General features: G+C 74.3%; 45 protein-coding genes, 1 tRNA gene and 2 pseudogenes. 35 read left to right on the forward strand and 13 right to left on the reverse strand.

What is annotated here, in order from left to right; translation table 11 throughout:
• Positions 1-71, forward strand: a tRNA-Ala gene (locus tag ACFWEG_RS08240).
• 55 nt (positions 72-126) lie between these two features.
• On the opposite strand, the gene ACFWEG_RS08245 is transcribed toward ACFWEG_RS08240, so the two are convergent.
• Together ACFWEG_RS08245 and ACFWEG_RS08250 are read right to left on the reverse strand one after the other, a co-directional pair.
• A complete protein-coding gene (locus ACFWEG_RS08245; RefSeq protein WP_387210579.1) occupies positions 127-1,722 on the reverse strand; it encodes an NADH-ubiquinone oxidoreductase-F iron-sulfur binding region domain-containing protein in 1,596 nt (531 codons plus the stop codon).
• Positions 1,719-2,918: a hypothetical protein gene (locus ACFWEG_RS08250; protein ID WP_387210582.1), complete on the reverse strand. Its 1,200-nt coding sequence runs from the start codon at positions 2,916-2,918 to the stop codon at positions 1,719-1,721. Before ACFWEG_RS08250 ends, ACFWEG_RS08245 begins: the two co-directional genes overlap by 4 nt.
• Positions 2,919-3,361: 443 nt before the next feature.
• Here ACFWEG_RS08250 and leuS point away from each other — a divergent pair, with 443 nt between their 5' ends.
• The 5 genes and pseudogenes from leuS to ACFWEG_RS08275 form a co-directional block, all read left to right on the forward strand.
• Positions 3,362-6,259 carry a leucine--tRNA ligase gene (gene leuS, locus ACFWEG_RS08255; protein ID WP_387210585.1) on the forward strand — a complete coding sequence of 966 codons (2,898 nt, stop codon included), beginning with the start codon at positions 3,362-3,364 and terminating at the stop codon, positions 6,257-6,259.
• Positions 6,260-6,438: 179 nt separating this feature from the next.
• Entirely contained in the window at positions 6,439-7,260 is an 822-nt protein-coding gene (locus ACFWEG_RS08260; RefSeq protein ID WP_387210588.1) for a hypothetical protein, read from the forward strand.
• 236 nt (positions 7,261-7,496) lie between these two features.
• Positions 7,497-8,342 (forward strand): DegV family protein, encoded by an 846-nt coding sequence (locus ACFWEG_RS08265; protein WP_387210591.1) that lies wholly within the window; start codon positions 7,497-7,499, stop codon positions 8,340-8,342.
• Between the two features lie 447 nt (positions 8,343-8,789).
• Positions 8,790-9,968: a helix-hairpin-helix domain-containing protein gene (locus tag ACFWEG_RS08270; RefSeq protein ID WP_387210594.1), complete on the forward strand. Its 1,179-nt coding sequence runs from the start codon at positions 8,790-8,792 to the stop codon at positions 9,966-9,968.
• Positions 9,965-12,487: pseudogene (locus ACFWEG_RS08275) on the forward strand (ComEC/Rec2 family competence protein); the annotation flags it as partial. The gene ACFWEG_RS08270 and the pseudogene ACFWEG_RS08275, both read left to right, overlap by 4 nt.
• Before the next feature lie 73 nt (positions 12,488-12,560).
• On the opposite strand, the gene ACFWEG_RS08280 reads toward ACFWEG_RS08275, so the two are convergent.
• Positions 12,561-12,806, reverse strand: coding sequence for a hypothetical protein (locus ACFWEG_RS08280; protein ID WP_387210710.1), 246 nt, complete (start codon positions 12,804-12,806; stop codon positions 12,561-12,563).
• 128 nt (positions 12,807-12,934) lie between these two features.
• Here ACFWEG_RS08280 and holA point away from each other — a divergent pair.
• Positions 12,935-13,864: pseudogene (gene holA, locus ACFWEG_RS08285) on the forward strand (DNA polymerase III subunit delta); the annotation flags it as partial.
• Positions 13,865-14,138: 274 nt separating this feature from the next.
• On the opposite strand, the gene rpsT reads toward holA, so the two are convergent.
• On the reverse strand, positions 14,139-14,405 hold the full coding sequence (gene rpsT / locus ACFWEG_RS08290) for a 30S ribosomal protein S20 (RefSeq protein ID WP_387210597.1): 267 nt from the start codon (positions 14,403-14,405) through the stop codon (positions 14,139-14,141).
• Positions 14,406-14,617: 212 nt separating this feature from the next.
• On the opposite strand from rpsT, the gene lepA reads away from it, so the two are divergent.
• The 4 genes from lepA to hemW all read left to right on the forward strand — a co-directional run bounded on the left by lepA (position 14,618) and on the right by hemW (position 21,913).
• Entirely contained in the window at positions 14,618-16,480 is a 1,863-nt protein-coding gene (gene lepA / locus ACFWEG_RS08295) for a translation elongation factor 4 (RefSeq protein WP_387210600.1), read from the forward strand.
• Positions 16,481-16,718: 238 nt separating this feature from the next.
• Positions 16,719-18,608: an AMP-dependent synthetase/ligase gene (locus ACFWEG_RS08300; protein WP_387210603.1), complete on the forward strand. Its 1,890-nt coding sequence runs from the start codon at positions 16,719-16,721 to the stop codon at positions 18,606-18,608.
• Positions 18,609-18,654: 46 nt separating this feature from the next.
• Positions 18,655-20,646 carry a SpoIIE family protein phosphatase gene (locus ACFWEG_RS08305; protein ID WP_387210606.1) on the forward strand — a complete coding sequence of 664 codons (1,992 nt, stop codon included), beginning with the start codon at positions 18,655-18,657 and terminating at the stop codon, positions 20,644-20,646.
• A 34-nt stretch (positions 20,647-20,680) separates the two neighbouring features.
• Complete coding sequence (gene hemW, locus ACFWEG_RS08310; protein ID WP_387210609.1) at positions 20,681-21,913, forward strand: radical SAM family heme chaperone HemW; 1,233 nt, start codon at positions 20,681-20,683, stop codon at positions 21,911-21,913.
• Between the two features lie 83 nt (positions 21,914-21,996).
• On the opposite strand, the gene ACFWEG_RS08315 is transcribed toward hemW, so the two are convergent.
• Together ACFWEG_RS08315 and ACFWEG_RS08320 are read right to left on the reverse strand one after the other, a co-directional pair.
• On the reverse strand, positions 21,997-22,809 hold the full coding sequence (locus tag ACFWEG_RS08315) for a DUF3097 domain-containing protein (protein WP_387210612.1): 813 nt from the start codon (positions 22,807-22,809) through the stop codon (positions 21,997-21,999).
• 24 nt (positions 22,810-22,833) lie between these two features.
• Entirely contained in the window at positions 22,834-23,586 is a 753-nt protein-coding gene (locus tag ACFWEG_RS08320; RefSeq protein WP_387210615.1) for an MBL fold metallo-hydrolase, read from the reverse strand.
• 138 nt (positions 23,587-23,724) lie between these two features.
• Between ACFWEG_RS08320 and hrcA the strand changes: the two genes are divergently transcribed.
• The 10 genes from hrcA (at position 23,725) to ACFWEG_RS08370 (ending at position 36,957) form a co-directional block, all read left to right on the forward strand.
• Complete coding sequence (gene hrcA / locus ACFWEG_RS08325) at positions 23,725-24,741, forward strand: heat-inducible transcriptional repressor HrcA (protein ID WP_387210618.1); 1,017 nt, start codon at positions 23,725-23,727, stop codon at positions 24,739-24,741.
• Positions 24,742-25,875 (forward strand): molecular chaperone DnaJ, encoded by a 1,134-nt coding sequence (gene dnaJ / locus ACFWEG_RS08330; protein WP_387210621.1) that lies wholly within the window; start codon positions 24,742-24,744, stop codon positions 25,873-25,875.
• Positions 25,876-26,130: 255 nt separating this feature from the next.
• Positions 26,131-27,210: a nitronate monooxygenase gene (locus ACFWEG_RS08335; RefSeq protein ID WP_387210624.1), complete on the forward strand. Its 1,080-nt coding sequence runs from the start codon at positions 26,131-26,133 to the stop codon at positions 27,208-27,210.
• Positions 27,207-27,965 (forward strand): 16S rRNA (uracil(1498)-N(3))-methyltransferase, encoded by a 759-nt coding sequence (locus ACFWEG_RS08340; RefSeq protein WP_387210627.1) that lies wholly within the window; start codon positions 27,207-27,209, stop codon positions 27,963-27,965. The genes ACFWEG_RS08335 and ACFWEG_RS08340 overlap by 4 nt, the downstream gene beginning before the upstream one ends.
• A 66-nt stretch (positions 27,966-28,031) precedes the next feature.
• The gene (locus tag ACFWEG_RS08345; RefSeq protein WP_387210630.1) at positions 28,032-28,541 is read left to right on the forward strand and encodes a hypothetical protein; all 510 of its coding nucleotides are present in this window, start codon (positions 28,032-28,034) and stop codon (positions 28,539-28,541) included.
• 279 nt (positions 28,542-28,820) lie between these two features.
• On the forward strand, positions 28,821-29,759 hold the full coding sequence (locus ACFWEG_RS08350) for a hypothetical protein (protein WP_387210633.1): 939 nt from the start codon (positions 28,821-28,823) through the stop codon (positions 29,757-29,759).
• Positions 29,760-29,833: 74 nt separating this feature from the next.
• Positions 29,834-33,106 carry a S41 family peptidase gene (locus ACFWEG_RS08355; protein WP_387210636.1) on the forward strand — a complete coding sequence of 1,091 codons (3,273 nt, stop codon included), beginning with the start codon at positions 29,834-29,836 and terminating at the stop codon, positions 33,104-33,106.
• 140 nt (positions 33,107-33,246) lie between these two features.
• The gene (locus ACFWEG_RS08360) at positions 33,247-35,601 is read left to right on the forward strand and encodes an ATP-binding protein (protein WP_387210639.1); all 2,355 of its coding nucleotides are present in this window, start codon (positions 33,247-33,249) and stop codon (positions 35,599-35,601) included.
• A 51-nt stretch (positions 35,602-35,652) separates the two neighbouring features.
• The gene (locus ACFWEG_RS08365; RefSeq protein ID WP_387210642.1) at positions 35,653-36,039 is read left to right on the forward strand and encodes a histidine triad nucleotide-binding protein; all 387 of its coding nucleotides are present in this window, start codon (positions 35,653-35,655) and stop codon (positions 36,037-36,039) included.
• Between the two features lie 12 nt (positions 36,040-36,051).
• Positions 36,052-36,957, forward strand: coding sequence for a ribonuclease Z (locus ACFWEG_RS08370; protein ID WP_387210646.1), 906 nt, complete (start codon positions 36,052-36,054; stop codon positions 36,955-36,957).
• Between the two features lie 18 nt (positions 36,958-36,975).
• Here the strand turns inward: ACFWEG_RS08370 and ACFWEG_RS08375 are convergent, their stop codons facing one another.
• Positions 36,976-38,364 (reverse strand): MFS transporter, encoded by a 1,389-nt coding sequence (locus ACFWEG_RS08375; RefSeq protein ID WP_387210649.1) that lies wholly within the window; start codon positions 38,362-38,364, stop codon positions 36,976-36,978.
• Positions 38,365-38,644: 280 nt separating this feature from the next.
• Between ACFWEG_RS08375 and ACFWEG_RS08380 the strand changes: the two genes are divergently transcribed.
• The 8 genes from ACFWEG_RS08380 to ACFWEG_RS08415 all read left to right on the forward strand — a co-directional run bounded on the left by ACFWEG_RS08380 (position 38,645) and on the right by ACFWEG_RS08415 (position 45,529).
• Entirely contained in the window at positions 38,645-39,751 is a 1,107-nt protein-coding gene (locus tag ACFWEG_RS08380) for a carbohydrate kinase family protein (RefSeq protein ID WP_387210652.1), read from the forward strand.
• Positions 39,752-39,899: 148 nt separating this feature from the next.
• Positions 39,900-40,931 (forward strand): PhoH family protein, encoded by a 1,032-nt coding sequence (locus ACFWEG_RS08385; protein WP_387210655.1) that lies wholly within the window; start codon positions 39,900-39,902, stop codon positions 40,929-40,931.
• 25 nt (positions 40,932-40,956) lie between these two features.
• On the forward strand, positions 40,957-41,454 hold the full coding sequence (gene ybeY, locus ACFWEG_RS08390) for an rRNA maturation RNase YbeY (RefSeq protein WP_387210658.1): 498 nt from the start codon (positions 40,957-40,959) through the stop codon (positions 41,452-41,454).
• Positions 41,451-42,770: a hemolysin family protein gene (locus tag ACFWEG_RS08395; protein WP_387210661.1), complete on the forward strand. Its 1,320-nt coding sequence runs from the start codon at positions 41,451-41,453 to the stop codon at positions 42,768-42,770. Before ybeY ends, ACFWEG_RS08395 begins: the two co-directional genes overlap by 4 nt.
• Entirely contained in the window at positions 42,767-43,123 is a 357-nt protein-coding gene (locus tag ACFWEG_RS08400; protein ID WP_387210665.1) for an MmcQ/YjbR family DNA-binding protein, read from the forward strand. The genes ACFWEG_RS08395 and ACFWEG_RS08400 overlap by 4 nt, the downstream gene beginning before the upstream one ends.
• Positions 43,124-43,160: 37 nt before the next feature.
• On the forward strand, positions 43,161-43,523 hold the full coding sequence (locus ACFWEG_RS08405) for a cytidine deaminase (protein ID WP_387210668.1): 363 nt from the start codon (positions 43,161-43,163) through the stop codon (positions 43,521-43,523).
• A 48-nt stretch (positions 43,524-43,571) separates the two neighbouring features.
• A complete protein-coding gene (gene era, locus ACFWEG_RS08410) occupies positions 43,572-44,513 on the forward strand; it encodes a GTPase Era (protein WP_387210671.1) in 942 nt (313 codons plus the stop codon).
• 98 nt (positions 44,514-44,611) lie between these two features.
• The gene (locus tag ACFWEG_RS08415; RefSeq protein ID WP_387210674.1) at positions 44,612-45,529 is read left to right on the forward strand and encodes a GNAT family N-acetyltransferase; all 918 of its coding nucleotides are present in this window, start codon (positions 44,612-44,614) and stop codon (positions 45,527-45,529) included.
• Positions 45,530-45,532: 3 nt separating this feature from the next.
• On the opposite strand, the gene ACFWEG_RS08420 is transcribed toward ACFWEG_RS08415, so the two are convergent.
• Positions 45,533-45,805 carry a protealysin inhibitor emfourin gene (locus ACFWEG_RS08420; protein ID WP_387210676.1) on the reverse strand — a complete coding sequence of 91 codons (273 nt, stop codon included), beginning with the start codon at positions 45,803-45,805 and terminating at the stop codon, positions 45,533-45,535.
• Between the two features lie 19 nt (positions 45,806-45,824).
• A complete protein-coding gene (locus ACFWEG_RS08425; RefSeq protein WP_387210679.1) occupies positions 45,825-46,895 on the reverse strand; it encodes a M4 family metallopeptidase in 1,071 nt (356 codons plus the stop codon).
• A 296-nt stretch (positions 46,896-47,191) separates the two neighbouring features.
• Between ACFWEG_RS08425 and leuA the strand changes: the two genes are divergently transcribed.
• From leuA to ACFWEG_RS08450, 5 genes are all read left to right on the forward strand, one after another.
• Positions 47,192-48,982, forward strand: coding sequence for a 2-isopropylmalate synthase (gene leuA, locus ACFWEG_RS08430; protein ID WP_387210682.1), 1,791 nt, complete (start codon positions 47,192-47,194; stop codon positions 48,980-48,982).
• Positions 48,983-49,153: 171 nt separating this feature from the next.
• Complete coding sequence (locus ACFWEG_RS08435) at positions 49,154-49,840, forward strand: TerB family tellurite resistance protein (RefSeq protein ID WP_387210713.1); 687 nt, start codon at positions 49,154-49,156, stop codon at positions 49,838-49,840.
• 54 nt (positions 49,841-49,894) lie between these two features.
• Entirely contained in the window at positions 49,895-50,644 is a 750-nt protein-coding gene (recO, locus tag ACFWEG_RS08440) for a DNA repair protein RecO (RefSeq protein WP_387210686.1), read from the forward strand.
• A 20-nt stretch (positions 50,645-50,664) separates the two neighbouring features.
• Positions 50,665-51,492 (forward strand): isoprenyl transferase, encoded by an 828-nt coding sequence (locus ACFWEG_RS08445; RefSeq protein ID WP_387210689.1) that lies wholly within the window; start codon positions 50,665-50,667, stop codon positions 51,490-51,492.
• A 42-nt stretch (positions 51,493-51,534) separates the two neighbouring features.
• The gene (locus tag ACFWEG_RS08450) at positions 51,535-52,059 is read left to right on the forward strand and encodes a hypothetical protein (protein WP_387210692.1); all 525 of its coding nucleotides are present in this window, start codon (positions 51,535-51,537) and stop codon (positions 52,057-52,059) included.
• 20 nt (positions 52,060-52,079) lie between these two features.
• Here ACFWEG_RS08450 and ACFWEG_RS08455 read toward each other — a convergent pair whose 3' ends face one another.
• The 4 genes from ACFWEG_RS08455 to ACFWEG_RS08470 are packed head-to-tail and all read right to left on the reverse strand — an operon-like array spanning position 52,080 to position 55,298.
• Complete coding sequence (locus ACFWEG_RS08455; RefSeq protein WP_387210695.1) at positions 52,080-52,493, reverse strand: Fur family transcriptional regulator; 414 nt, start codon at positions 52,491-52,493, stop codon at positions 52,080-52,082.
• 59 nt (positions 52,494-52,552) lie between these two features.
• The gene (locus ACFWEG_RS08460; protein WP_387210698.1) at positions 52,553-53,461 is read right to left on the reverse strand and encodes a metal ABC transporter permease; all 909 of its coding nucleotides are present in this window, start codon (positions 53,459-53,461) and stop codon (positions 52,553-52,555) included.
• The gene (locus ACFWEG_RS08465) at positions 53,461-54,249 is read right to left on the reverse strand and encodes a metal ABC transporter ATP-binding protein (RefSeq protein ID WP_387210701.1); all 789 of its coding nucleotides are present in this window, start codon (positions 54,247-54,249) and stop codon (positions 53,461-53,463) included. Before ACFWEG_RS08465 ends, ACFWEG_RS08460 begins: the two co-directional genes overlap by 1 nt.
• A 23-nt stretch (positions 54,250-54,272) precedes the next feature.
• Positions 54,273-55,298, reverse strand: a complete 1,026-nt coding sequence (locus ACFWEG_RS08470) for a metal ABC transporter substrate-binding protein (RefSeq protein ID WP_387210704.1) — start codon at positions 55,296-55,298, stop codon at positions 54,273-54,275.
• 189 nt (positions 55,299-55,487) lie between these two features.
• On the opposite strand from ACFWEG_RS08470, the gene ACFWEG_RS08475 reads away from it, so the two are divergent.
• Complete coding sequence (locus ACFWEG_RS08475) at positions 55,488-56,870, forward strand: glycine--tRNA ligase (RefSeq protein WP_387210708.1); 1,383 nt, start codon at positions 55,488-55,490, stop codon at positions 56,868-56,870.
• Positions 56,871-56,911: the final 41 nt, after the last annotated feature.

Genomic DNA, 56,911 nt, shown 5'->3' on the forward strand with positions numbered 1-56,911 from the left:
GGCTATAGCTCAGTTGGTAGAGCGCCTGCATGGCATGCAGGAGGTCAGGAGTTCAATTCTCCTTAGCTCCACACCCCAAGGATCCCGCCCGGTCACCTCGACCGGGCGGGATTCCGCGTTTCCGGGTCAACCCCGGCCGCTGCCCAGCGCCTTGCGCACGGGCGAGGGGAGCACGGCCCGCGCGGGCCGCGCCGCCCGCTCCCCGGCGCCGCCCTGCTCCTGCTCGATGCGCAGCGCCAGCGCGGGGCACCGGCGCACCGCCCGCTGGGCCCGGCCCCGCAGGTGCTCGGGGACGGCGGCGTCGGCGAGGGCGGGGTAGCCGTCGGGGCCGAGCCGGATCAGCTCGGGGACGAGGCCCGCGCACAGCCCGTGGCCCTCGCACAGCGTCCAGTCGACGTGGAGCTTCTCGCCGGAGGGCAGGCCCTCCTCCTGGTAGCCGGGCATCGGCAGCGGCAGCACGCCCGTCGTCTCGCGGCCGCAGCCGCCGCTCAGGACGTGGGCGGCCAGGTCGTCGGTGAACGCCTGGAGGGTGGACTGGTAGAAGCGCACCGAGCCGTCGGGGTGCTTGCACGCCCCGCGGCCCTTCACCGCCTGGGTGATCTGCCGCAGGGACTCCAGGGCGGCCTGTCCGCCGCCCTGGATCAGCTCGGCGAGCTTCCCGGCCGCCGACGGCAGGCCGAGCTTGCAGGGGCCGCACTGCCCGGCCGTCTCGGCGGCCAGCCAGTTCGCCACCCGCAGCGACTCGCCGAGCGGGCACGTCTCCGGGCCGATCGGCAGGATCGCGCCCGCGCCCAGCGAGCCGCCGACGGCCGCGAGCGAGGCCTTGGAGACCACCGCGTCGTGGGCGGCCACCGCGTCGATCCACTGCCCGTGGTAGCCGCCGGTCAGGACGCCCTGCGGGAGCGGGGGAGCGCCCGCGAGCTGCAGGACGTAGCGCAGCGGCACCCCGGTGGGCACCTCGACGACCATCGGCCGGGCGACGGCCCCGGAGATCGTCAGCAGGACGGTTCCCGGCTCCTCGGCGAGCCCCGTCGCCCGGTAGCGCAGGGCGCCGATCCGGGCGGCGACGGCGATCTGCGCGAACGTCTCGGTGTTGGAGAGCAGGGTCGGCGCGCCGCCGACGCCCGACTCCGCGGCCCGGGAGCGGCGGCCCGGCGGCAGCGCGGGGCCGCCGTCCGCGGCGCGGATCAGCGAGGACGCCTCGCCGGAGACCATCCGCTCGGGGGTGCGCACGATCCGGGCCCGCAGCGGGGCGCCGCGGCGGTCGCTCAGCCCGCGCTCGGCGAAGGCCTTGCGGATCGACGCCTCGGTGGAGTTGCGGGTCACGCCGACGATCAGGGTGCGGGCGCCGAGCGCCTCGGCGGCGAGCAGGGCGCCGTCCAGGACCAGGTGCGGGGCCCGGTTCAGCATCACGGTGTCCTTGCGGCAGGCGGGTTCGCCCTCGCTGCCGTTGATCACGACGACCGGGCGGACACCGCGCCGGATCGCTGACTTCGCGACGGCGCGCAGCTTGCGGCCGAAGGGGAACCCGGCGCCGCCGCGGCCGGTGAGGCCGATGTCCTCGGCGAGTTCGGCGAGCCGCTCGCCGGTCATCGGGGCGAGCGGACCGTGCACCTTGAGGTGCATGCCGAGATCGAGCCGGTCGACGAGGTCGAAGCCGGCGGTCAGCTGGGGGAGGCCGACCACGCGGACCTCGGGCACGTCGGGGAGGGGGATGTTCAAGGCCGGTCTCCTGCGGGGGTGGACCAGGGCTCACCGGGGGGCGGGGGGTAGAGCGGGGCGGTGGCCGGCTGGGTGTCGTCGAGGGCGGACGGGGGCGGCGGCGAGGGGGTGGGCCACCGGGGGGCCGCCGCCTGCGGGGCGGGGGTCTGGAAGAGCGGGTCGTGGACGGCCCCCTCGTACGGCGCGTAGGGCGCGCGCGGAGGGGTCGCGTAGGGGTCGCGGCCGCCCGGGACGCCGTAGGGGTCCTGGAAGATCGGCAGCTCCTCGGTCATGGGGACGCGCTCGGCCAGCGGGGGGTCGGTCGGCGCCGAGGGGCCGCGCGGGGGCGGGTCGGCCGGCGGGAAGCCGGCGGAGCGGAAGACGGGGTCGGTGCGGACGGAGGAGGCGGGCGCGTCGCGGCGGGTCCGCGAGCCCCTGCCGTCCTGGGGGACCGGGCGGGAGCCGGGGAGCGGGGCGTGCATCGGGTCGCGCGGGCCGGTCCGCGGGGCGCGCTCCGCCCCGCGCGCCGGGTCGCGGGTCAGGTCGGCGACGTACCCGCGCACCTCGCGCTTGACGGACTCCGGCAGCAGTCGGGCGACGAGGGCGACCGCGACCGCGGCCAGGCACAGGCAGTACATGACGACGACCCAGGTGGCGGGGGCGCGCCCCGCGTACAGGCCGTGCACCAGGGCGGAGCACCAGGCGGGGTAGGCGAGGGCGTGCAGGGCGCGCCAGCGGCCGGCGACGGTCCGGTCGGGGCTCGCGAACGCGCTCCTGAGGACGCCGGTCGCGGCGGTGGTGACCATGAGGAAGCCGGCCAGCGAACCGAGGCCGATCAGGGCCCCGGACCCGGTGACGCCGAGTCCGAAGGGGAGCAGCGCCCCGATGAGGGCGACGTGGCCGAGGGCGACCTTGAGGGCCGCGTGCAGCAGCATGAAGCCGAGGGAGGCGACGGCGGTCGCGCGGTGGATGCCCTGGGCGAGGATGCGCTGGCGGGGGTCCAGGAGGAGCCGGTCCCTGGCGAGGAGCCCCCAGGCGACCGCGGAGGTCAGGGAGACCAGGGAGAGCACGCCGCTGGTGAAGTCCAGGGCGGCCCGCAGACTGTCGCTCGCGGTGGCCGCGAGCACGGGTATCAGGATCAACAGGGCCGCGGTGGAGCCGATCTGCAGCGGCCGGCTCGGCACGGCGGTGTTTCGGATCTTGCGGTCAGGGCTCATGGAGGCGACTCCGAACGGATCGGGAAAGCGGTCCCGGCTCCGCACTCTAGGTCGCGCTATACCGGTCAGTACGAGGTTTGAGTTATTGCGTCGTTATCAAGTGGGCACCGGCATCTGGTGTTGTCCGGGTAGCGGGTGGTACGCGGGGTAAGCCCGCACGGAGAGTCCTTGATCGTGTGCGCTGCGGGGCACCCTGCGCGTGCCCTACGGGCCCCGGCCGGAACGCGCTGCGGCCCCGCGCCGCGCTGCGGTACCCTGACGCCATGCGTGCCGTACGACTTCTGCTTAGCGGGCCGCACTGATCAGTCCCGGCGGATGATCCCTCCCGTGGTGAGGTGATCCGCGCGGAATCAGTGTGGCTGTCCCCTCCTGTGCGAGGGGATTTCTGTTTTCCGCGTATGTGCCGGCCGCTCGCAGAGACGATCGATGGAGCTTCAGGAATCATGACCGAGACGAATTCGGCTGCCGAGTCCGCAGCCCAGCAGTCCGCCGCGCCGTTCAAGTACGTCGCGGCGCTGGCGGCCGACATCGAGGCGCGCTGGCAGGACGTCTGGGAGGCGGAGGGCACCTACGAGGCGCCCAACCCCCGCGGCGACCTGGCGGGCGCCGACGCCGCCGCGCGGGCGCTGGCCGAGCGGCCCGAGAAGTTCATCATGGACATGTTCCCGTACCCGTCGGGCGCCGGCCTGCACGTGGGCCACCCGCTGGGGTACATCGCCACCGACGTCTTCGCCCGCTACCAGCGGATGAACGGCCACAACGTCCTGCACACGCTGGGCTTCGACGCCTTCGGCCTGCCCGCCGAGCAGCACGCCGTCGCCACCGGCACGCACCCGCGGATCTCCACCGAGGCCGCCATGGACAACATGCGCGGCCAGCTGCGCCGGCTGGGCCTGGGCCACGACAAGCGCCGGTCGATCGCCACGATCGACCCGGAGTACTACCGGTGGACCCAGTGGATCTTCCTGCAGATCTTCAACTCCTGGTACGACACCGAGGCCGGGCGCGCGCGCCCGATCGACGAGCTGGTCGCACAGTTCGCCGACGGCTCCCGTGAGGTCCCCGGGGGCCGCTCCTGGGACGCGCTGACCGCCGTCGAGCGCGCGGACGTGCTGAGCGGGTACCGGCTGGCCTACGCCTCGGACGCGCCCGTCAACTGGTGCCCGGGCCTGGGCACCGTGCTGGCCAACGAGGAGGTCACCGCCGAGGGCCGCTCCGAGCGCGGCAACTTCCCCGTCTTCAAGTCCAAGCTGCGCCAGTGGAACATGCGCATCACCGCCTACGCCGACCGGCTGCTGAGCGACCTGGAGCCGCTGGACTGGCCCGAGGCGATCAAGCTGCAGCAGCGGAACTGGATCGGCCGCTCCGAGGGCGCGCGGGTCGACTTCCCGGTGGGCGACCGCGCGATCACCGTCTTCACCACCCGCCACGACACCCTGTTCGGCGCCACCTACATGGTCCTGGCCCCCGAGCACGAGCTGGTCGACGCGATCGTGCCCGACGCCTGGCCCGAGGGCACACACGAGGTGTGGACCGGCGGCCACGGCACCCCCGCCGAGGCCGTCGCCAAGTACCGCGCGTTCGCCGCGTCGAAGTCCGACGTCGAGCGGCAGGCCGACGCCAAGGAGAAGACTGGCGTCTTCACCGGCGCGTACGCGACCAACCCGGTCAGCGGCGAGCAGGTCCCCGTCTTCGTCGCCGACTACGTCCTGATGGGCTACGGCACCGGCGCCATCATGGCCGTCCCCGCCCACGACGCCCGCGACTTCGCGTTCGCGCGCGCCTTCGAGCTGCCGATGCGCTGCGTCGTCCAGCCCTCCGACGGCCGCGGCGAGGACACGACGACGTGGGAGGACGCGTTCGTCTCCTCCGACGCGCACCTGGTCAACTCGGCCAACGCGGACGTCTCCCTGGACGGCCTGGGCGTCGCCGAGGCCAAGGAGCGCGTCACCGCCTGGCTGACGGAGCACGGCGTCGGCGAGGGCACCGTCAACTTCCGCCTGCGCGACTGGCTGTTCAGCCGCCAGCGCTACTGGGGCGAGCCCTTCCCGCTGGTCTACGACGAGGACGGCGTCGCCCACGCGCTGCCCGAGTCGATGCTGCCCCTGGAGCTGCCGGAGGTCGACGACTACAGCCCGCGGACCTTCGAGCCCGACGACGCCGCCTCGCAGCCCGAGACGCCGCTGTCGCGGAACGAGGAGTGGGTGAACGTCACCCTGGACCTGGGCGACGGCTTTGGCCCGCGCACGTACCGCCGCGAGACCAACACCATGCCCAACTGGGCCGGTTCCTGCTGGTACGAGCTGCGCTACCTGGACCCGCACAACAGCGAGCGGCTGGTCGACCCCGACATCGAGCGCTACTGGATGGGCCCCCGCGAGGACCGGCCGCTCGGCGGCGTCGACCTGTACGTGGGCGGCGCGGAGCACGCCGTGCTGCACCTGCTGTACGCGCGGTTCTGGTCGAAGGTGCTGTTCGACCTGGGCCACGTCTCGTCCGCCGAGCCGTTCCACAAGCTGTACAACCAGGGCATGATCCAGGCGTTCGTCTACCGGGACGGCCGCGGCTTCCCGGTGCCGGCGACGGAGGTCGAGGAGCGGGACGGGCAGTTCTTCTTCGCGGGCGAGCCGGTGAAGCGCGAGCTGGGCAAGATGGGCAAGTCCCTGAAGAACGCCGTCACCCCGGACGAGATCTGCGTCGAGTACGGGGCGGACACCCTGCGCCTGTACGAGATGGCGATGGGCCCCCTGGACGTCTCCCGCCCCTGGGACACCCGCGCGGTCGTCGGCCAGTACCGGCTGCTGCAGCGGCTGTGGCGCAACATCGTCGACGAGACGACCGGCGAGGTCACCGTCGTCGACACCGCCCCGGACGAGCCGACGCTGCGCGCCCTGCACAAGGCGATCGACGGGGTGGGCAAGGACCTGGACGGGATGCGGTTCAACACCGCGATCGCCAAGGTCACCGAGCTGAACAACTTCCTGACCAAGGCGGGCGCGCCGCTGTCCCGCCCGGTCGCGGAGTCGCTGGTGCTGCTGGTCGCCCCGCTGGCCCCGCACATCGCCGAGGAGCTGTGGCACAAGCTGGGCCACGGCGACTCGGTCGTGCACCAGGACTTCCCCGTCGCCGACCCGGTGTACGCGGTCGCGGAGTCGGTGACCTGCGTCGTGCAGATCAAGGGCAAGGTCAGGGCGCGCCTGGAGGTGTCCCCGTCGATCACCGACGAGGAGCTGGAGGCGCTGGCGCTGGGCGACGAGGCCGTCGTCGCGGCGCTGGGCGGCGCGGGCGTGCGGAAGGTCATCGTGCGGGCGCCGAAGCTGGTGAACATCGTCCCGGCGTAGGTCCGGTCGCGGCGCGGGGGCGGTCCGGGGTCGGGGGCCCCGGCGCGGGGCGGTCCCGGCTCGCGGGCCGGCCTAAGGGTTGTTCCCTACGGGCAGGTTGGGGGTTCCTCGGGAACCCTCGGCCTGCCCGTGTGCGTTTACGGTGGGAGTGGACGTCCCCGATGCTTGGAGGAGCACCCGTGGAAGCCGTGATCGCCGTCGTGGCGCTGCTCTTCGTGCTGTTCCTCGCCGCGGGGGTGTACGCGACGGTGAAGGCCGTGGGCGCCGCCAAGCGCGGCGTGGACCGCACGGTCAGCCAGGCCCGGCGGACCTACGAGGACACCGCGCTGCGCGCGAAGACCTACACCCAGGGAGGTGCGGCCGGCGCGCTCGCCGAGCTGCGGCTGTCCCTGCGCACCTCGATGCGCTCCACCCAGGACGCCCTCGCGGCGTCCCCGGTCGAGGACGGGTCGTTGACCGAGTCCAAGGAGCTCTTCGCCCGCCTCAGCGAGCACGGGCACGCCCTCGACGGGGAGCTGAGGCTGCTCGAACGCGACCCGGACCGGGCCAGGATCTCCGAGCGGCTGCCCGACCTGAAGGAGCGCACCGAGCGGATCGTGCACGCCGCCGACTCGATGCGGTGGGCGGTCCGCGACCGCGCGCGGAAGTTCGCCGACGACGACCTGGCCTCGCTGAGCGCGCAGATCGAGGTCGAGTCCGGGGCGCTGCGGCACTGGGCGACCGAGGGCGGCGCGGCGAGTCCGGCCGACGAACTGGCCGAGCTGGACCGGCAGCCGTGGCCGGAACCCGCCGGGCGCGAGGGCTCGGCGGCGGCTGGGGGAGAGGCGGGGGCCCAAGGGGCCACGCTCGCCGACCCGCAGGCGATCACGGCGGGCGGGCGGCCCGGCCCGTACCCCTGGGAGGAGCGGCGCGAGCCCGTCGCGGAACGGGTCGCGGACCCGCGCGCCCGCACCGAGGACTGGGCGGAGCGCAAGCGGCGGCGGCCGAGCGGCGACGTCTGAGGGGCCCCGGCCGAGCGGCTTTCGCGGCCGGCGGTGGTCGGCGGGTGCAGCGCGGGGGGTGCGGCTCGGACGGCGCGTCCCGGAAGGTGCGTCCCGGAAGGTGCTCCTCGGCGGGTGCGGCGCGGACCCCAGGCGTCCGGGCGGCGACGGCGGTGGTGCCGGCGGGTGAGCGGCGGGTGCCGGCCGGTGCGGGGCCGGGCTGCCGCTGCGGGCCCCGGACGGGTAACCTCCGACTCATGTCCCGCCATGTCGCGATCGTCACCGATTCCACGGCCTACCTGCCGCAGCGGGAGATGGAGCGGCACGGCATCACCGCGGTCCCGCTGACCGTCGTCCTCGGCGACCGTGCGCTGGAGGAGGGCACCGAGATCTCCGCCCGCTCGCTGGCGGAGGCGCTCCAGAAGCGCCGCTCGGTCACCACCTCGCGACCCGCCCCCGAGGTCTTCGCGCGCACGTACCGCGCGCTCGCCGGGTCGGGGGCCGAGGAGATCGTCTCCCTGCACCTGTCCGCCGAGTTCTCCGGCACCTACGACGCCGCCGTCCTCGCCGCGCGGGAGGCGCCGGTGCCGGTGCGGGTGGTGGACACCGGGATGGTCGCGATGGCGCTCGGCTTCTGCGCGCTGACCGCGGCGCGGACGGCGGAGGCGGGCGGCAGCCTCGACGAGACGGTGGCCGCCGCCCAGAAGCGCGCGGCCGGCACCTCGGCGTACTTCTACGTCGACACCCTCGACTACCTGCGGCGGGGCGGGCGCATCGGCGCGGCGCAGGCGCTGCTCGGCTCCGCGCTCGCGGTCAAGCCGCTGCTCGAACTGGAGGGCGGGCGGATCGAGTTGCGCGAGAAGGTGCGCACGGCGTCCCGGGCGATCGCGCGCCTGGAGGAGGTCGCCGTCGAGCGTGCGGGGGCGGCGGACGTCGACATCGCCGTCCACCATCTCGCCTCGCCCGACCGGGCGGAGGCGCTCGCCGAGCGGCTCCGCGAGCGGGTGCCGGGGCTCGGTGCGCTGCACGTGAGCGAGGTCGGCGCGGTCATCGGGGCGCACACGGGCCCGGGGCTGCTGGGAGCGGTCGTCTCGGCGCGGTGAGGCGGGGCGCGGCGCGCGGTCCGACGCGCGGTGCCGGGCGTGCGGTCAAGGGGCCGTCCGAGTGAGCTGAGTTGTCCACAGGCCGCGGTTATCCACCAAGATCAACAGTGGGGTGGGGGGCTGCATACCGTTGCGGGCATGACTCCTTCTGCAGCGAACACCCAGGCGGTTGACCGGCTTTCGGCGGTGGGGACGGATCGTGGCCCCGGCTCCGTTTGCCGTCCCGACTTCGGCTCCGGCTCCGGCACGGCGAGCAGTGGGCCGGGGCGGGGCCTCGCGTCCGACGGACGGGTCCGGCGGCGCCGGCGCGGGGCCGGTACGGGGCCCGGGCGGCGGACGGACCGGTTCGGCGGGCGGGGGCGGGCGGGGCCGGGACATCCCTCGGCGGAGGCGCTGCGGCTGCGCGCGGAGGCGTTGTTCGTGGGTGCGGTGGGTGCGGTGGGTGCGGTGGGGCCGCCTGCCGGGGCCGCGGTGCCGGTGGTCGACGAGTCGCCGCCGCCCGTCGGTGGGCCGCCTCCGCCCGTCGAGGTGCCGCCCCGACCCGCGGGCGCGGTCGCCGCGCGGGAGGCGTTGCGGCGGGCGCGGGAGGCGCAGGAGCTGAGGGTCCGTGAGGAGGCCGACCGGCGCGCGGCGCGGGTCCGGGCGCGGGAGGCGGCGGGGGCGGAGCTCGCCGAGCGGCGCAGGGCGCGGGACGGGGAGGAAGGGGTGGGCCCCGAGGGCGGGGAGTGCCGCGGAAGCGCGGCCGCTCCCGGGTTGCCCCGGGCGCACGGCAGCGCGGCGGTCCCGCGGGAGGATGCCGCCGTATTGGCGGGCGGGGACAGTCCCTCCGCACCCACCGGCCGTCCCGGGGCGCACCGCCGGACGCGGGTCCCGGCCGTCCCCGCCGGGGAGCGGGTGCGGCTGCTGCTCGCCGAGCGGTTGCCGTTGTGGGTGCAGGCCCGGTGCGGGATGGGGCGGCGGAACCTGGTCGCGCTCGCCGTGCTGCTCTCGGTGGGCACGGCGTTCGCGGTGCAGCACTTCTGGTCGGGGCGGCCGGAGGCGGTGCGGGCGCCCGAGGTCGTGGGGGCGCGAGCCGCGGTGCCGGCGGCCGGGCCGGAAGCGGCCGCGACCGGCCGGGGCGGTCCCGCGGAGTTCGGCGAGGCCGTCGTCCCGGCCGGCGGGGCGGCGGACGCCCCGGCGGGCGGCTCCGGGGCGCGCGGTGCGCGGCTCGTGGTGGACGTGGGCGGCAAGGTCCGCGAGCCCGGCGTCTACCGGCTGCCGGCCGGCTCCAGGGTCGCCGACGCGCTGCGCGCGGCGGGCGGGGTGAAGGCCGGGGCGGACACCGGGGGACTCAACCGGGCCCGGCTGCTCGTCGACGGCGAACAGGTGATCGCCGGCGGCCCCGCGGCACCGGGTCCGCCGCCTCCCGCCGGCGGTCCGGCCGCGCCCGCCGCCGGACCGGTCTCCCTCAACACCGCCACCGTCGAGCAGCTCGACGCCCTCCCGGGCGTCGGACCGGTCCTCGCGCAGCACATCCTCGACTTCCGCACCCAGAACGGCGGGTTCCGGTCCCTCGACCAGCTCCGCGAGGTCAACGGCATCGGAGACCGGCGGTTCGCCGACCTGAAGAACCTCGTCCAGCCATGACCACGCCGGGCCGACAGGGGGAGCCGGAGCCCCAGGGGGCGCCGAGTGGGCGGCCCGGCACGGTGGGAGGGGCGACGGGCCCGCCGGGCGGGGCGGCCGGGCGGGAGCGGGCGGCCGTGCACGCCGCGTCCGGGCACCGGCTCGGGGCGTCGAACCCGCGGCGGGAGGACGGGCCGGCCGATCTGCGGCTGGTGGCGCCCGCGCTGGCCGGGTGGGCGGCGGCCGCGGTGGCGGTGGGGGTGCCGGGGGTCTGGACGGTGGTCGGGGCCGGGGTCTGCGGGGTGGCGGCCGTGGCGCTGCTGCGCGCGCCGCGAGGGGTGCGGGGGCGCGGAGCGGGCCCGGGGCTCGTGGCCTGGGCGGCGACCCTGCTGTGCGCGGCGCTCCTCGGTGTCACCGCCGCCCTGCACGCCGCCGACCTGCACCGGGGCCCCGTCCCCGGCCTCGCCGCCGCGTTCGCCCACGCCGAGGCGGAGGTGCGGGTGACGGGCGACCCGCGGCTGGTGCGGCCGAAGGCGGCGGGTGCGGTGGTGATGCCGGCGGTGATCGTGATCGCCGGGGAGGTCACCCGGGTCGAGGCGGGAGGCGTCGTCACCCGGACCCGGACCCCGGTGCGGCTCGTGGCGCGGGACCGGGCCTGGCTGGGGCTGCTGCCCTCCACGCGGGTGCGGGTGCACGCCCGGTTCGCGCCCGCCCGCGAGGGGGAGCGCAGCGCGGCCGTGCTGCGGGTGACCGGCAAGGGTCCGCCCCGGACCGTCGCACCGCCGACCGCGCTCCAGACCAGGGCCGGGGAGCTCCGGGCCGGCCTGCGCGAGGCCACCGACGGGCTGCCGCCGGACGCCCGCGCCCTGCTGCCGGGCCTGGTGGTGGGCGACACCTCCCGCGTCCCGCCGGACCTGGAGGAGGCCTTCCAGGCCACCGACCTGACGCACCTGCTGGCCGTCTCCGGCTCCAACCTGACCATCGTGCTCGTGCTGCTCATCGGGCCCCCGGGGCTGGCGCTGCGGGCCGAGCGGCGCGGGCTCGCGCCCCGGCTCGGGATCCCGCTGCGGGCCACCGCGCTGCTCGGCGGTGTGCTGACGCTGGCATTCGTGATCGTGTGCCGGCCCGAGCCCAGCGTGCTGCGGGCCGCGGCCTGCGGGGCGATCACCCTGCTCGCCATCGGCACCGGCCGGCGCCGCTCGCTGCTCCCCGCCCTTGCCGCCGCCGTCGTCCTGCTGCTCCTGTACGACCCCTGGCTGTCGCGGAGTTACGGATTCCTGCTCTCCGTGCTGGCCACCGGGGCCCTGCTCACCCTCGCCCCGGTCTGGAGCGAGGCGCTGCAGCGGAGGGGGATGCGGCCCCGGTGGGCGGAGGTGCTCGCGGCGGCGGGGGCGGCGCAGGCGGTGTGCGCGCCGGTGGTCGTGGTGCTGGCGGCGCGGGTGAGCCTGGTGGCGATCCCGTGCAACCTGCTGGTGGAGTTCGCGGTCGCCCCGGCGACCGTGCTGGGCTTCGCCGCGCTGGCGGCAGCCCCGCTCGCGATGCCCGCGGCGGAGGGGCTGGCCTGGTGCGCGAGCTGGCCGGTGCGGTGGATCGCGGTGGTCGCGCGGACCGGGGCCGAGCAGCCGGGGGCGACGTTCGGATGGCCGGGCGGCTGGTCGGGGGCGCTGCTCCTCGCGGGGGCCACCGCCGCGGTCGTCCTGGCGGCGGGGCGGATCCTCCGGCACCCCTGGTGGGCGGCCGCCTGCGTGCTGCTCCTGCTGGTCGCCGTCGTCCGCCCGGCCCCGCTCACCCGGATGGTCACCGGTTGGCCCCCGCCGGACTGGCGGATCGCGATGTGCGACGTCGGCCAGGGCGACGCCACGGTGCTCGCGGCGGGGGAGGGCAGCGCGGTCGTGGTGGACGCCGGCCCCGAACCCGGGCCCGTCGACCGGTGCCTGCGGGCGCTCGGGGTCGCCCGGGTGCCGCTGGTGCTCGTCACCCACTTCCACGCGGACCACGTCGGCGGGCTGCCCGGAGTGCTGCGAGGGCGGGCGGTCGGGGCGATCCAGACCACCGGGCTCGCGGAGCCGCCCGGCCAGGCGGCGCTGGTGCGGCGCGTCGCGGCGGCGGCCGGGGTGCCGGTCTCGGCCGCGGTGGCGGGAGAGCGTCGGCGGGCGGGCCCGCTGGAGTGGCGGGTGCTCTGGCCGCCCCCGCCGCCGCTGCCTCCGCCCGAGGGGGCGAACGACTCCTCGGTGGCCCTGCACGTCCGCACCGGCGGCCTGACGGCGCTGCTCCTCGGCGACCTCGAACCGCCCGCCCAGCGCGCCCTGCTGCGCGCCCACCCCGCACTGCCCCCGGTGGACGTCCTGAAGGTCGCCCACCACGGCTCGGCCTTCCAGGACCCCGAGCTGACGCGCCGGGCGAACCCCCGCGTCGCGCTCGTGTCGGCGGGCCGGGACAACACCTACGGCCACCCCGCGCCCAGCACCCTGGCCGCGCTGCACCGCCAGGGGGCGACCGTCCTGCGCACCGACCGGGACGGCCCCATCGCCCTGTCGGGCGGGGAGCCGGACGGCGGGGTCCCGGCACTGCGGGCGTCCCTGGTGGGCGGGCCGTTCCGCGGGACCCGCGGTCCTACGGGGCCTCCCGCCAGCCCTCCCACTCGCCGGCGAACGCGTCCAGGGCCGTCGGGTCGAGACGGGCCTCGGCGTCCTCCACGACGACCAGCCACTGGGCGTCCTCGGCGTCGTCCTCCCCGGCCAGCGCGTCCCGGACGAGCTGCGGTTCCTCGCGGACGCCGAAGCGGGCCGCCAGCTCCTCGGCGACCTCCTCGGCGGCGTCGCGGTCGGGCAGCACCAGTACGTGTCTCGTCTCGCTCACCGGGCCATTCTCCGTCACCGCGGGCGGTGGCCTTCCCCTGTCAGTGGCCCGTGGGATGCTGGTCGGCGATGACGCCCCGCAAGAACCAGACCGACGACCCGCTGGCCCCGCTGACCCTCGCGGTCGGCCAGGAGGAGCTGCTCCTGGACCGCGCCGTCCAGGAGGTGGTGGCCGCCGCCCGCGCCGCCGACGCCGACACCGACGTGCGCGACCTGGCCCCCGACCAGCTCCAGCCCGGCACGCTCGCCGAGCTGACGAGCCCGTCGCTCTTCGCCGAGCGCAAGGTCGTCGTCGTGCGGAACGCGCAGGACCTCGCCGCCGACACGGTCAAGGACGTCAAGGCGTACCTCGGCGCCCCCGCCGAGGAGATCACCCTGGTGCTGCTGCACGCCGGCGGCGCCAAGGGCAAGGCGCTGCTCGACGCGGCCCGCAAGGCCGGGGCGCGCGAGATCGCCTGCCCGAAGATGACCAAGCCGGCCGACCGGGTCGCGTTCGTCCGCGGCGAGTTCCGCACCCGCGGCCGCTCGGCGACCCCCGAGGCCACCCAGGCGCTCGTCGACGCCATCGGCAGCGATCTCAGGGAGCTGGCGAGCGCGGTCTCCCAGCTGACCGCCGACATCGAGGGCACGATCGACGAGGCCGTCGTCGCCCGGTACTACACCGGCCGCGCCGAGGCCTCCAGCTTCACCGTCGCCGACCGGGCCGTCGAGGGCCGCGCGGCCGAGGCGCTGGAGGCGCTGCGCTGGTCGCTGGCGACCGGTGTCGCCCCGGTGCTGATCACCAGTGCGCTCGCGCAGGCCGTCCGCGCCATCGGCAAGCTCGCCTCCGCGCCGCGCGGGGCCCGCCCCGGCGACCTTGCCCGCGACCTCGGCATGCCCCCCTGGAAGATCGACCGGGTGCGCCAGCAGATGCGCGGCTGGACGGCCGACGGCGTCGCCGCCGCGCTCACCGCCGTCGCCGAGGCGGACGCCGGCGTCAAGGGCGGCGGCGACGACCCCGAGTACGCGCTGGAGAAGGCGGTCGTCGCCATCGCCCGCGCGGCCCGCGCCCGCGCCTGACCCGTACCCGGGGTCGGCCCCGCCCCGCCGCGTGCCCCCGCGCCGGGACCGGCCCCGGGCACGACGAAGCCCCGGTCCGGACGCCTGGGGAAGGCGTCGGAGCCGGGGCTCGTCGCAAGCGGTGCGGCACCGCACCCGCGTGGCGAACGCAGATCGTGTGCGGTGCCTGGGTGCCGGTTCGGGAGCGGAAGAGAGGGCCCGCTGGTTCCCGGCCCGGCTTTCGACATCAGTGAGCGCGGCGGCGGACCGCCGGGCTCAGCACGTCAGAAGGGGCTCAGCCCTGCTGGGTGGCAGCCGCGCGAGCCAGGGCCGACTTCTTGTTGGCGGCCTGGTTCTTGTGGATGACACCCTTCGAGACAGCCTTGTCGAGCTGACGGGTGGCGGCGCGAGTGGCCGCGGTGGCCTTCTCGACGTCACCCGCGGCGACGGCCTCGCGGGCCTTGCGGATCGCGGTCTTGAGCGACGACTTGACGGCCTTGTTGCGCAGGCGCGCCTTCTCGTTGGTCTTGTTCCGCTTGATCTGGGACTTGATGTTCGCCACGAAGAGAGCCTTTACAGGTTCGGTTGATTTTCGACTGTGCACCGACCGCTGAGAGGGCAGGAGGGCACAGCTGTCCAAACTACCAGCCGTCCCCCGACCGGCCCAAACCGGACCCGGTCCGCCACCCGTGGGACCATGGGGGGACGTATCGCCGTTCAGCCCCGATGCCGACCGAGACGAGACGCCCCGCGTCTCAAGAATCAGGACCCTGCGTGCCCGCGACCCCTACGAACGTGCCCGAGCCGAGCCGTACCGACTCGGACCTGCTCCGTAACTTCTGCATCATCGCGCACATCGACCACGGCAAGTCCACGCTCGCCGACCGGATGCTCCAGCTGACCGGTGTGGTCGACCAGCGGCAGATGCGCGCCCAGTACCTCGACCGGATGGACATCGAGCGCGAGCGCGGGATCACCATCAAGTCGCAGGCCGTCCGGCTGCCGTGGGCGCCGACGGAGGGACCCGACCAGGGGCGCACCCACGTCCTGAACATGATCGACACCCCCGGGCACGTGGACTTCACCTACGAGGTGTCCCGCTCCCTGGCCGCCTGCGAGGGCACGATCCTGCTGGTCGACGCGGCGCAGGGCATCGAGGCGCAGACGCTCGCCAACCTCTACCTGGCGATGGAGAACAACCTCACCATCGTCCCGGTGCTCAACAAGATCGACCTGCCGGCCGCCCAGCCGGAGAAGTTCTCCGAGGAGCTGGCCAACCTCATCGGCTGCGACCCCGAGGACGTGCTGAGGGTCTCCGCGAAGACCGGCGTCGGCGTGGACGCGCTGCTCGACCGCGTCGTGCGGGACGTGCCGGCCCCCGTCGGCGTCAAGGACGCCCCCGCCCGCGCGATGATCTTCGACTCGGTCTACGACTCCTACCGCGGCGTCGTCACCTACGTCCGTGTCGTCGACGGGCAGCTCAACAAGCGCGAGCGCATCCGGATGATGTCGACCGGCGCCACCCACGAGCTGCTCGAGATCGGCGTGTCGTCCCCCGAGATGACGCCGTCCGACGGCCTGGGCGTCGGCGAGGTGGGCTACATCATCACCGGCGTGAAGGACGTCCGGCAGTCCAAGGTCGGTGACACGATCACCAGCAAGGAGAAGGGCGCGGAGCAGCCCCTCGGCGGGTACAAGGACCCCAAGCCGATGGTGTTCTCCGGGCTCTACCCGCTCGACGGCTCGGACTACCCCGACCTCCGCGAGGCGCTCGACAAGCTGCAGCTCAACGACGCGGCGCTCGTCTACGAGCCCGAGACGTCCGCCGCGCTCGGCTTCGGCTTCCGCGTCGGCTTCCTCGGCCTGCTCCACCTCGACGTCATCCGCGAGCGCCTGGAGCGCGAGTTCGGCCTCGACCTGATCGCCACCGCCCCCAACGTGGTCTACCGCGTGATCATGGAGGACGGGAAGGAGCACCAGGTCACCAACCCGAGCGAGTTCCCCGAGGGCAAGATCGACAAGGTGTTCGAGCCGGTCGTCCGGGCCACGATCCTCGCCCCCAGCGAGTTCATCGGCTCGATCATGGAGCTCTGCCAGAACCGCCGCGGCACCCTCCTCGGCATGGACTACCTCTCCGAGGACCGGGTCGAGATCCGCTACACCCTCCCGCTCGCCGAGATCGTCTTCGACTTCTTCGACCAGCTGAAGTCCAAGACCCGCGGCTACGCCTCGCTCGACTACGAGCCCACCGGCGAGCAGGACGCCCAGCTCGTCAAGGTCGACATCCTGCTCCACGGCGACCGCGTCGACGCGTTCTCCGCGGTCACCCACAAGGACGCGGCCTACGCGTACGGAGTGCGGCTGGTCGCCAAGCTGCGCGAGCTCATCCCGCGGCAGGCCTTCGAGATCCCCGTCCAGGCGGCCATCGGCTCCCGGGTCATCGCCCGCGAGACGATCCGCGCCATCCGCAAGGACGTCCTCGCCAAGTGCTACGGCGGCGACATCTCCCGCAAGCGCAAGCTGCTCGAGAAGCAGAAGGAGGGCAAGAAGCGGATGAAGATGGTCGGCTCCGTGGAGGTGCCCCAGGAGGCCTTCATCGCGGTCCTCTCCAGTGATGACAGCGGCAAGAAGAAGTAAAGCGCGGTAAAAGGGGCGGCGGCCCGCCGGGGACCGCCGCACCGCCCCCACGAGGCCTGTGACGTGTACGCGTCGCAGGCCTCCGCCGTGTCCCGTTCGATATGAAGAGGCGGGACGGCGACACTTACCCCCACGGCGCTCGGCCTCTAGTCTGATCTCTGCTCCATGGTTACTGGCAAGTTAAACAAGCGTGGACGAACCGTCAGTCGCACGCAGAGTCGCGGGCCCGGAGGATGTCGTGAGCGACGCACAGAACCAGATCGAAAACCGTCCGCCGTCCGTGGCGAACCTGTTCCTGAAGCGGGTGGCCGCCACCCCGGACGCCGAGGCCTACCGCTATCCCGTGCCCGCCGCGTCCGGCGAGGGCCCCGACGACTGGAAGTCGCTGAGCTGGGGCGAGGCCGCGAAGCGGGTCTTCGCCGTCGCCGCCGGGCTGATCGACCTCGGCGTGCTGCCCGAGCAGCGCGTCGCGCTCGCGTCCAACACCCGGGTCGAGTGGATCCTCGCCGACATCGGCGTGATGTGCGCCGGTGCGGCCACCACCACGATCTACCCGAGCACCAACGCCGACGAATCGGGCTACATCCTCTCCGACTCCGGCAGCGTGGTGCTGATCGCGGAGGACGCCGGGCAGCTCGCGAAGGCCCGCGAGAAGCGCGCGGAGCTGCCGGACCTCAAGCACGTCGTGGTCATCGACGCGGCCGGCGTCGAGGCGGACGCCGCGGACCCCGAGGGCTTCGTCCTCAGCCTCGCCGACCTGGAGGCGCGCGGCGCCGCGTACCTGGAGCACAGCCCGAAGGCGGTCGAGGAGCGCGTCGAGGCGATCACCGCCGACCAGCTCGCCACCCTGATCTACACCTCCGGCACCACCGGCCGCCCCAAGGGCGTGCGGCTGCCGCACGACAACTGGTCGTACATGGCCAAGGCGATCTCCGCGACCGGGCTGCTCACCAAGGACGACGTCCAGTACCTGTGGCTGCCGCTCGCGCACGTCTTCGGCAAGGTGCTCACCTCCGGGCAGGTCGAGATCGGGCACGTGACGGCCGTCGACGGCCGGGTCGACAAGATCATCGTGAACCTGCCGGTGGTCCAGCCGACGTACATGGCCGCGGTGCCGCGGATCTTCGAGAAGGTCTACAACGGGGTCGCCTCCAAGGCGCGGGCCGGCGGCGGCGCCAAGTACAAGATCTTCCTGTGGGCGGCGGGCGTCGCCCGCGAGTACGCGAAGGTCAGCCAGGACAACTTCCAGCGCACCGGCACCGCGTCCGTGCCGTTCAAGCTCCGGGCGCAGCACGGCCTCGCCGACAAGCTCGTCTACTCCAAGCTGCGCGACGCGTTCGGCGGCCGGCTGCGGGCCGCGGTCTCCGGCTCCGCGGCGCTCGCCCCCGACATCGGCTACTTCTTCTCCGGCGCCGGCATCCACATCCTGGAGGGCTACGGCCTCACCGAGACGAGCGCGGCCTCCTTCGTCAACCCGGGCGAGGCGTACCGCACCGGCACGGTCGGCAAGCCGGTGCCCGGCTGCGAGGTGCGGATCGCCGACGACGGGGAGATCCTGCTGCGCGGGCCCGGCGTCATGCAGGGCTACCACGGTCAGCCGGAGAAGACCGCCGAGGTCCTGGAGCCCGACGGCTGGTTCCACACCGGCGACATCGGCGAGCTGTCCGCGGACGGCTACCTGCGGATCACCGACCGCAAGAAGGACCTGATCAAGACGTCCGGCGGCAAGTACATCGCGCCGGCCGAGGTCGAGGGCCAGTTCAAGGCGGTCTGCCCCTACGTCTCCAACATCGTCGTCCACGGCGCGGACCGGAACTTCTGCGCGGCGCTGATCGCGCTGGACGGGCCGACGGTCGAGGCGTGGGCGAAGGAGAACGGGCTCGACGGGAAGTCCTACGCGGAGATCGTCGCCGCGCCGCAGACGGTCGAGCTGATCCAGGGGTACGTGGACCAGCTCAACGAGGGCCTGCAGAGGTGGCAGACGATCAAGAAGTTCCGGCTGCTGCCGCGGGATCTCGACATCGAGCACGGTGAGCTGACGCCGAGCCTGAAGCTGAAGCGGCCGGTGGTCGAGCGGGAGTACAAGCACCTCATCGACGAGATGTACGAGGGCTCCCGCGAGGCGTAGGGGTCGCACGACGAGGGGCCCGCAACGGGGTTGCGGGCCCCTCGTCATGGCACGGGTCACCCGCGGCGGGCCAGATCCCTCACTCACCGCACGCGTCCGGGCTCGTTCTGTCACGCTGAGGCGTTGTCGTAGACGTCGACGCTGGAGCGAAACCGTGGGTGCGATCCCCCCGCCACGCCTCGGATCCGCGCACACCGCGCTGCCGGGGAACTCACTGGCGCCCGCGGCCGCCCGGAACTTCGTGCGGGCCGCGCTCGCGGGGTGGGCGGCGGCGGGCGGGCCGGCGGCGGCGGGCGTGTCGGAGCGGCTGGCGGACGACGCGGTGCTGCTGGCGAGCGAGCTGGTGACGAACGCGGTGGTGCACGCGCGGACGCAGGTGGAGGTCGCCTGCCGGCTCGAGGGCGCGGCCGGGGAGGACGGGGCGGGGCTCGTCCTGGAGGTCACCGACCACCACCCGGCGCGGGACGTGCGCAAGGGCGTCGCCGAGCGGGGCGGCGGGCTGCCGGAGTTCGGCCGGGGGCTGCGGATCGTGGCACGGCTGACGGACTCCTGGGGGATCACCTACCGGCCGCGGACGAAGACGATCTGGGCCCGGCTGCCCGCCGACGCGGAGCCCGGGTCGTACCTGGGGGAGGTGCCGCTGCAGCGGGGGCTGCGGGTGGCGGAGATCCTCGCCCCCTCGCCCACGCGCTCCGGCCGCGGCCCGGACCCGGAATGGGGCAGCCGCGGCGCGCTGTCGTTCCTCGCCGAGGCGTCGGACCTGCTCGCCGGCCAGTTCGACGAGGAGATGGTGGCCGCGCTGGTCTGCCAGCTGCTCGTGCCGCGGCTCGCGGACTGGTGCGCGGTGTGGCTGCGCGAGGACGAGGCCCGGCACCGCAAGGGCGAGGAGGACGACGCGGTACGGCTGGTGCGGGTCTGGCACTCCAACGAGGGGCGGATCGAGGACCTGCACGCCCTCCTGGAGAAGGAGCCCCCGCGCGTGCCCCGGGCCGTGGCCGGCGGGGCCGTCCCGCTGCCCTACCCCTGCCTGCCCGACGGGCCCGACCTCGGCGGCGCGGCCCTCGCCTTCCCGCTCGTCGCGGGCGGGCGGAACCTCGGCACGCTGCTGATCGGCCGCAGCGGGCTGCTGCACTTCCCAGCCGAGGTCGTCGGCCTGCTCACCGACTTCGGCCGGCGGGCCGCGCTCTCGGTCGCCGCCGCTCGCCGCTACACCCGCCAGGCCACCATCAGCCGGGTCCTCCAGCGCGGGCTGCTGCCCAAGGGCGTCGCCGAGATCCCCGGCGTCCGCACCGCGCTGGTCTACGAGCCGCGCGGCGAGGGCCTCGCGGGCGGCGACTTCTACGACGTCTTCCCCGCGGGGGACGGCCGCTGGTGCTTCATGCTCGGCGACGTCTGCGGCAACGGGCCCGAGGCGGCCGTCGTCACCGGCCTCGCCCGGCCCTGGCTGCGGCTCCTCGCCCGGGAGGGCTACCCGGTCGCCGACGTCCTCGACCGGCTCAACCGGCTGCTCCTGGACGACGCCCTGGAGCACGCCGAGGCCGCCGCGCGGGCGGCCGCCGTCGCCGGCGGATCCGACCCGCACCTCCCGGCCGAGGGGGCGCAGCCCCGGTTCCTGTCGCTCCTGTACGGCGAGCTGGTGCCGAGGCCGGCCGCCGAGGGCGGCGGGGCGCGCTGCACGCTCGCCAGCGCCGGGCACCCGCTGCCGCTGCTGCTCGACCCGGCCGGCTCCGTCCGGCCCGTCGCCGCCCCGCAGATGCTGCTCGGCGTGGTCGAGGACACCGGGTACGGCAGCGAGACGTTCGACCTCGCGCCCGGCGACACCCTCCTGTGCGTCACCGACGGAGTCACCGAGCGGCGCTCCGGGCAGCGGCAGTTCGACGACGGCGACGGGCTCGCGCTCGCGCTGCGCAGCTGCGCCGGGCTCGACGCGCCGCTGGTCGCCGAGCGGATCCGGCGGCTCGTGCACGGCTTCGACGCCACGCCGCCGGACGACGACCTCGCGCTGCTCGTGCTGCAGGCGGTCCCCGGAGCCGGGTGAGAGGGCGCCCGCGCGGGTGGCGGACAATGGGGGCATGCCTTCCGTACTGCCCGATGGTGAGCCCGTGCCCGACGACGGGGCGCTGCCCGCGTCCGCCCTCGACGGGGCGGCCGACCGGCCGCTCGGCTTCTACCTGCACGTCCCGTACTGCGCCACGCGCTGCGGGTACTGCGACTTCAACACCTACACGGCCACCGAGCTGCGCTCCTCCGGAGGCGTGCTCGCCTCGCGGGACAACTACGCCGACACCCTGGTCGACGAGGTCCGGCTCGCGCGGAAGGCGCTCGGCGACGACCCCCGGCCGGTGCGGACGGTCTTCGTCGGCGGGGGAACGCCCACGCTGCTCGCCGCGGGGGACCTGGTGCGGATGCTCGGGGCGGTGCGGGAGGAGTTCGGCCTGGCGCCGGACGCGGAGGTCACCACCGAGGCGAACCCCGACTCCGTCGACCCGGCGTACCTCGCGGAGCTGCGGGCGGGCGGGTTCAACCGGATCTCCTTCGGGATGCAGAGCGCGCGGCAGCACGTCCTGAAGGTGCTCGACCGGACGCACACCCCCGGCCGGCCCGAGGCGTGCGTCGGGGAGGCGCGGGCGGCGGGCTTCGACCACGTCAACCTCGACCTCATCTACGGGACGCCGGGGGAGAGCGACGACGACTGGCGGGCGTCGCTGGACGCGGCGATCGGGGCGGGGCCCGACCACGTCTCCGCGTACGCGCTGATCGTCGAGGAGGGGACGCAGCTCGCGCGACGGATCCGGCGGGGGGAGGTCCCCATGACGGACGACGACGAGCACGCGGACCGGTACCTGATCGCCGACGAGGTGCTCGCGGCGGCGGGCTTCGACTGGTACGAGGTGTCCAACTGGGCCACCTCGGCCGCCGGGCGGTGCCTGCACAACGAGCTGTACTGGCGGGGGGCGGACTGGTGGGGGGCCGGGCCCGGGGCGCACAGCCACGTGGGTGGCGTGCGGTGGTGGAACGTCAAGCACCCCGGTGCGTACGCCGCGGCGCTGGCGGAGGGGCGGTCGCCGGGGGCGGGGCGGGAGGTGCTGTCCGGGGAGGACCGGCGGGTCGAGCGCGTCCTCCTTGAGCTGCGGCTGCGGGAGGGCTGCGAGTTGGCCCTGCTGCGGCCGGCAGGTCTTGCCGCGGCGCGGCGGGCTCTGACGGACGGGCTCCTGGACCCTGCCCCCTTCGCCGCGGGGCGGGCGGTCCTGACGCTGCGGGGCCGCCTCCTCGCCGACGCGGTCGTCCGCGACCTGGTGGACTAGGTTCCGGGGCCGCGCCCGCGCGGCCTCGAACGCCGGCCGGGCCGAGATCCTTCGGCGGCTCGCGCCGAAGCCGCGGCGGGGACCTACTCGGCCGGGGCCGTGACGAAGTCGATCAGTTCCTCGACGCGGCCGAGGAGTTCGGGTTCCAGGTCCTTGTAGGAGTGGACGCGGGAGAGGATGTGCTGCCAGGCCGCGCCCGTGTCGGCGGGCCAGCCGAGCGCCGCGCAGACGCCGGTCTTCCAGTCCTGGCCGCGGGGGACGACGGGCCAGGCGGGGATGCCGAGGGAGGAGGGCTTCACGGCCTGCCAGACGTCGATGTAGGGGTGGCCGAGGACGAGGACGTCGGGGTGGGTGACCTGTGCGGCGAGGCGGGACTCCTTGGAGCCGGTGACGAGGTGGTCGACGAGGACGCCGAGACGCGCGTCGGGGCCGGGGGAGAAGGAGGCGACGACGGAGGGCAGGTCGTCGACGCCCTCGAGGTACTCGACGACGACGCCCTCGACGCGCAGGTCGTCGCCCCAGACCCGCTCGACGAGTTCCGCGTCGTGGCGGCCCTCGACGTAGATCCGCCCCGCCCGGGCGACCCGCGCGCGGGCGCCGGGGACGGCGAGGGAGCCGGACGCGGTGCGGGTGGGCCGCGCGGGGCCGGCCGCGGGGCGGACGAGGGTGACGGTGCGGCCGTCGATGAGGAAGCCGCGCGGGTCGAGCGGGAAGACCCGGTGCTTGCCGAAGCGGTCCTCCAGGGTGACCGTGCCGGCCTCGCAGCCGATCACCGCCCCGCAGAAGCCGGTCGCGACCTCCTCGACGACGAGGTCCCGCTCGGCGGGGACCTCGGGCGCGGGCGCCTGCTTCTTCCAGGCGGGGGTGAGGTCGGGGTCGTAGTGTCGCGGCGTCATGCGGATCATTGTGTCCGCCGGACGTCAGGACACGCCGAACCGCTGCGCGAGCGCGGCGCGCTGGGCGCGGACGAAGCCGGCGTCGACGACCGCGCCGTGCCCGGGGACGTAGCGCGCGGCCCCGCCGCCGAGGGCGAGGAGCCGGTCGAGCGCGGCCGGCCAGCGCGCGGGCAGCGCGTCGGGGCCGGCCTGGGGCGTCCCGGACTCCTCGACGAGGTCGCCGCAGAAGACGACGTCCGGGGCGTCGGGCCCGCCGGGGACCAGGACCGCCAGGTCGTGCGCGGTGTGGCCGGGGCCGACGTTGGCGAGCACCGCCTGCCGGCCCCCGCCGAGCTCGACGGTCCGCTCCCCGGAGACCAGGTGGTCGGGCCGCACGAACAGGTCCCCGGCCTCGGCCGCGGCGGCCGCCTCGACACCGTGCCGCACCGCGTCGGAGACGACCTCGTCCGCGGGCAGGGTGTCGTAGCCGACCGCGGCGAGGACGGTGACGCCGGCGAACGCGGGCGCGCCGAGGACGTGGTCGAAGTGGGGATGGGTGAGTGCGAGATGTGTCACCCGGTCGGGGACGGGGAAGCCGTCCGCCGACCAGCGGGCGAGCAGACCGCCGGCCCAGGCGCGCAGCTCCGCGCCCTGCCGGAGCGTGGCGCCGGCGTCGATCAGGAGCGCGGCGTCCGGACCGGCGACGAGCCCGGCGGTGCAGTCCCAGCCGGGCAGCCGGCGGCGGGCGGTGCCGGGGGCGAGGATCTCCCCGTCGTGGTGGTCCGGTGCGGATGCCATGGCTGCGAGGGTAGTCACGCCCACGCGGGTTGCTCCGGCCGCCCCGCCCGGCCGTACACTGAGCCGGAAGATTGCTGGCACTCGGAGTGAGTGAGTGCCAGGGACGGATCGACGGGAAGCACAGCTGGAGGTGCGCGGATGCTCAACGAACGCAGGCTCGAAGTGCTGCGCGCCATCGTCCAGGACTACGTCGGCACCGAGGAGCCCGTCGGCTCCAAGGCGCTGACCGAGCGGCACCGGCTCGGCGTCTCGCCGGCCACGGTGCGCAACGACATGGCGGCCCTGGAGGAGGAGGGGTACATCGCCCAGCCGCACACCAGTGCGGGGCGGATCCCCACCGACAAGGGCTACCGGCTCTTCGTCGACAAGCTGGCCGGCGTCAAGCCGCTGTCCACGCCCGAGCGGCGGGCCATCCAGAACTTCCTGGACGGCTCGCTCGACCTCGACGACGTGGTCGGCCGTACGGTGCGGCTGCTCGCGCAGCTGACCCGGCAGGTGGCCGTCGTGCAGTACCCCTCGCTGACCCGGTCGACGGTCCGGCACGTGGAGCTGCTCGGGCTGGCCCCGGCGCGGCTGATGCTCGTGCTGATCACCGACACCGGGCGGGTCGAGCAGCGGATGGTCGACTGCCCCGCCCCGTTCGGGGAGAACGCGCTCGCGGACCTGCGGGCCCGGCTCAACGCCCGGGTGGTGGGGCGCCGGTTCGCCGACGTGCCGCCGCTGGTGCAGGACCTGCCGGAGTCGTTCGAGACGGAGGACCGGGGCACGGTCCAGGCCGTCCTCGCGACGCTGCTCGAAACCCTGGTCGAGGAGACCGAGGAGCGGCTGATGATCGGCGGCACCGCCAATCTCACCCGCTTCGGCCACGACTTCCCGCTCACCATCCGTCCCGTCCTCGAAGCGCTGGAGGAGCAGGTCGTGCTCCTCAAGCTGCTCGGGGAGGCGAAGGATTCGGGCATGACCGTACGCATCGGGCACGAGAACGCCCACGAGGGACTCACCTCCACCTCGGTCGTCGCGGTCGGCTACGGTTCGGGCGACGAGGCCGTCGCGAAACTCGGCGTCGTCGGACCGACACGCATGGATTACCCGGGAACGATGGGAGCGGTACGCGCAGTGGCACGTTACGTCGGACAGATCCTGGCGGAGTCGTAAGTGGCCACGGACTACTACGCCGTACTCGGCGTGCGCCGCGACGCCTCGCAGGACGAGATCAAGAAGGCCTTCCGCAGGCTGGCCCGCGAGCTTCACCCGGACGTGAACCCGGACCCGAAGACGCAGGACCGGTTCAAGGAGATCAACGCCGCGTACGAGGTGTTGTCGGACCCGCAGAAGAAGCAGGTCTACGACCTCGGCGGCGACCCGCTGTCCCAGCAGGGCGGCGGCGCGGGCGGGTTCGGGGCCGGCGGCTTCGGCAACTTCTCCGACATCATGGACGCGTTCTTCGGCCAGGCCCAGCAGCGCGGACCGCGCTCGCGGACCCGCCGGGGCCAGGACGCCATGATCCGCCTCGACGTCACCCTGGACGAGTCGGCCTTCGGGACCACGAAGGACATCCAGGTCGACACCGCCGTCGTCTGCACCACGTGCAGCGGCGAGGGCGCTGCCCCCGGCACGTCCCCGCAGACGTGCGACATGTGCCGCGGCCGCGGTGAGGTCTCGCAGGTCACCCGGTCCTTCCTGGGCCAGGTCATGACCTCGCGGCCCTGCCCGCAGTGCCAGGGCTTCGGCACGGTCGTGCCGACCCCCTGCCCGGAGTGCGCGGGCGACGGCCGGGTGCGCTCGCGGCGGACCCTGACGGTCAAGATCCCCGCGGGCGTCGACAACGGCACCCGCATCCAGCTGGCCGGCGAGGGCGAGGTGGGCCCCGGCGGCGGACCCGCCGGCGACCTCTACGTCGAGATCCACGAGACCCCGCACGAGGTGTTCCAGCGGCGCGGCGACGACCTGCACTGCACGGTCACGCTGCCGATGACCGCGGCGGCCCTCGGCACCAAGGTGCCGCTGCAGACCCTCGACGGCGTCGAGGAGGTCGACATCCGGCCCGGCACGCAGTCGGGGCAGTCGATCCCGCTGCACCAGCGCGGCATCACCCACCTGCGCGGCGGCGGGCGCGGGGACCTCATCGTGCACGTCGAGGTGCTCACCCCCGCCAAGCTCGACCCCGAGCAGGAGCGGCTGCTGCGCGAACTCGCCGCGCTGCGCGGCGAGGAGCGCCCCACGGGGCAGTTCCAGCCGGGCCAGCAGGGGCTGTTCTCGCGTCTCAAGGACGCGTTCAACGGCCGCTGAGAGGCTTCGCGGGGCGGGTCGGGGGCCACGGCCCTCGGCCCGCCCCTTCGCGTGCGCGGGCGGCCGCGATGCACCGGCCGCGTGGCGCAGGCTTCTCCCGCGGGGGCACGAGCCGCGTGCGGCGCGGTGCGGCCGACGGCTCGGGCGCCGCCGGGTCGTGTCCGCGCGGCGGGAGTCCGGGCTTCGCCGTGTCACGCACGGGCCCCGTGTGCCGGGGGATTCGGACGGTTCGGCGAGTCGTGGCACGATGCCGTCATGCCGACCGTGTTGACCGATCTCTGCCCGTATCCGATCGTGCAGGCCCCGATGGCGGGCGGCGCGTCGGGGCCGCAGCTCGCCGCCGCCGTCAGCGAGGCCGGCGGGCTCGGCTTCCTCGCCGCGGGGTACAAGACCGCGGACGGGATGTACGAGGAGATCAAACAGGTCCGCGGGCTGACCGGCCAGCCGTTCGGCGTCAACCTCTTCCTGCCGCAGCCCGGCGCCGCCGACGCGGCCTCCGTCGAGGTCTACCGGCACCAGCTCTCCGGCGAGGCCGCCTGGTACGAGACGCCGCTCGGGGAGACCGACGGGCCCTCGGACGACGGCTTCGAGGCGAAGACGGCGATACTCGTCGACGACCCGGTACCGGTCGTCTCCTTCACCTTCGGGTGCCCCACCCGGGACGTCCTCGACCGGTTCGCCCGCGCCGGCACCTACACGATCGTCACCGTCACCAGCGCCGAGGAGGCGCAGGCCGCGCAGTGGGCCGGCGCGGACGCCGTCTGCGCGCAGGGCGTCGAGGCCGGCGGCCACCAGGGCACCCATCGCGACGACCCCCAACTCGACGGCAGCGGGGCCGGTTTCGGGCTGCTTTCGCTCGTCGCGCAGGTCCGCGAGACGGTGCCGCTGCCGATCATCGCGGCGGGCGGGCTGATGCGCGGCGCGCAGATCGCCGCCGTCCTCGCGGCCGGCGCGGACGCGGCACAGCTCGGCACCGCGTTCCTGGTCTGCCCGGAGTCCGGGGCCAACGTGCTGCACAAGCAGGCCCTGACCAACCCGCTGTTCGTCCGCACCGAGCTGACCCGGGCCTTCTCCGGGCGGCCCGCGCGCGGCCTGGTCAACCGCTTCGTGCGCGAGCACGGACGCTACGCGCCCGCCGCGTACCCGCAGGTGCACCACCTGACCAGCGGGCTGCGCAAGGCCGCGGCGAAGATGGGCGACGCGCAGGGCATGGCCCTGTGGGCCGGCCAGGGCCACCGGATGGCCCGCGAACTGCCCGCCGCCCAGCTGGTGGACCTGCTGGCCGCCGAGATCGAGGCGGCCGAGAACGAGACGGCCCGCAGGAGGACCGCATGACCGCCCCCGTGTTCGTCGTCGAGGCCCTCGCCGAGGCCGTAGTGGCCGTCGGCGGGGAGTTCGTGCTGGAGGGCCCCGAGGGCCGGCACGCCGTCTCCGTCAAACGGCTGGAGCCCGGTGAGGACGTGACGCTGACCGACGGCCGGGGCACGCGCGCGAGCTGCGTGGTGCTCGCCGCGGAGGGCAGGGAGCGGCTCACCGTGCGGGTGGACGCCCTCGCGGTCGAGCCCGAGCCGGAGGTGCGGATCACCGTCGTGCAGGCGCTGCCCAAGGGCGACCGGGGCGAGGTCGCCGTCGAGACGATGACGGAGACGGGCGTCGACGCGATCGTGCCCTGGCAGGCCGCCCGGTGCATCACGCAGTGGCGCGGCGACCGGGGACTGAAGGCGCTCGGCAAGTGGCGGGCGACCGCGCGGGAGGCCGGCAAGCAGTCGCGGCGGGTCCGCTTCCCGCTCGTCGAGGAGGCGCGCACCACGCGGCAGTTGGCCCCGCTGCTCGCCGCGGCGGACTTCGCGGGGGTGCTGCACGAGGACCCGGGGGCCGGCAGTCAGGCGCTCGCCTCCGTTCCGCTGCCCGCCGCCGGGTCGATCGTGCTGGTCGTCGGCCCCGAAGGGGGCGTGTCCCCGGAGGAGTTGGCGGTCTTCGCCGAGGCCGGCGCGAAGCCGTACCGGCTCGGCGCGAGCGTCCTGCGCACCTCGACGGCGGGGACCGCGGCGACCGCGCTGCTGATGGGGCGCACGGGGCGCTGGGGCTGAACTCTCGTCATACATACGGCGATTGCGGTCTTTCCGTGCGGCGGTGACGGTGGGACCCTGCTCGTCATGGGCGCATGGAGGCGCGGACTCGCCGCGGCCGGGCTCGCCGGGGCGGCGGTGCTCGGGGCGGCGGCGTGCCAACCGGTCGACGGGTCGCTGAACTCGTTCGCCGTCGCGCTCACCACCGACCGGCGCGGCACCGAGGCGCTGGAGCGGCGCGGCATCGAGGTGCAGTGGCTCAGCTGCACCTCGACTTACGGCGAGGGCGGCCGGGTCGTCGAGACCCGCACCCCCAGCGTCCGCAGCGTCGCCACCGTCGACTGCGAGGGCGAGACCACCGACGGCAGGCCGATCACCCTCACCGGCAAGGTCACCGAGGAGCGCGCCGGGGCGTGCGTGCGCGGCAGCCTGACCGCGAAGGTGGACGGCGAGCAGGTCTTCCGGTCCTCCGTCCTGGGCGACTGCTCGGCCGCGACCCCCACCCGGACCCGTACGGTGACGCCCCCGCCCGGCGACCGCGGCCGGCCGACGGTGACCGTCACCGTCACGGTCACGGAGTCCTTCCGGGGCAAGTAGCGGCGGGGCACGCGGGCGGAGGACGCAGGCGGGCCGCGCCCCCGCCGTCCGGCCCCGGACCTGTGTCCCGGGCCCCGCTCGCGCGAGGTCGCTCCGCACCGGGGCCTCGTGACCCGCCCCGGGCACGCGCCCCGGAGGTTCCCGGGCGCGCGGCCGCCCGCACCCCCGTCTCCCGCGCCCGTCCCGCCCGTCGTAGGTATGCGCGGACCCGCACTTAGGTACACCGATCTCCGGTCGTTCCCGGCGCGCCCGCGCGAGTGCCGCCGTCATGGTGGCCGCATGACCGCTGCGTACGAACCCGATCTCGCGCCCCTCGTCGAGAAGCTCGTCCGGCACCGGCTGCTGACCGTGACCGGGCCCGGCGGCGTGGGCAAGAGCCACCTGGCGGCCCGGCTGGCCGAGGCCGTCGAGTGGCCGGTGCACCGGGCGGACCTGTCGACCTGCCGGGACGCCGCCCTCGTCCCGCAGACGGTCGCGGCCGCGCTCGGCGTCGCGCTGCAGCCCGGCTCCGACCCGCTGGACAGCCTGCTCGCCGTGCTGCGCGGCCGGCGCGGGCTGCTCCTGCTCGACACCTGCGAGCACGTGCTCACCGGCTGCGCCTACCTGGCCGGCCGGCTGCACGAGGCCTGCCCGCAGCTGCGGACGGTGGCCACCTCGCGACGCGCGCTGGGGGTGCCGGGTGAGCAGCTCGAGACCCTGCGCCTCCTGCCCCCGGAGGGGACCGTCGAGCTGCTGCGGGACAAGGCCGCGCTCCAGGGCGTCGACGTGCCCGAGTACTGGGCCCGCCTGCTGGCCGAACAGCTCGACGGCGACCCGCTGTCGACGCAGATGGCGGCCCGCTCCCTCCTCGTCATGCCCCCGCAGCGGCTCTACGGCAGCCTCAGCTCGTCCGGCGGCCGCTTCGCCGTCCTCACCGACGGCCCCCGCGAACCCGCCCGGCACCGCACCCTGCTGCGGTCGGTGGAGTGGTCCTACGAGCTCTGCGCACGGCGCGAACGGCTGCTGTGGGCGCGACTGTCGGCGTTCACCGGCCCCTTCACCCACGACCAAGTGCGGATGGTGTTCACCAGCGGCGGCGAACTCGCCTCCCTGGTCGAGGGGTCGGTGGTCATCGCCCTGCCCGACGGCACCTTCCGGCTGCCGGTCGCCCACCGCGAGTACGGGCAGATGAGGCTCGCCGGGCTCGGCGGCGTCCGCGGCCTCGACCTGGACAGCTGAACCGCGCCGGGGGCGGCGCGACGGGTCCGGCGCGATCACTGCCCCGCGCCCTCGCGAGACCCTAGGCTGACCAGGTGACGACGCACCCCGCTTACCTCCGATTCCCGCACCTGCACGGCGATCTGGTGGTCCTCGCCGCCGAGGACGACGTCTGGGCCGCCCCCCTCGACGGCCGGGGGCGGGCCTGGCGGATCAGCGCCGACAACACCCCCGTCGACCACCCGCGGATATCCCCCGACGGCGTCCACGTCGCCTGGACCTCCACCCGCGACGGCGCCCCCGAGGTGCACACCGCCCCCCTCGCGGGCGGTCCCTCGCGCCGGCTGACGTACTGGGGCAGCGACCGCACCTCCGTCCGCGGCTGGACGCCCGAGGGCGAGGTCCTCGCGATCAGCACCGTCAACCAGCCGTCCCTGCGCCGCAGTTGGGCCCATGCGATCCCGCTCGACGGAGGCCCTTCCCGCGTCCTGCCCTACGGCCCGGTCGGCTCGCTCGCGCAGGGCCCCGACGGGCGGGTGCTGCTGCTCTCCGCGGCGATGGGCCGCGAGGCCGCCGCCTGGAAGCGCTACCGCGGCGGCACCGCCGGCAAGCTGTGGATCGGCGCGGGCGACGACTTCACCCGGCTCCACGCCGACCTCGACGGCAACATCGAACACCCGCTGTGGGTGGGCGAGCGGATCGCGTTCCTCTCCGACCACGAGGGCACCGGCGCCCTGTACTCCTCGCTCCCCGACGGCACGGACCTGCGCCGCCACACCCCCGTCGGCCCCGACGCCTTCTACGCCCGCCACGCCGCCACCGACGGCGTCCGCGTCGTCTACGCGAGCGCCGGCCGGATCCTGCTGCTCGACGACCTCGGCCCCGGCACCGCGCCCCGCGAGCTCGACATCCGCCTCGGCGGCCAGCGCACCGACCTCCAGCCCTACCCGGTCCGCGCGGAGTCCTGGCTGCGCGCCGCCGCCCCCGACCACACCGGGCGCGGCAGCGCCGTCCTGGTCCGCGGCGGCGTCCACTGGGTGACCCACCGCGAGGGCCCCGCCCGCACGCTCGCCGCCGAGCCCGGCGTACGGGCCCGGCTGCCGCACACCTTCCGCGCCGACGGCGAGGAGCAGGTCGTGTGGGTGACCGACGCCGAGGGCGCGGACGCGCTGGAGTTCGCGCCCGCCGCCGGCCGCCCGCTCGGCGAGAGCGCCCGCCGGATCGCCGGCGGGCTGCTCGGCCGGGTGACGGGCCTGGCCGTCGCCCCCGACGGCGGCCGGCTCGCCGTCGCCTCCCACGACGGCCGGGTGCTGCTCGTCGAGCGGGAGAGCGGCGAGGTCCGCGAACTCGACCGCAGCGAGGACGGCGAGCCGGGCGGCCTCGTCTTCTCGCCCGACTCCGGCTGGCTCGCCTGGTCGCACCCCGGCCCCGGGCCCCTGCGCCAGCTCAAGCTGGCCCACCTCGCCGACCTGGCGGTCACCGAGGCCACCCCCTTGCGCTTCCGCGACTTCTCACCCGCCTTCACCCTCGACGGCAAGCACCTCGCGTTCCTCTCCGAGCGCTCCTTCGACCCGGTCTACGACGCCCACGTCTTCGACCTGTCCTTCCTCGGCGGCGGCCGGCCCCACCTGATCCCCCTGCTCGCCACCACCCCCTCGCCGTTCGGCCCGCAGCGCCACGGCCGGCCCGCCGAGTCCGGCGCCGACAAGCCGGACCGGCCCGACGGCGCCGCGCACCCCCACCAGGAGGGCGAGGACCGGATCAGCACCCCCGTCACCCGCATCGACCTCGACGGACTGGAGAGCCGCATCGTCCCGTTCCCCGTCGAGGCGGCCCACTACACCTCGCTGCGCGCCGCCCGCGACGGGCTGCTCTGGCTGCGCCACCCGGTCACCGGCACCCTCGGCGCCTCGCTCGCCTCCCCGGACGCCGAGTGGCCCGCCACCACCCTGGAGCGCTACGACCTCACCCAGCGCTCGGTGGAGGAACTCCGCTCCGACGCCGACTGGTTCACCGTCACCGGCGACGGCAAGCGGGTCCTGGTCCGCGGCGAGGGCAAGCTGCGGCTCGTCCCCTCCGACCGCCGCGTCTCCGCGGGCGACGACGCCACCGACTCCCACGTCACCGTCGACCTCGGCCGCGTCCGCCGGCACATCGAACCGGCCGCGGAGTGGCGGCAGATGTACGAGGAGACGGGCCGGATCGCCCGCGACCAGTTCTGGCGCGCCGACCTGGGCGGCCTCGACTGGCAGGGCGTCCTCGACCGCTACCGCCCTCTGCTCGACGGCGTCGCCACCCACGACGACCTCGTCGACCTGCTCTGGGAGGTCCAGGGCGAGCTCGGCACCTCGCACGCCTACGTCACCCCCTCCGGCGGCGACCGCCGGGCCGCCCGCCGGCAGGGGCTGCTCGGCGCCGACCTCACCCGCACCGGCGACGGCCGCTGGACGGTCGCCCGGGTGCTGCCCGCCGAGACGTCCGACCCGCACGGCCGCTCCCCGCTCACCGCGCCGGGCGTCGCCGTCCGCGCCGGGGACGAGCTGCTCGCCGTCGACGGGCGGCCGGTCGACCCCGTGACCGGCCCCGGACCGCTGCTCGTCGGGGCCGCGGGCAAGCCCGTGGAGCTGACCGTACGGCCCGCGGGCGGCGGCGAGGTGCGGCACGTCGTCGTGGTGCCGCTCGCCGACGAGGAGCCGCTGCGCTACCACGACTGGGTGGCCGGCCGCCGGGCCCACGTCCGCGACGCCTCCGACGGCCGGCTCGGCTACCTGCACGTGCCCGACATGATGGCCCCCGGCTGGGCGCAGCTCCACCGCGACCTGCGGATCGAGATGGCCCGCGAAGGGCTGGTCGTCGACGTCCGCGAGAACCGCGGCGGCCACACCTCCCAGCTGGTGGTGGAGAAGCTCGCCCGGCAGATCGTCGGGTGGTCCCTGCCGCGCGACCAGCGCCCGTACTCCTACCCCGAGGACGCCCCGCGGGGCCCCGTGGTCGTCGTCGCGAACGAGTTCTCCGGCTCCGACGGCGACATCGTCAACGCGGCGATCCGCGCCCGCGGCATCGGCCCGGTGGTCGGGGTGCGCACCTGGGGCGGCGTCATCGGCATCGACAACCGCTACGGGCTCGTCGACGGCACCCGGATCACCACGCCGAAGTACGCCTTCTGGCTGGAGGGCCCGGGCTTCGGGGTGGAGAACCACGGCGTCGAACCGGACGTCGAGGTCGTCCACACCCCCGGCGACCACGCCGCCGGCCGCGACCCGCAACTCGACGAGGCCGTCCGGATCGCGCTCGCCGCGCTCGCGCAGTCCCCGGCGAAGACCCCGCCGGGCCTCCCGTCGACGGGTTCCGGTTCCGGGCCGCGGTGAACCGGGCTTCCTCGAAGCACGGTACGGAGGCGGCGCCGTCCCTAGGATGAGGAGTCGCCGCCCCGCGCGGCGACTGCGGCGCGAGCCGTCCGGGGCCCCCTCCGCGGGCCCGGGACGTGCCGGATCCGAGGGGGACGACGATGACCCAGGCCGCCTGGCGCCGCAAGCGCGGCGAGCTGCCCTGCGAGACGACCAGCTTCGTCGGGCGGGACGCCGAGATCGCCGCCGTACGCGCCCTCTTCCGGACCGCCCGGATGGTCACCCTGCTCGGCCCCGGCGGGGTCGGCAAGACGCGGATCGCGGTCCGCGCGGCCGCCCGGCTCGCCCCCGGCTTCCGCGACGGGGTCCGCATGGTGGAGCTGGCCGGCGTCCAGGACGGCGAGCTGCTCGCCCACAGCGTGGGCGCGGCCTTCGGGCTGCCCGAGGGCACCGGCGACAGCCCGCTCGACATGGTCGTCGAACTGCTGCGCGAGGAGCAGTCCCTGCTCGTCCTCGACACCTGTGAGCACCTCGTCGACGCCTGCGCGATGCTCGCCGAGGTCCTGCTGACCAGCTGCCCGGAGGTCCGGCTCCTCCTGACGAGCCGTCAGGCCCTCGACGTGCCCGCCGAACACGCCTACGTCATCGACCCGTTGGAGGTCCCCGCCCGGGACGCCGTCCGCGGTCTGGAGGGCAGCACCGCCGTGCGGCTCTTCCTGGAGCGCGCCGCGGCCGCCCGCCCCGGCTTCGCCCTCACCCGGGAGAACCGGGCCCACGTCGCCGCCCTCTGCCGCCGCCTCGACGGCATCCCGCTCGCCCTCGAACTCGCCGCCGTCCGGCTGCGCGCCCTCTCCCTCGAAGAGGTGCTCCGCCGCCTCGACGACCGCTTCCGGGTGCTCGGCGGCACCCGCACCCCCCACCCCCGCCACCAGACGCTGCGCACCGCCATCGACTGGAGCCACGAGCTGTGCACCCCGGCCGAGCAGGCCCTGTGGGCCCGGCTCTCCGTCTTCCGCGGCGGCTTCGACCTCGCCGCGGCCGAACGGGTCTGCGCGGACGACGGACCGGACGCCGAGGACGGCCTCGGACCCGACGGCGTCGTCGAGCGGCTCATCGGCCTGGTCGACAAGTCCGTCGTGCTGCGCCACGACGCCGGGGACGGCGAGCGCTACCGGATGCTCGACACCCTGCGCGAGTACGGGGCCGAGCGGCTCGCCGCGACCGGCCGCGCCGCGCACTTCGCCGCCCGCCACCGCGACCACTACCTCGCCCTTGCCGAGGAGGGCGACCGGCTGTGGTGCGGACCCGACCAGGTCGCCTGGGTGCACCGCCTCGACCAGGAGCTCGACAACTTCCGCGGCGCCCTGGAGTACAGCCTCGCCACCCCCGGCGAGGAGGCGGCCGGGCTCCGCCTCGCCGTCTGCCTCAACCCGCTCTGGCTCGGCCGCGGCCGGCTCTACGAGGCCCGCCGCTGGCACGAGCGGGCCGTCGCCCTCACCCCCTCCGGCGACACCGACACCCCCGACCGGATCAGGGCCTGCTGGCAGTCCGCCCACTTCCAGGTCGTCCAGGGCGAGTTCGAGCACCTGCCCGCCGTCCTCGCCGACTGCGCCGAGCGCGCCGCCCGCATCGGCGACCGGCCCGGCGAGGCCTACGCCCTGCTCATCGAGGGCATGTGCCTGACCCTCCTCGGCGCGGGCGACGAGTTCGCCCACGTCAACGGCCAGGCCGTCGCCCGCATGGAGGCGCTCCGGGACGAGCCGGTCGGCACCGGCATCGCCCACTACTCCGCCGCCCTGCACTGGGCGCGGGTCGGCGCGTACGACCTCGCCCTGCGCCACGCCCACCGCTCGCTCGAGGAACTCCCGCCGGGGGAGCAGTACTTCCGGGCGGTGGCGAAGGTCGCGATCGGCTTCACCCGCTTCGGGCAGGGCGAGCTCGCCGAGTGCCGCCGGGTGGCGCGCGAGGTGCTCGCCGACTGCCACGAGATCGGCGACTCCTTCGGCACCGGCACCGCGCTGGAACTCCTCTCCTGGCTCGACGCCACCGAGGACGCCCACACCGACGCCGCCGTCGTCATGGGCGCGGCCTCCGCCGTGCTCCGCGGCAACTGCGCGCTGCTGTGCAACGACCCGATCCTGCTCGTCGTCCGCGAGGCGATGCAGACCCAGACCAGGGACGCCCTGGGCGCGCAGGAGTTCGCGCGGCGCTGGGAGCGCGGCGAGGCCCTCGGCCGGGACCGGGCCGTCCGGTTCGCCCTGGGCGAGTCCGCGGTGCTCGGCGGGCCCGCGGCGGACGGCCCGTCGCTCGCCGCGCTGACCCGGCGGGAGCGGGAGGTGGCCGATCTGGTCAAGGAGGGGCTGTCCAACCGGGCCATCGCCGAACGGCTCGTCATCTCCAAGCGGACGGTCGACGCGCACGTCGAGCACATCCTCGCCAAGCTCGGCTTCGGATCGCGGGGCGAGATCGCCGCGCTGGTCCGGGCGGACCTCCCGGCGCCCAACGGCCTACCATGAGGCCCCGGTGCCTCGGCGGCACCGGTAGCTCGTACTGGGAGGTGCGGACGGATGTCCACGGAACCGCAGGCCACGACCGCGGACGGATCGGGAGCGCCCGACGCCGACTGCCTGTTCTGCAGGATCGTCGCGGGGCAGATCCCGGCGACCGTCGTCCGGGAGACGGAGACGACCCTCGCCTTCCGGGACATCAACCCGCAGGCCCCCACCCACGTCCTGGTGATCCCCAAGCTGCACCACCCCGACGCCGCCTCGCTGGCCGCAGCCGCGCCGCAGGCCGCCGCCGACGTGCTCGCCGCCGCGGGCGAGGTCGCCGCGCAGGAGGAGCTGGAGAGCTACCGGCTGGTGTTCAACACCGGGGCGGGCGCGGGCCAGACCGTCTTCCACGCCCACGTGCACGTGCTCGGGGGCCGCGGCCTCCAGTGGCCCCCCGGCTAGCGGCCCGCCCCCGTGTCCGCACGCGAGTTCGTCGCCCTCGGCACCGCCAGCCAGGTCCCCACGCGCCGCCGCAACCACAACGGCTACCTGCTGCGCTGGGACGGCCAGGGCATCCTGTTCGACCCCGGCGAGGGCACCCAGCGGCAGATGGTGCACGCCGGGGTCGCCGCCCACGACCTGCACCGGATCTGCGTCACCCACTTCCACGGCGACCACTCGCTCGGCCTCGCCGGCGTGATCCAGCGGATCAACCTCGACCAGGTGCCGCACGAGGTCACCGCCCACTACCCGGCGAGCGGGCAGCACTTCTTCGAGCGGCTGCGGTACGCCACCGCCTACCGCGAGACCGTCCGCCTCACCGAGGGCCCGGTCGCCGCCGACGGGGTCCTCGCCGAGACGCCCTCGTACACCCTGGAGGCGCGCCGGCTCTCGCACCCGGTGGAGTCCTTCGGCTACCGGCTGGTCGAGCCGGACGGCCGGCGGATGCTGCCCGCGCTCCTCGCCGAGCGCGGGATCCGCGGGCCCGCCGTCGGCCGCCTCCAGCGGGACGGCGTCGTCGGCGGGGTGCGCCTGGAGGACGTCAGCGAGGTCCGGCGCGGGCAGCGGTTCGCGTTCGTCATGGACACCCGGCTGTGCGACGGCGTGGACGCGCTCGCCGAGGGCTGCGACATGCTCGTCATCGAGTCGACCTTCCTCGACGAGGACGAGCGGCTCGCCGCCGACCACGGGCACCTGACCGCCGGCCAGGCCGCCCGGGTCGCGGCCCGGGCGGGCGTCCGTCACCTCGTCCTCACCCACTTCTCGCAGCGCTACACCGACCCGACCGCGTTCGAACGGCAGGCGCGCGACGCGGGGTTCGACGGCGAGCTGAGCGTGGCCCGGGACCTGGACGTGATCCCGCTGCCGAAGCGGAGCTGACCGGCCCGGGCCCCGGCCTCAGCCGACGGGGGCGGCGTACCGGCGCTCGGCGGAGGAGTCGCCGTCGTACGCCTCGACCGGCACGTACGCGGCCGTCGTGACGAGGTCGTCGGCCTCCGCGGCGAGCGGGGCGACGGTGATCGGCGCGACCGGCTGCTCGGGGGCGCCGAGCGCGGGGACGGCGCCGGACGGGACACCGGTCGCCGCGGCGAGCGCGGCGGCCGGGGCGCCGCCCTTGCGGCGGACCGCGCCGGGCAGCAGCGGGCGGCCCGCGGTGTGCAGGGCGACCGCGGTCAGCGGGACGGCGAGGAGCAGCAGCAGGGCGCACAGGACCATGCCCATGCCCGGGTAGCCGGCCCGCGCGGCCAGCGTGCTGCCCACGACCGGGCCGCAGGCGACCCCCAGCGACGAGCAGGAGCCGACGAGCACCGCCCAGCGGCCGCGCGGGTCGAGGGAGGCCGCGAGGCCGAGCAGGTACGAGAGCACCACCGGGTACATCGCGTTCCACAGCACCTCGCCGGTCGCGAACGCGGCCAGGTCGTCGGCGGAGGCGGCCAGCGCGATGCAGCCCGCGATGACGGCCGTGCCCGCGCCGATCGGCAGCGCGCGGCCGAGCCGCGAGCCGAGCAGGCCCGCGCCGAGCACGCCGAGCAGACCCGCGCCGAGCGCCACGGCGAACACCGCGCCGACCGTCACCTCGCTCAACCCGGCCTGGTCGAGGCCGATCCGCGAGCTGACGCCCCACAGCGAGTTCTGCGCCATCGACCACAGCGCGACCGTCCCGGCGAGCACCGTGCCGGTGCGCAGGTACGGCAGCGGGGTGCGGGTCGTCCGGACGTCGCCGGCGCCGTCGCGGGAGCCCGCCGCCTCCGGGCGCAGCCGCCCGGCCGCGGCCTGGGCGAGCACCGCGGTGACCGCGAGGGCGAGGAACGGGGCGCGGTGGCCGCCGCCGAGGTGGGGGAGCGTCAGGTAGAGCGCGCCGGCGACGGCGGACACCGAGAGCAGGCCGAGCGTGGACGCCCGGTGCGGGTCGCGCTGCGCGGCGATCTGGGCGGCGGCGACGGTCGTGGCCGTCCCCGAGCCGAGGCCGCCGAGCGTCGCGGCGGCGATGACGAGGGCGCCGTAGGCGGCCGGGGTCGCGGCGGCGGTGCCGTAGCCGACCAGCATCAGGAGCAGTCCCGCGCGCGCCACCCGGTGCGGGCCGAGGCGGTCCACCCGGGAGGCGAGCGTGAAGCCGGCGGTGGCCGACGCGAGGAGCAGCGAACTGCCCGCGAGCCCCGCCTGGGCGGCGGTGAGCCCGAGTGACGCGCCGAGGCGGGCCACGGTGGTGGGGAGCAGGTAGGCGGCGAGGTAACCGGCGGTGAAAACGGTCACCAGCGGCCAGGCGACGGGAGCGCGGCGGGACACGGGCGGTTCCTGACAAGGGAGAAGAGCGGTGCGAGGGGGTGCTCAACTGACTCGTGGGACAGGAGCGCGGGGCAATTTGTATCAAGCGCGCGGGACCTCGGAACAGCCGGTCGGGTGTGATCTGCGGCACGTGGGGTTTCGGGCCGGCTCGACGGGGTAGGAAGGCGGTCTTTCACGTCACTTGCACAGGCCGCCGCCATGGGTGGTCGTGGGTGGGCACGCCCCGCCGGGCAGCGGCGGGCCTCCCCTTGGCGCCGCACCCGTTTGGCAGACTGGTCCGGTGAGCCCGCACCCGCACGCGCACGCGAACCCGCACGTCGACCCCCTCGCCGCCGTCCGCGCGGCAGGCGATCCCATCTGGGACGTCTACCTCACCGGCACCGTCTTCCTGGACATCGTCTTCACCGGCCTCGACAGCGCCCCCGTCCGCGGCACGGAGTCCTGGGCCCGCGGCATGGGATCGAGCCCCGGCGGCGTCGCCAACATGGCCACCGCGCTCGCCCGCCTGGGCCTGCGCACCTCCCTCGCCGCCGCGTTCGGCGACGACCACTACGGCGAGTACTGCTGGGACGCCCTCGAACAGGGCGAGGGCATCGACCTCTCCCGCTCCCGCACGGTCCCCGGCTGGCACTCGCCGGTGACCGTCTCGATGGCCTACGAGGGCGAGCGCACGATGGTCAGCCACGGCCACGAGGCGCCCCTGTCGCAGCTGCCCGGCGACCTGCCGCCCGAGCCGCCGTCCGCCCGGGCCGCGGTGGCCTCGCTGGCGCCCGGCCGCAGTGAGGAGTGGGTGGGCCACGCGGCCCGCGCGGGCACGCGCCTCTTCGCCGACGTCGGCTGGGACGAGACCGGCCGCTGGGACCTGGCCGCGCTGACCGACCTCGCGCACTGCGAGGCGTTCCTGCCGAACGCGGAGGAGGCCATGCGCTACACCCGCACCGACTGCCCCCGCGCCGCGGCCCGCGCGCTGACCGACGTCGTGCCCGTCGCCGTCGTCACCCTCGGCGCGGAGGGGGCGTACGCGGTCGACGGGCGGACGGGGGAGACCGCCGAGGTCCCCGCGATCGCCGTCCAGGCGCTCGACCCCACCGGCGCGGGCGACGTCTTCGTGGCCGGCTTCGTCACCGGCACCCTCGCCGACTGGCCGCTCGCCGACCGGCTCGCCTTCGCCGGCCTCACCGCGGCCCTCAGCGTCCAGGAGTTCGGCGGCTCCCTCTCCGCACCCGGCTGGCAGGAGCTCGCCGCGTGGTGGCAGCAGGTCCGCGCCGTCGACACCCAGGACCCCACCCCCCTGCGCCGCTACGCCTTCCTCGACCCCCTCCTCCCCACCCCCACCCACCCCTGGCCCCGCCGCCGCGCCGTCCCCACCATCGGCTTCCGCGCCTAGCCCCGCCGGCGGGCGGGAGCGGTCCCGCTCGCCCCGTCCGGCCCGGGGGGTCGGAAAAAGGGCGGGCATTGTCGGAGGCGGGTCGTACCCTTGGCAGTGCCGACAGTGATCCCGTCCGGGAGGAAGTTCCGGCCCTCGAGGCCCGCCCATGACCCAGCCAGCATCCCGTGCCACGCAGCCAGAGAGCCGCGCCAGGTTCACCATTCCGGCCAGCCACCCGATGGTCACCGTCCTCGGGTCCGGAGACGCGCTGCTGCGTGTGATCGAAGAGGCCTTCCCGGCGGCCGACATCCACGTCCGGGGCAACGAGATCAGCGCGACCGGAGAGCAGGGCGACGTCGCCCTCATCCAGCGGCTGTTCGACGAGATGATGCTGGTCCTGCGTACGGGAGCACCCATGACGGAAGACTCGGTGGAGCGGTCCATCGCCATGCTGAAGAACCACTCCAACGGGCACGGCAACGGCGCAGGACCCGCCGAGACGCCCGCCGAGGTGCTCACCCAGAGCATCCTCTCCTCGCGCGGACGCACGATCCGCCCCAAGACCCTCAACCAGAAGCGCTACGTCGACGCCATCGACCGGCACACGATCAACTTCGGCATCGGCCCCGCCGGCACCGGCAAGACGTACCTGGCCATGGCCAAGGCCGTCCAGGCGCTGCAGGCCAAGCAGGTCGAGCGGATCATCCTCACCCGCCCCGCCGTCGAGGCGGGCGAGCGGCTCGGCTTCCTGCCGGGCACTCTGGTGGAGAAGATCGACCCCTACCTGCGCCCGCTCTACGACGCGCTGCACGACATGCTCGACCCGCTGACCATCCCCCGCCTCATGGAGGCGGGCACCATCGAGGTCGCCCCGCTCGCCTTCATGCGCGGCCGGTCGCTCAACAACGCGTTCATCATCCTCGACGAGGCGCAGAACACCTCGACCGAGCAGATGAAGATGTTCCTGACCCGCCTCGGTTTCAACTCGAAGATCGTGGTCACCGGAGACGTGACCCAGGTCGACCTCCCCGGCGGCACGCAGAGCGGTCTGCGCCAGATCCAGGCCATCCTGGACGGCGTGGAGGACATCCACTTCTCGCGGCTCACCACCGAGGACGTCGTCCGGCACAAGCTGGTCGGCCGTATCGTCGACGCGTACGAGAAGTACGAGAACCGAGACGGCCGCGCCGGGTCGTAAGTCACAGCGGGAGCAGCGAACAGACATGTCGATCGACGTCAACAACGAGTCCGGGACCGAGGTCGACGAGGCCTCGGTCCTCGACATCGCCCGCTACGCCCTCACGCGGATGCGGATCCACCCGCTCTCCGAGCTCTCGGTGATCGTCGTCGACGCCGACGCGATGGAGCAGCTCCACATCCAGTGGATGGACCTGCCGGGTCCCACCGACGTCATGTCGTTCCCGATGGACGAGCTGCGCCCGCCGTCGAAGGACGACGCCGAGCCCCCACAGGGCCTCCTCGGCGACATCGTGCTCTGCCCCGAGGTCGCCGAGAAGCAGGGCCTGGAGGCCGAGACGCGGCACTCCATGGACGAGGAGCTCCAGCTCCTCACCGTCCACGGCGTGCTGCACCTCCTCGGCTACGACCACGAGGAGCCGGACGAGAAGGCCGAGATGTTCGGCCTCCAGGCGGCCATCGTGGACGGCTGGCGCGCCGAGAAGGGCCTGACCGGCCCGTCCCCCGCCCCGACGGTCTCATGACGTTCCAGCTCATCGCCGGGGCCGTCGCCCTCGTCGTCGTGGCGTGGCTCGCCGCCTGCGCCGAGGCCGGCATCGCCCGCATCTCCACCTTCCGCGCCGAGCAGGCGGCCCGTGAAGGACGCCGCGGCAGCGCCGGCCTCGCCCAGATCGCCGCCGACCCCACCCGGTACCTCAACGTGGCGCTCCTGGTCCGCATCGCCTGCGAGATGGCGGCCGGATCGCTCGTCACCTACGGCTTCCTGGCGCAGTTCGACAGCACCTGGGAGGCCCTGCTGCTCGCCATCGGCGTCATGGTCCTCGTGTCCTACGTCGCCGTCGGCGTCTCGCCGCGCACCATCGGCCGCCAGCACCCGCTCAACACCGCCACGGCCGCGGCGTACGTCCTGCTGCCGCTGGCCAGGATCATGGGGCCGATCCCGCAGCTCCTGATCCTCCTCGGCAACGCGCTCACCCCCGGCAAGGGGTTCCGCAAGGGCCCCTTCGCCTCCGAGGCCGAGCTGCGCGCGATGGTCGACCTCGCCGAGCAGGAGTCGCTCATCGAGGACGACGAGCGCCGCATGGTGCACTCCGTCTTCGAGCTCGGCGACACCCTCGTCCGCGAGGTCATGGTGCCGCGCACCGACATCGTCGTCATCGAGCGCCACAAGACGATCCGCCAGGCCCTCACCCTCGCCCTGCGCTCCGGCTTCTCCCGCATCCCGGTGACCGGCGAGAGCGAGGACGACGTCGTCGGCGTCGTCTACCTCAAGGACCTGGTGCGCCGCACCCACATCAACCGCGACGCCGAGAGCGAGCCGGTCTCCACCGCGATGCGCCCCGCCGTCTTCGTCCCCGACACCAAGAACGCCGGCGACCTGCTGCGCGAGATGCAGCGCGACCGTCACCACGTCGCCGTCGTCGTCGACGAGTACGGCGGCACGGCCGGCGTCGTCACCATCGAGGACATCCTGGAGGAGATCGTCGGCGAGATCACCGACGAGTACGACCGTGAGGTGCCCCAGGTCGAGGAGCTCGGCGACGAGCGCTTCCGGGTCACCGTGCGGCTCGACATCCAGGACCTCGGCGAGCTGTACGGGCAGGCCGCGTTCGACGACGAGGACGTCGAGACGGTCGGCGGCCTGCTCGCCAAGGCGCTCGGCCGGGTGCCTATCGCCGGCGCGACCTGCGTCGTCCACCTCCCCGACGGGCGCCCCCTGCGGCTGACCGCGGAGACGCCGGCCGGCCGGCGGAACAAGATCCTCATCGTGCTCGTCGAACCCGAGAAGGAGTCGGGCGAGGACGACGACCGCACCGCGTCGGAGGAGGCCACCGCATGACGCCGGACGCGCTCCGGGCGCTGTGCCTGGGGTTCGAGGCCGCCGTCGAGGACTTCCCGTTCGGCCCGGAGACGTCCGTCTTCAAGGTCGGCGGGAAGCTCTTCGCGCTCTCGGCCCTCGACGGCGACCCGCTCACCGTCAACCTCAAGTGCGAGCCCGAGCAGGCGCTGCGGCTGCGGGAGGAGCACCCGGGCGTGGTCCTCCCCGGCTACCACCAGAACAAGCGGCACTGGAACACCGTCCACGTCGCCGGCCTCCCCGCGGACCGGCTCCGCGAGCTCGTCGAGGACAGCTACGACCTCGTCGTCGCCGGCCTGCCCCGCACCGAACGCCTCCGCCTCGACCGGCCCTGACCAGGGCCGGTCCGCGTCCGCTCCTTATGCTCGCTCCATGAGCGAGAACACCGCGCCGGCCGCCGAGCCCGGCCCCGAGGACAAGAAGATCATCACCCTGGCCCGCAGCGCCCGCGCCCGCAACGGCGTCCCCGAGGGCGCGGCGGTCCGCGACGACACCGGCCGCACCTACGTCGCCGGCACGGTCGCCCTGGCGTCCCTGCAGCTCAGCGCCCTGCGCACGGCGGTCGCGATGGCGGTCGCCTCGGGCGCGGGGTCGCTGGAGGCGGCGGCGGTCGTGTCGGCGGGGGACTCGCTCCCGGACGAGGACCTGGCGGCGGTCCGCGATCTGGCGGGCCCGGACACGCGGATCTTCCTGGCGGGCCCGGACGGCTCGGTGCGGGCGGAACTCACCGCCTGACGCGTCCCCCGTGGGGGTGTGGGGGCGGAGCCCCCGCGATCGGGGACAATGAACGCCATGAGCGTTCATAACCAGTCGCCCCATCGCGCGGGCTTCGCCTGTTTCGTCGGCCGCCCCAACGCCGGCAAGTCCACCCTCACGAACGCTCTGGTCGGTCAGAAGGTGGCCATCACCTCCAACCGGCCGCAGACCACCCGGCACACCGTCCGCGGCATCGTGCACCGCCCCGACGCGCAGCTGATCCTGGTCGACACGCCCGGCCTCCACAAGCCGCGCACCCTCCTCGGCGAGCGGCTCAACGACGTCGTCCGCACCACCTGGGCCGAGGTCGACGTGATCGGCTTCTGCCTGCCCGCGGACCAGAAGCTCGGCCCCGGCGACAAGTTCATCGCCAAGGAGCTCGCCGGCATCCGCAAGACGCCGAAGATCGCCGTCGTCACCAAGACGGACCTGGTCGACGGCAAGACGCTCGCCGAGCAGCTCATCGCCGTCGACCAGCTCGCGGCCGAGCTGGGCTTCGAGTGGGCGGAGATCGTGCCGGTCTCGGCGGTCGAGGGCTCGCAGGTCTCGCTCCTCGCGGACCTGATCGCCCCCCTGCTCCCGGAGGGCCCCCCGCTCTACCCGGAGGGCGACCTCACGGACGAGCCCGAGCAGGTGATGGTCGCCGAGCTGATCCGCGAGGCGGCGCTGGAAGGCGTGCGGGACGAACTGCCGCACTCCATCGCCGTCGTCGTCGAGGAGATGCTGCCGCGGGAGAACCGCCCCGCGGACAAGCCGCTGCTCGACATCCACGCGAACGTCTACATCGAGCGGCCGAGCCAGAAGGGCATCATCATCGGCCCCAAGGGCGCGCGCCTGCGCGAGGTCGGCACCAAGTCCCGCAAGCAGATCGAGGCGCTCCTCGGCACCCCCGTCTTCCTCGACCTCCACGTCAAGGTCGCCAAGGACTGGCAGCGCGACCCCAAGCAGCTCCGCAAGCTCGGCTTCTGAGGTCCGGGGCCCCTCGCCGCCGCCCCGCGGAGCGGTCGGGGCGGCCGAGTTTCCGCCCCGGCTGATATTCCGTCGCCCCCAGTGCTTTGATGATCCACATGACGACTGCCGACCACAGCCTGCCCGAGCTCGAGCGGTACTACGACGCCGTGCCGCGGGCGGGGGCGCGGGTGGAGAGCTTCGGGCCGCTGACGCTGTTCGTGCGCGAGGGCGGCGGGTGGCCGTTCTACGCCCGGCCGACGCTCGGCTGGGACGGGCCCCCGGCCGGGGTCGAGGACGTCGAGCGGGTGCGGGCGCGGCAGCGGGAGCTGGGGATCCCGGAGGCGTTCGAGTGGGTCGACGGGACCACGCCGGGCCTGCGCGAGGTGATCGAGGAGAGCGGGCTGCGGGTGACCTCGCATCCGCTGATGCTCCTCGACGAGGAGTTCGACGGCGCCCCCGACCCGCACCCCGGCGTGCGGATCCTCGGCCCGGACGACCCGATGCTCGCCTCCGCCCTCGCCGTCCCGCACCTCGCCTTCGCCCACCCGGGGACGGCGGTCGGCACCGTCGGCGTGCCGGAGCTGGTCGCCGCGACGGCGCAGCGCGCCGGCGACGGGACCGTCGAGCGCACCGCGGAACGCATCCGCTCCCGCGGCACGGTGCTCGCCGCGGCGATCGAGGACGGGGTCGCGCTGTGCTCCGGCCAGTACAACCCGGTCGGCACGGTCACCGAGATCGTCGGCGTCGGGACGCTCCCGGCGGCGCGCCGGCGCGGCCTCGGCCTCGCGGTGACGGCCGCGCTGGTCGCCGACGCCCGCGGGCGCGGCATCGAGACGGTGTTCCTGTCCGCGGGCGACGAGGACGTGGCGCGGATCTACGGGCGCCTCGGCTTCCGCGCGGTGGCCACGGCGCTCATCGCCGAGCCGCCGCCGGCCGAGCCGCCGCCGGCCGAGCCGCCGCCGGCCGAGCCGCCGCCGGCCGAGCCGCCGCCGACCGGTCCGGCCCCGGCCGGGACGACGGCCGGCGGGGCCTGACGCTCAGGCCCCCTCCTTGAGCACCCGCGCGATCAGCGCCCGCTGGGCGTCGGTGAGCAGCGGCTCCGCGCAGCGGACCGTCCGGTCGTCGACGGTGATCCCGTAGGAGAAGCCGTCCGCGACCCCGGCCGGCGGCGAGGCGCGGTCCTCCGGCGACGCGAGCGCCGCACACGCCAGTTCGTGCCAGTCGTCCGCGTCGGGCAGGCCCGACGTGTCGACCGCCGCACGCCGCTCGATCCCGGCGAACCCGCCCGTACGTGTCACCTCGATACGCATGGTTCCGTTCTAGTACGGCTCAGGCGATGTCGACACCCACTTGCTCCCACGCCTTGGAGACGGCGTCGAGTTCGGACCCCGCCCCGAACCGCGCCCGGGCGGCCGCGACCGTCGCCGCGGCGAACTCGGTGAAGCTCGCGTCGACGGCGAGCGTGCCGGCGGTCAGGGTGTCGTACCAGATCCGCCCGGCCCGGTCCCAGGCGTTGCCGCCCAGCTCGGTGGCGAGCAGGTAGAAGGCGTGGTTGGGGATGCCGGAGTTGATGTGGACGCCGCCGTTGTCGCGGCCGGTGCGGACGTAGTCGTCCATGGTCGCGGGCTGCGGATCCGTGCCGAGGACGTCGTCGTCGTACGCGGTGCCGGGGGCCTTCATGGAGCGCAGCGCGGTGCCGGAGACGCCGGGGGCGAGGAGGCCGGCGCCGATCAGCCAGTCGGCGTCGGCGGCGGACTGGGCGAGGGTGTGCTGCTTGACCAGCGCGCCGAAGACGTCGGAGACCGACTCGTTGAGCGCGCCGGGCTGGCCGAAGTACGTGAAGTTCGTCGTGTACTGGGTCAGCCCGTGGGCGAGTTCGTGCGCGATGACGTCGACCGGGCCGGTGAAGTCGAGGAAGATCTCGCCGTCCCCGTCGCCGAACACCATCTGCTCGCCGTTCCAGAACGCGTTGCCGTAGTCGCGGTCGAAGTGGACGGTGGCGAGCAGCGGCAGGCCCGCGCCGTCGATCGAGTCGCGGCCGTAGGCGGACAGCAGCAGGTCGAACGTGGCGCCGAGGCCGGCGTAGGCGCGGTTGACGGTGGCGTCGTCGCCGGGGGCGTCGCCCTCGGAGCGGACCACGCGGCCGGGCAGCCCGGTGCCGTGCTCCGCGTCGTGGACGGTGCGCTGCGGGGCGCCGGGCGGCGCGCCCTCGGGCAGGGACGCGGCGGGCGCGCCGACGACGGTGGTCAGCCGGCGGGCGGTGCGCTGGGCGGCGTCGGCGGTCAGGGTGCGCCGGGCGGCGCGGGCGATGGCGGGGTCGTCGGCCTGCGCGAGCCTGTCGAGCAGGTGCGGCGGGACGATCGTGCAGAAGACCGGCTCGTGGCCGTGCTGGGAGTTCATGCCCGGCAATGTGGCACCGGGTCATGCCGCTGTCACGGGGTGCAGTCATGTTTGCCGCGAAAGAGTGACAGATCATCCTTTGACCGGGAACGGCTCCCGGTCCCGCATACTGGAACGGGTCCCCCGGGCCCGGCACACCTCGGCTAGGCTGCGGGACATCATGCGTATCGGGCTGCTCCTCCTTAGCTGCCGCGGCGAGGGCCTGTAAGTCGAGGCCGACCCCCTCCCCGCGGAGTGCTGGTGTGCAGCGACACAGTCGGCCGTCCCCCTCAAGGACACCCGAGGAGCCCCACGCCATGTCGAACCCCTCCCAGCAGCCCGCCCCGGTGAACCCCGCGACGCCGATCACCACGGCCACGCGGACGCAGCAGCCGTCGGGCATGCCGGTGCACAAGTACCGGCCGTACCAGCAGGTCGACATCCAGGACCGCACCTGGCCCGACCGGCGCATCACCGCGGCCCCCCGCTGGCTGTCGACCGACCTGCGCGACGGCAACCAGGCGCTGATCGACCCGATGTCCCCCGCCCGCAAGCGGGAGATGTTCGACCTGCTGGTGAAGATGGGCTACAAGGAGATCGAGGTCGGCTTCCCCGCCTCCGGCCAGACCGACTTCGACTTCGTGCGCTCCATCGTCGAGGAGCCGGGCGCGATCCCCGACGACGTGACGATCTCCGTACTGACCCAGGCCCGTGAGGACCTGATCGAGCGGACGGTGGAGTCGCTGGTCGGCGCGAGGAACGCGACCGTGCACCTGTACAACGCCACCGCGCCGGTCTTCCGCCGGGTCGTCTTCCGCGGCTCGAAGGACCAGATCAAGCAGATCGCCGTCGACGGCACCCGGCTGGTCATGGAGTACGCCGAGAAGCTGCTGGACGAGCGGACCACCTTCGGCTACCAGTACAGCCCGGAGATCTTCACCGACACCGAGCTGGACTTCGCGCTGGAGGTCTGCGAGGCGGTCATGGACGTCTGGCAGCCCGAGGCCGGCCGCGAGATCATCCTCAACCTGCCCGCCACCGTGGAGCGTTCGACGCCGTCCACGCACGCGGACCGTTTCGAGTGGATGAGCCGCAACCTGTCCCGGCGCGAGTTCGTCTGCCTGTCGGTGCACCCGCACAACGACCGCGGCACGGCCGTCGCCGCCGCCGAGCTGGCCCTGATGGCCGGCGCCGACCGCGTCGAGGGCTGCCTGTTCGGGCAGGGCGAGCGGACCGGGAACGTCGACCTGGTCACCCTGGGCATGAACCTGTTCTCGCAGGGCGTGGACCCGCAGATCGACTTCTCGCAGATCGACGAGGTGCGCCGCACCGCCGAGTACTGCAACCAGATGGAGATCCACCCCCGCCACCCCTACGCGGGCGACCTGGTCTACACGTCCTTCTCCGGCTCCCACCAGGACGCCATCAAGAAGGGCTTCGACGCGATGGAGGCCGACGCCGCGGCCCAGGGCAGGAGCGTCGACGAGATCGAGTGGGCGGTCCCGTACCTGCCGATCGACCCCAAGGACGTCGGCCGCTCCTACGAGGCCGTCATCCGGGTCAACTCGCAGTCCGGCAAGGGCGGTATCGCCTACGTCCTGAAGAACGACCACAAGCTGGACCTGCCGCGCCGGATGCAGATCGAGTTCTCGCGGACCATCCAGGCCAAGACCGACGCCGACGGCGGCGAGGTCACCCCGGCCGACATCTGGGCGATCTTCCAGGACGAGTACCTGCCCGCCGAGACCGGCTCCGCGCGCGCCCCCTGGGGCCGCATCCAGCTGCGCTCGGGCCAGACGACCACCGACAAGGACGGCACGGACACCCTGACCGTCGAGGCGGTCGTCGACGGCGCCGAGACCGTCCTGAACGGCACCGGCAACGGTCCGATCTCCGCGTTCTTCGAGGCGCTGGGCGCCATCGGCATCGACGCCCGCCTGCTGGACTACCAGGAGCACACGCTGAGCGAGGGCGCGTCCGCGCAGGCCGCCTCGTACATCGAGTGCGCCATCGACGGCAAGGTCCTGTGGGGCATCGGCATCGACGCCAACACCACCCGGGCCTCGCTGAAGGCGGTCGTCTCCGCCGTCAACCGCGCGGCCAGGTAGTTCACCCCCCAGGGGGCGGGCCACCGGCGACATGTCCCGGGCCCGCCCCCGGGTCCGGCCGCATCCGCCGCCCCGCGGGTACTGACGCCGCGGCGGGAGTGTGGCTAACATCACGTGCACACGGCGGTGTTGCCGTGGCGTTACGGAGGTGTCGCCGTGCAGTCCACTCGCATGTCACGCCTGTGCGGCATCTCGACGCTGTGCGGGATCCGCACGACCTGGACCACCGTCGGCGACGGGGAGTTCCACTGCCCCGACTGCGGCGGTGACCGCAACTACCGCCGGCGCACCGGCCGGCGCAGCCTCACCGTCCTCGGGGTCCCGCTGATCGGCCGTGGGGGAGTGGGCCCGGTCGTGGAATGCGCCTCCTGCCGCTCCCACTTCGGCACCGACGCCCTGGAGGCGCCCACCACCACCCGCTTCACCGCGATGCTCCGCGACGCCGTGCACACCCTCGCCCTCGCCCTCCTCGCGGCCGGCGGCACCGGCTCGCGGTCCGTGCGCGCGGCCGCCGTCCACGTGGTGCGCGGGGCCGGGTTCGAGGACTGCACCGAGGACCAGCTCACCACCCTCGTCGAGGCGCTCGCCGCCGACACCGGGCGGTTCCCCGGCTGCGCGGACGTCTCCCGCGGGGCCGCGCTCGCCGTCGAGCTGCACGAGGCCCTCGAACCGCTCGCCCCGCACCTCGCCCCGGCGGGCCGGGAGTCCCTCCTGCTGCAGGCCGCGCACATCGCCCTGGCCGACGGCCCCTACACCCCCGCCGAGCGCGACGCGCTCGCCACCGTCGGCTCCGCGCTCTCCCTCCGCCCGGAGGAAACGGTCCGCCTCCTGGAGACGGCCCGCACACCGTCCGGCTGACCGGCCCGGGCACCGCCCGTACGGCCCGCCCGGCCGTACGGGAGAATGGACCGCATGAGTCTGTTCCGTGACGACGGTGTCGTGCTGCGCACCCAGAAGCTGGGCGAGGCCGACCGGATCGTCACGCTGCTCACGCGCGGGCACGGGCGGGTGCGGGCCGTGGCGCGGGGGGTGCGGCGCACGAAGTCGAAGTTCGGGGCCCGCCTGGAGCCGTTCTCCCACGTCGACGTGCAGTTCTTCGCCCGCGGCAGCGAGCTCGTCGGGCGCGGGCTCCCGCTGTGCACGCAGAGCGAGACGATCGCACCGTACGGCAGCGGCATCGTCTCCGACTACGCCCGCTACACCGCCGGCACCGCGATGCTGGAGACGGCCGAGCGGTTCACCGACCACGAGGGCGAGCCGGCCGTCCAGCAGTACCTGCTGCTCGTCGGCGGGCTGCGGACGCTGGCCCGCGGCGAGCACGCCCCCCACCTCATCCTCGACGCGTTCCTGCTGCGCTCGCTCGCCGTCAACGGCTACGCGCCCAGCTTCGAGGAGTGCGCGCGGTGCGGGATGCCCGGGCCGAACCGGTTCTTCTCCGTCGCGGCCGGCGGGGTGGTCTGCGCCGAGTGCCGGGTGCCGGGAAGCGTCGTACCCTCCTCGGAGGCCGTCGCCCTGCTCAGCGCGCTGCTCACCGGCGACTGGGACACGGCGGACGCCTGCGAGGCCCGGCACGTCCGGGAGGGGAGCGGGCTGGTGTCCGCGTACCTGCACTGGCATCTGGAGCGCGGGCTGCGCTCCTTGCGATACGTAGAGAAAAGCTGAAGTAGGAGAGGGACACCCCCATGGCACGACGCGGGATTCTGGGGCGCCAGCGCCGCGAGTACAAGACGCCCGAGCCGCACCCCTCCGGTGCGGTGCCGCCGAAGCTGCCCGCCGAGCTGGTGCCGAACCACGTCGCCTGCGTGATGGACGGCAACGGCCGCTGGGCCAAGGAGCGCGGGCTGCCGCGGACCGAGGGGCACAAGGTCGGCGAGGGCGTCGTCCTCGACGTGCTCAAGGGGTGCCTGGAGCTGGGCGTGAAGAACCTCTCCCTCTACGCCTTCTCCACCGAGAACTGGAAGCGCTCGCCCGAGGAGGTGCGCTTCCTGATGAACTTCAACCGGGACGTCATCCGCCGCCGGCGCGACGAGATGGACGAGCTCGGGATCCGCATCCGGTGGGTCGGGCGGATGCCGAAGATGTGGAAGTCGGTCGTCCAGGAGCTCCAGATCGCCCAGGAGCAGACCGTCGGCAACGACGCGATGACCCTGTACTTCTGCGTCAACTACGGCGGGCGGGCCGAGATCGCCGACGCGGCGCAGGCGATCGCGCGCGACGTCGCGGCGGGCCGGCTCAACCCGGACAAGGTCAACGAGAAGACCTTCGCGAAGTACCTCTACTACCCCGACATGCCGGACGTCGACCTCTTCCTGCGCCCCAGCGGCGAGCAGCGCACCTCCAACTTCCTCGTCTGGCAGTCCTCCTACGCCGAGATGGTCTACCAGGACGTCCTCTGGCCCGACTTCGACCGCCGCGACCTGTGGCGTGCCTGCACGGAATACGCCTCCCGCGACCGCCGCTTCGGCGGCGCGATCCCCAACGAGCAGCAGTTGGCGGCGGGGAGCCTGTAGGGAGCGGCGACCTGGCGGGTGGCGGGGCTAGGATCCCGCTCCATGAACACTCCGGGGCGGGAATCCGTCGTCACCGAACGCGTCGAACTGGTCTGCACGCCGAACCGGGCGGACGTCCTGGCCGGGCTGCGGGCCCGGGCCGGGGTGACCGGGGCCACAGCGGTGCGCCTGGCGTTCCTCACGATCTCCCTCGTGGGCGGGGTGCTCGGCGTCGCCCTGCGGGGCGGAGCACCGTTCCCCGCCGAGGCGTTGATCATCGTGGGCGTCATGACCGCCCTGTACCCGCACCTCCAGGCCGCCGCCGTGCTGAAGACGCTGGCGCCCCAGGGCGAGATCCGCACCACCGTCGGCGACGCCGAGGGCGTCAGCTCGGCAGGCGCGCTGTTCCGGCAGTCCTTCGCGTGGCAGGCGTTCCGCGGCTACCGCGAGCGGGACGGCCGCTTCGTCCTGATCAGCCGCGATCGCAGCGGGATGCACATCGAGATCGTCCCGCTGCGGGCGCTCGTCGACCCCGCCGACGCGGACCGGCTGCGCGCGATCCTCGATCGCAACCTGCGGCGCGTCTGACGCGCGCCCCCACCCTCGGGTCAGGCCCCCGCGCAGTCCGCGCAGGTGCCGAAGATCTCGACGGTGTGGGCGACGTTGACGTAGCCGTGCTGCTCGGCGATCGCCTCGGCCCACTTCTCGACGGCGGGGCCCTCGACCTCGACCGCCTTGCCGCAGACGCGGCAGACGAGGTGGTGGTGGTGCTCGCCGGAGGAGCAGCGGCGGTAGACCGCCTCGCCGTCGCTGGTGCGCAGGACGTCGACCTCGCCCGCGTCGGCGAGCGACTGCAGCGTGCGGTAGACGGTGGTGAGGCCGACGGACGCGCCCTGGTGCTTGAGGAGGTCGTGCAGCTCCTGCGCGCTGCGGAACTCGTCGACCTCGGCCAGCGCCGCGGCCACCGCGGCGCGCTGCCTGGTCGAGCGGCCTCGTACCGGGGGTCCGGCGGTCGTCGCCACGTTGTCGTCCTCCTCGTATCGCTGCCGGTCCGCCATTGTGCCAGGGGCGGCGGCCGGCGTCAGACCCTCACCGCCTCCCCGGGCTCGGGCGCGGCGCCCGCGCGCGGCGCGGGGACGCCGATCCCGCAGGCCGCGGCCTCCGCGGCCGCCGCGCGCGCCCGGCGGCGGGCCAGCGGCGCGGAGGCGAGCGTCATCAGCAGGAAGACGGCGATGGCGAGCAGCACGATCGCCGCCCCCGACGGCGCCTCGACGTAGTACGTGGTGACCGTCCCGGCCAGCGAGACGGCCGTCCCGATCCCCATCGCGAGGAACAGCGTGACGGCGAACCCGCGGGTGACCCGCTGCGCCGCGGCGACCGGGATCACCATCATCGCGCTGACGAGCAGCAGCCCGACGATCCGCATCGCGACGGTGACCGTCACCGCCGCCGTCACCGCGATCAGCAGGTTGAGCAGCCGCACCGGCAGCCCGCTGACCCGTGCGAACTCCTCGTCCTGGCAGACGGCGAACAGCTGCCGCCGCAGCCCGACGGCGACCGCGAGCACCACCGCGGCGAGCACGACGGCCGCGGTGACGTCCGCGGTGGAGACGGTCGTGATCGAGCCGAAGAGGTAGGAGAGCAGCTGGGCGTTGGAGCCGCCCGGCGACAGGTTGATGATCATCACACCGCCGGCCATGCCGCCGTAGAAGAGCAGCGCGAGCGCGATGTCCCCGCTGGTCTTCCCGCGGGAGCGGATCAGCTCCATGCCGACCGCGCCGACGACGGCGACCAGGGTGGCCATCCAGATCGGGCTGGTGTTGAACAGCACCCCGAGCGCGACGCCGGTCATGGCGACGTGCCCGATCCCGTCGCCCATGATCGCCTGGCGGCGCTGGACGAGGTAGGTGCCGATGGCGGGGGCCGTGAGGCCGACCAGGGTGGCCGCGATCAGGGCCCGCTGCATGAAGGCGTAGTTCAGGAGGTCCATCAGGTCAGCAGTCCTGCCCGGATCGGTTCGCGGTCGTGGTGGTCGTGGGGGTGGACGTGGTCGTGGCCCGGCAGCGCGTGCGTGCCGACGGACTCCGGCGGCGGCCCGTCGTGGGTGACGCAGCCGTCGCGCAGGACGACCGCGCGGTCGATGAGCGGCTCCAGCGGGCCCAGCTCGTGCAGGACGAGCAGGACCGTCGCCCCGGCCGCGACCTGCGCGCGGACGGCGGTGGCGAGCACCTCCTGGCTGGCGAGGTCCACGCCGGCCATCGGCTCGTCCATGATCAGCAGCTCGGGCTCCACGGACAGCGCGCGGGCGATGAGCACCCGCTGGTGCTGGCCGCCGGAGAGCGCGTTGACGGAGTCCTCCGCCCGGTCCGCCATGCCGACGAGTGCGAGCGCCCGGTCGACGGCGGCCCGGTCGGCCCTGCGCGGCCACCCCAGGCGGTTGCGGGCGAGCCGGCCGGAGGAGACCACCTCGCGGACGGTGGCGGGCACCCCGCCCGCCGCGGTGGTGCGCTGCGGGACGTACCCGATCCGCGCCCAGTCGCGGAACCGCTTCAGCTCGGTGCCGAAGACGCGGATCTCGCCGCTGCTCAGCGGCACCTGACCGACGACCGCGCGGACGGCCGTCGACTTCCCCGAGCCGTTCGCGCCGAGCAGCGCGACGACCTCGCCGCGGTGGACGGTCAGGTCGACGCCGCGCAGGACGGGGCGGGAGCCGAGCGAGGCGGTGGCGCCGCGCAGGGATATGACGGGCTGCGCCGGGGCGTCGGCGGATCCGGACATGGTGGGTGCCTCCAAAGGTGCGGTCACTTCGCGCCGAGCGCCTTCTGCAGGGCGGCGAGGTTCGCCCGCATGACCCCGAAGTAGTCATCGCCCTTCGACCCGTCGGTGATTCCCTCGACCGGATCCAGGACGTCGGTCCTCAGACCCGTGTCGGAGGCGAGCGTCTTCGCGGTCTTGTCGCTGGCGAGCGTCTCGAAGAAGACGGTGGTGACGCCGTCGTGCCCCGCGATCTCCTGCAGCTGCCGCATGCGGGCCGGGCTGGGCTCGTTCTCCGGGTCGACGCCGGCGATCGACTCCTGCTCCAGGCCGTAGCGGGCGGCGAGGTAGCCGAAGGCGGAGTGGGTGGTGATGAACGTCCTGGTGTCGGTGTTCGCCAGGCCCTCGTCGAACTCCGTGTCGAGCGCCTTCAGCTTCGCGACCAGCGCGTCGGTGTTCTTCCCGTACGCGGCGGCGTGGTCGGGGTCGGCCTTGGCCATCGCCTTGCCGACGCCCTCGGCGACCTCGGCGTACCTGACCGGGTCGAGCCAGAAGTGGGGGTCGGTGGGGCCGTGGTCGTGGCCGTCGTCGGCGGAGTGCGCCTCGTCCCCGGCGTGGGAGTGGCCCTCCTCGGCGTGCTCCTCGCCCTCCGCGTGGTCGTGGCCCTCCTCACCCTCGTGGGAGTGCTCCTCCTGCGCGGCCGTCTCCAGCGTGGTCAGCTCGCCCGCGTCGACGGCGTTCTCCACGCCGGACTGGTCGATCGCCTCGTCCACGGCCGGCTGCAGGCCCTTCACGTACAGCGCGAGGTCGGACTCGCCGAGCTCGCCGGTCTGGCGGGGGGAGATCTCCAGGTCGTGCGGCTCCTGGCCGGGCTCGGTGAGCGTGGTGACCCGGGCGTTCTCCCCGCCGATCTGCTCGGCGAGGAACTGCAGCGGGTAGAACGACGCCGTCACGGCGAGCCGGCCGTCCGAGCCGCCGGAGGCGGAGCCCGACGCGGTGGAGCAGGCGGAGACGCCGAGCAGCGAGAGGGTGGCCGCGGCGGCGGGTATGAGGTGACGACGTCGAACGTTCATGACACTCATGTTCAACTAAAGTGGAAACGATTGTCAACAATGTCGTATGGGCGGATTGATCCGGAACCGATTTGATCCGGGGGGTGCACGCGCCGGTAACCTGAGGCTTTCGCCGCTCAACGAGGCGCCGGGCACCGCAGCTTCCGCGCCTCCACCGTCCGCCGTTACCGCCGTAATGAAGAGAGCACCGTGGCCGCCGACAAGATCGACACCATCGTCAGCCTGAGCAAGCGCCGTGGCTTCGTTTTCCCCTGCAGTGAGATCTACGGCGGTCAGCGGGCCGCCTGGGACTACGGGCACCTGGGCGTCGAGCTCAAGGAGAACCTCAAGCGCCAGTGGTGGCGCTACATGGTCACCTCGCGCGAGGACGTGGTCGGGCTCGACTCGTCGGTCATCCTGGCGTCCGAGGTCTGGGCCGCGTCCGGCCACCTGGCGACGTTCTCCGACCCGCTGACCGAGTGCCTCGCGTGTCACAAGCGGCACCGCGCCGACCACCTGGAAGAGGCGTACGAGGCCAAGCACGGCCGTCCGCCGGTGAACGGCCTCGCCGACGTCAACTGCCCCAACTGCGGCAACAAGGGCCAGTTCACCGAGCCCAAGCAGTTCTCCGGCATGCTGAAGACCCACCTCGGCCCGACCGAGGACACCGGCTCGGCGGCGTACCTGCGGCCCGAGACCGCGCAGGGCATCTTCACCAACTTCGCGCAGGTGCAGACGACCGCGCGCAAGAAGCCCCCGTTCGGCATCGCGCAGATGGGCAAGTCGTTCCGGAACGAGATCACGCCGGGCAACTTCATCTTCCGCACCCGCGAGTTCGAGCAGATGGAGATGGAGTTCTTCGTCAAGCCGGGCGAGGACGAGCACTGGCAGCAGTACTGGATGGACCAGCGCTGGGCCTGGTACACGGGCCTCGGTCTGCGCGAGGAGAACATGCGCTGGTACGAGCACCCCAAGGAGAAGCTCTCCCACTACTCCAAGCGCACCGCCGACATCGAGTACCGCTTCCAGTTCGGCGGCTCCGAGTGGGGCGAGCTGGAGGGTGTCGCCAACCGCACCGACTACGACCTCTCGGCGCACTCCAAGGCCTCCGGCCAGGACCTCTCCTACTTCGACCAGGAGAAGAACGAGCGCTACACGCCGTACGTCATCGAGCCCGCGGCCGGTGTCGGCCGCGCGATGCTGGCCTTCCTGCTCGACGCGTACACCGAGGACGAGGCGCCGAACGCCAAGGGCAAGCTGGAGAAGCGCGTCGTGCTGCGCCTCGACCACCGGCTCGCGCCGGTGAAGGCCGCGGTCCTGCCGCTCTCCCGCAACCCGGAGCTCTCGCCGAAGGCGAAGGGCCTCGCCGCGGACCTCCGCCAGAACTGGAACATCGACTTCGACGACGCCGGCGCCATCGGCCGCCGCTACCGCCGCCAGGACGAGATCGGCACCCCGTTCTGCGTCACCGTCGACTTCGACACCCTCGACGACAACGCGGTCACCGTCCGCGAGCGCGACACCATGAAGCAGGAGCGCGTCTCGCTGGACCAGATCCAGTCGTACCTGGGCAGCCGCCTGCTCGGCTGCTGACGCCTTCCCCGGCACCTGAGGGCCGGCCCCCGCTTCTGGCG

Source organism: Streptomyces sp. NPDC060194 (assembly GCF_042728285.1).
Lineage (GTDB): Bacteria > Actinomycetota > Actinomycetes > Streptomycetales > Streptomycetaceae > Streptomyces.

Bases quoted from the DNA above. Each gene is read 5' to 3' on its own strand.
- ACFWEG_RS08445 (WP_387210689.1), top strand. From the start codon at position 50,665: ATGGCACGACGCGGGATTCTGGGGCGCCAGCGCCGCGAGTACAAGACG.
- ACFWEG_RS08425 (WP_387210679.1), bottom strand. From the start codon at position 46,895: ATGAACTCCCAGCACGGCCACGAGCCGGTCTTCTGCACGATCGTCCCG.
- leuA (WP_387210682.1), top strand. From the start codon at position 47,192: ATGTCGAACCCCTCCCAGCAGCCCGCCCCGGTGAACCCCGCGACGCCG.
- ACFWEG_RS08470 (WP_387210704.1), bottom strand. From the start codon at position 55,298: ATGAACGTTCGACGTCGTCACCTCATACCCGCCGCCGCGGCCACCCTC.
- ACFWEG_RS08460 (WP_387210698.1), bottom strand. From the start codon at position 53,461: ATGGACCTCCTGAACTACGCCTTCATGCAGCGGGCCCTGATCGCGGCC.
- ACFWEG_RS08365 (WP_387210642.1), top strand. From the start codon at position 35,653: ATGTCCACGGAACCGCAGGCCACGACCGCGGACGGATCGGGAGCGCCC.
- ACFWEG_RS08450 (WP_387210692.1), top strand. From the start codon at position 51,535: ATGAACACTCCGGGGCGGGAATCCGTCGTCACCGAACGCGTCGAACTG.
- ACFWEG_RS08395 (WP_387210661.1), top strand. From the start codon at position 41,451: ATGACGTTCCAGCTCATCGCCGGGGCCGTCGCCCTCGTCGTCGTGGCG.
- ACFWEG_RS08435 (WP_387210713.1), top strand. From the start codon at position 49,154: ATGTCACGCCTGTGCGGCATCTCGACGCTGTGCGGGATCCGCACGACC.
- ACFWEG_RS08315 (WP_387210612.1), bottom strand. From the start codon at position 22,809: ATGACGCCGCGACACTACGACCCCGACCTCACCCCCGCCTGGAAGAAG.
- hemW (WP_387210609.1), top strand. From the start codon at position 20,681: ATGCCTTCCGTACTGCCCGATGGTGAGCCCGTGCCCGACGACGGGGCG.
- ACFWEG_RS08340 (WP_387210627.1), top strand. From the start codon at position 27,207: ATGACCGCCCCCGTGTTCGTCGTCGAGGCCCTCGCCGAGGCCGTAGTG.
- ACFWEG_RS08320 (WP_387210615.1), bottom strand. From the start codon at position 23,586: ATGGCATCCGCACCGGACCACCACGACGGGGAGATCCTCGCCCCCGGC.
- ACFWEG_RS08335 (WP_387210624.1), top strand. From the start codon at position 26,131: ATGCCGACCGTGTTGACCGATCTCTGCCCGTATCCGATCGTGCAGGCC.
- ACFWEG_RS08415 (WP_387210674.1), top strand. From the start codon at position 44,612: ATGACGACTGCCGACCACAGCCTGCCCGAGCTCGAGCGGTACTACGAC.
- ACFWEG_RS08350 (WP_387210633.1), top strand. From the start codon at position 28,821: ATGACCGCTGCGTACGAACCCGATCTCGCGCCCCTCGTCGAGAAGCTC.
- ACFWEG_RS08405 (WP_387210668.1), top strand. From the start codon at position 43,161: ATGAGCGAGAACACCGCGCCGGCCGCCGAGCCCGGCCCCGAGGACAAG.
- ACFWEG_RS08385 (WP_387210655.1), top strand. From the start codon at position 39,900: ATGACCCAGCCAGCATCCCGTGCCACGCAGCCAGAGAGCCGCGCCAGG.
- ybeY (WP_387210658.1), top strand. From the start codon at position 40,957: ATGTCGATCGACGTCAACAACGAGTCCGGGACCGAGGTCGACGAGGCC.
- recO (WP_387210686.1), top strand. From the start codon at position 49,895: ATGAGTCTGTTCCGTGACGACGGTGTCGTGCTGCGCACCCAGAAGCTG.
- ACFWEG_RS08345 (WP_387210630.1), top strand. From the start codon at position 28,032: ATGGGCGCATGGAGGCGCGGACTCGCCGCGGCCGGGCTCGCCGGGGCG.
- ACFWEG_RS08265 (WP_387210591.1), top strand. From the start codon at position 7,497: ATGTCCCGCCATGTCGCGATCGTCACCGATTCCACGGCCTACCTGCCG.
- ACFWEG_RS08420 (WP_387210676.1), bottom strand. From the start codon at position 45,805: ATGCGTATCGAGGTGACACGTACGGGCGGGTTCGCCGGGATCGAGCGG.
- ACFWEG_RS08465 (WP_387210701.1), bottom strand. From the start codon at position 54,249: ATGTCCGGATCCGCCGACGCCCCGGCGCAGCCCGTCATATCCCTGCGC.
- era (WP_387210671.1), top strand. From the start codon at position 43,572: ATGAACGCCATGAGCGTTCATAACCAGTCGCCCCATCGCGCGGGCTTC.
- ACFWEG_RS08305 (WP_387210606.1), top strand. From the start codon at position 18,655: ATGGCACGGGTCACCCGCGGCGGGCCAGATCCCTCACTCACCGCACGC.
- ACFWEG_RS08360 (WP_387210639.1), top strand. From the start codon at position 33,247: ATGACCCAGGCCGCCTGGCGCCGCAAGCGCGGCGAGCTGCCCTGCGAG.
- ACFWEG_RS08250 (WP_387210582.1), bottom strand. From the start codon at position 2,918: ATGAGCCCTGACCGCAAGATCCGAAACACCGCCGTGCCGAGCCGGCCG.
- ACFWEG_RS08400 (WP_387210665.1), top strand. From the start codon at position 42,767: ATGACGCCGGACGCGCTCCGGGCGCTGTGCCTGGGGTTCGAGGCCGCC.
- hrcA (WP_387210618.1), top strand. From the start codon at position 23,725: ATGCTCAACGAACGCAGGCTCGAAGTGCTGCGCGCCATCGTCCAGGAC.
- leuS (WP_387210585.1), top strand. From the start codon at position 3,362: ATGACCGAGACGAATTCGGCTGCCGAGTCCGCAGCCCAGCAGTCCGCC.